51 protein-coding genes (2 of these 51 running past the window's edge) are annotated in these 57,671 nt (G+C 42.3%); 37 read left to right on the forward strand and 14 right to left on the reverse strand.

What is annotated here, in order from left to right:
• The 3 genes in view from thrA to thrC are tightly spaced (at most 8 nt apart) and all read left to right on the forward strand, a layout consistent with a single transcriptional unit that may run on beyond the window.
• A protein-coding gene (gene thrA, locus L3V25_RS13600; protein ID WP_237296052.1) for a bifunctional aspartate kinase/homoserine dehydrogenase I crosses the window boundary here: on the forward strand, positions 1-1,405 show its 3' portion. It extends 1,055 nt beyond the left edge of the window; only the last 1,405 of its 2,460 coding nucleotides appear in the window; its start codon lies beyond the left edge, outside the window; the stop codon is at positions 1,403-1,405.
• Between the two features lie 8 nt (positions 1,406-1,413).
• Positions 1,414-2,382, forward strand: a complete 969-nt coding sequence (gene thrB, locus L3V25_RS13605; protein WP_237296105.1) for a homoserine kinase — start codon at positions 1,414-1,416, stop codon at positions 2,380-2,382.
• Complete coding sequence (gene thrC, locus L3V25_RS13610; RefSeq protein WP_237296053.1) at positions 2,379-3,668, forward strand: threonine synthase; 1,290 nt, start codon at positions 2,379-2,381, stop codon at positions 3,666-3,668. The genes thrB and thrC overlap by 4 nt, the downstream gene beginning before the upstream one ends.
• A 124-nt stretch (positions 3,669-3,792) precedes the next feature.
• Here thrC and grcA read toward each other — a convergent pair whose 3' ends face one another.
• Positions 3,793-4,170, reverse strand: coding sequence for an autonomous glycyl radical cofactor GrcA (gene grcA, locus L3V25_RS13615; RefSeq protein ID WP_192999596.1), 378 nt, complete (start codon positions 4,168-4,170; stop codon positions 3,793-3,795).
• Positions 4,171-4,504: 334 nt separating this feature from the next.
• On the opposite strand from grcA, the gene ung reads away from it, so the two are divergent.
• Both ung and L3V25_RS13625 read left to right on the forward strand, forming a co-directional pair.
• On the forward strand, positions 4,505-5,200 hold the full coding sequence (gene ung / locus L3V25_RS13620; protein ID WP_237296106.1) for a uracil-DNA glycosylase: 696 nt from the start codon (positions 4,505-4,507) through the stop codon (positions 5,198-5,200).
• A 128-nt stretch (positions 5,201-5,328) separates the two neighbouring features.
• A complete protein-coding gene (locus tag L3V25_RS13625) occupies positions 5,329-5,868 on the forward strand; it encodes a hemerythrin domain-containing protein (protein WP_237296054.1) in 540 nt (179 codons plus the stop codon).
• Positions 5,869-6,063: 195 nt separating this feature from the next.
• Here L3V25_RS13625 and L3V25_RS13630 read toward each other — a convergent pair whose 3' ends face one another.
• Complete coding sequence (locus tag L3V25_RS13630; RefSeq protein ID WP_027696258.1) at positions 6,064-6,249, reverse strand: DUF3545 family protein; 186 nt, start codon at positions 6,247-6,249, stop codon at positions 6,064-6,066.
• 715 nt (positions 6,250-6,964) lie between these two features.
• On the opposite strand from L3V25_RS13630, the gene L3V25_RS13635 reads away from it, so the two are divergent.
• A complete protein-coding gene (locus L3V25_RS13635; RefSeq protein ID WP_192999594.1) occupies positions 6,965-8,392 on the forward strand; it encodes a sodium:alanine symporter family protein in 1,428 nt (475 codons plus the stop codon).
• A gap of 97 nt (positions 8,393-8,489) precedes the next feature.
• On the forward strand, positions 8,490-9,263 hold the full coding sequence (yaaA, locus tag L3V25_RS13640; RefSeq protein ID WP_237296055.1) for a peroxide stress protein YaaA: 774 nt from the start codon (positions 8,490-8,492) through the stop codon (positions 9,261-9,263).
• A gap of 141 nt (positions 9,264-9,404) precedes the next feature.
• On the opposite strand, the gene srmB is transcribed toward yaaA, so the two are convergent.
• On the reverse strand, positions 9,405-10,628 hold the full coding sequence (srmB, locus tag L3V25_RS13645) for an ATP-dependent RNA helicase SrmB (RefSeq protein WP_237296056.1): 1,224 nt from the start codon (positions 10,626-10,628) through the stop codon (positions 9,405-9,407).
• Positions 10,629-10,751: 123 nt separating this feature from the next.
• Complete coding sequence (locus L3V25_RS13650; protein WP_237296057.1) at positions 10,752-11,459, reverse strand: methyltransferase; 708 nt, start codon at positions 11,457-11,459, stop codon at positions 10,752-10,754.
• A gap of 558 nt (positions 11,460-12,017) precedes the next feature.
• Here L3V25_RS13650 and brnQ point away from each other — a divergent pair.
• Positions 12,018-13,346, forward strand: coding sequence for a branched-chain amino acid transport system II carrier protein (gene brnQ, locus L3V25_RS13655; protein WP_237296058.1), 1,329 nt, complete (start codon positions 12,018-12,020; stop codon positions 13,344-13,346).
• A gap of 85 nt (positions 13,347-13,431) precedes the next feature.
• Here brnQ and fldB read toward each other — a convergent pair whose 3' ends face one another.
• Positions 13,432-13,950: a flavodoxin FldB gene (gene fldB / locus L3V25_RS13660; RefSeq protein WP_237296059.1), complete on the reverse strand. Its 519-nt coding sequence runs from the start codon at positions 13,948-13,950 to the stop codon at positions 13,432-13,434.
• A gap of 146 nt (positions 13,951-14,096) precedes the next feature.
• Here fldB and xerD point away from each other — a divergent pair, with 146 nt between their 5' ends.
• The 9 genes from xerD to L3V25_RS13700 all read left to right on the forward strand — a co-directional run bounded on the left by xerD (position 14,097) and on the right by L3V25_RS13700 (position 23,046).
• Entirely contained in the window at positions 14,097-14,993 is an 897-nt protein-coding gene (xerD, locus tag L3V25_RS13665; protein ID WP_237296060.1) for a site-specific tyrosine recombinase XerD, read from the forward strand.
• A 48-nt stretch (positions 14,994-15,041) separates the two neighbouring features.
• Complete coding sequence (gene dsbC, locus L3V25_RS13670; protein WP_237296061.1) at positions 15,042-15,824, forward strand: bifunctional protein-disulfide isomerase/oxidoreductase DsbC; 783 nt, start codon at positions 15,042-15,044, stop codon at positions 15,822-15,824.
• Positions 15,824-16,198 (forward strand): N(4)-acetylcytidine aminohydrolase, encoded by a 375-nt coding sequence (gene yqfB, locus L3V25_RS13675; RefSeq protein WP_237296062.1) that lies wholly within the window; start codon positions 15,824-15,826, stop codon positions 16,196-16,198. Before dsbC ends, yqfB begins: the two co-directional genes overlap by 1 nt.
• A 26-nt stretch (positions 16,199-16,224) precedes the next feature.
• Positions 16,225-17,994: a single-stranded-DNA-specific exonuclease RecJ gene (gene recJ, locus L3V25_RS13680; protein ID WP_237296063.1), complete on the forward strand. Its 1,770-nt coding sequence runs from the start codon at positions 16,225-16,227 to the stop codon at positions 17,992-17,994.
• A gap of 102 nt (positions 17,995-18,096) precedes the next feature.
• Positions 18,097-19,195 (forward strand): peptide chain release factor 2 gene (gene prfB, locus L3V25_RS13685; RefSeq protein WP_107928100.1). Its coding sequence is split into 2 segments (ribosomal slippage): positions 18,097-18,171 and positions 18,173-19,195, totalling 1,098 coding nucleotides; the frame shifts between segments, so codons are not numbered across the junction.
• A gap of 72 nt (positions 19,196-19,267) precedes the next feature.
• A complete protein-coding gene (lysS, locus tag L3V25_RS13690) occupies positions 19,268-20,791 on the forward strand; it encodes a lysine--tRNA ligase (RefSeq protein WP_237296107.1) in 1,524 nt (507 codons plus the stop codon).
• Between the two features lie 199 nt (positions 20,792-20,990).
• Entirely contained in the window at positions 20,991-22,325 is a 1,335-nt protein-coding gene (locus L3V25_RS13695) for a VpsR-related response regulator (RefSeq protein ID WP_237296064.1), read from the forward strand.
• A 232-nt stretch (positions 22,326-22,557) separates the two neighbouring features.
• On the forward strand, positions 22,558-22,689 hold the full coding sequence (locus L3V25_RS16525) for a hypothetical protein (RefSeq protein ID WP_267135497.1): 132 nt from the start codon (positions 22,558-22,560) through the stop codon (positions 22,687-22,689).
• A gap of 105 nt (positions 22,690-22,794) precedes the next feature.
• Positions 22,795-23,046 (forward strand): DUF1127 domain-containing protein, encoded by a 252-nt coding sequence (locus tag L3V25_RS13700; protein ID WP_192999585.1) that lies wholly within the window; start codon positions 22,795-22,797, stop codon positions 23,044-23,046.
• Between the two features lie 90 nt (positions 23,047-23,136).
• Here L3V25_RS13700 and L3V25_RS13705 read toward each other — a convergent pair whose 3' ends face one another.
• Positions 23,137-24,171 (reverse strand): NADP(H)-dependent aldo-keto reductase, encoded by a 1,035-nt coding sequence (locus L3V25_RS13705; protein WP_237296065.1) that lies wholly within the window; start codon positions 24,169-24,171, stop codon positions 23,137-23,139.
• 169 nt (positions 24,172-24,340) lie between these two features.
• On the opposite strand from L3V25_RS13705, the gene L3V25_RS13710 reads away from it, so the two are divergent.
• Positions 24,341-24,649: a DUF6482 family protein gene (locus tag L3V25_RS13710; RefSeq protein ID WP_237296066.1), complete on the forward strand. Its 309-nt coding sequence runs from the start codon at positions 24,341-24,343 to the stop codon at positions 24,647-24,649.
• Positions 24,650-24,704: 55 nt separating this feature from the next.
• Here L3V25_RS13710 and mutH read toward each other — a convergent pair whose 3' ends face one another.
• Positions 24,705-25,379 carry a DNA mismatch repair endonuclease MutH gene (gene mutH / locus L3V25_RS13715; protein WP_237296067.1) on the reverse strand — a complete coding sequence of 225 codons (675 nt, stop codon included), beginning with the start codon at positions 25,377-25,379 and terminating at the stop codon, positions 24,705-24,707.
• Positions 25,380-25,987: 608 nt separating this feature from the next.
• Here mutH and rppH point away from each other — a divergent pair.
• The 6 genes from rppH to L3V25_RS13745 all read left to right on the forward strand — a co-directional run bounded on the left by rppH (position 25,988) and on the right by L3V25_RS13745 (position 32,038).
• Complete coding sequence (gene rppH, locus L3V25_RS13720) at positions 25,988-26,503, forward strand: RNA pyrophosphohydrolase (RefSeq protein ID WP_027696240.1); 516 nt, start codon at positions 25,988-25,990, stop codon at positions 26,501-26,503.
• 49 nt (positions 26,504-26,552) lie between these two features.
• A complete protein-coding gene (ptsP, locus tag L3V25_RS13725) occupies positions 26,553-28,802 on the forward strand; it encodes a phosphoenolpyruvate--protein phosphotransferase (protein WP_237296068.1) in 2,250 nt (749 codons plus the stop codon).
• A 185-nt stretch (positions 28,803-28,987) separates the two neighbouring features.
• A complete protein-coding gene (gene lgt / locus L3V25_RS13730) occupies positions 28,988-29,827 on the forward strand; it encodes a prolipoprotein diacylglyceryl transferase (protein ID WP_237296069.1) in 840 nt (279 codons plus the stop codon).
• A 3-nt stretch (positions 29,828-29,830) separates the two neighbouring features.
• Positions 29,831-30,682 carry a thymidylate synthase gene (locus L3V25_RS13735; RefSeq protein WP_237296070.1) on the forward strand — a complete coding sequence of 284 codons (852 nt, stop codon included), beginning with the start codon at positions 29,831-29,833 and terminating at the stop codon, positions 30,680-30,682.
• Between the two features lie 128 nt (positions 30,683-30,810).
• A complete protein-coding gene (gene nhaR / locus L3V25_RS13740; RefSeq protein ID WP_237296071.1) occupies positions 30,811-31,740 on the forward strand; it encodes a transcriptional activator NhaR in 930 nt (309 codons plus the stop codon).
• 1 nt (position 31,741) lies between these two features.
• Positions 31,742-32,038: a metalloregulator ArsR/SmtB family transcription factor gene (locus tag L3V25_RS13745; protein ID WP_237296072.1), complete on the forward strand. Its 297-nt coding sequence runs from the start codon at positions 31,742-31,744 to the stop codon at positions 32,036-32,038.
• An 86-nt stretch (positions 32,039-32,124) separates the two neighbouring features.
• Here the strand turns inward: L3V25_RS13745 and rpsT are convergent, their stop codons facing one another.
• Positions 32,125-32,385, reverse strand: a complete 261-nt coding sequence (gene rpsT, locus L3V25_RS13750) for a 30S ribosomal protein S20 (RefSeq protein WP_089124807.1) — start codon at positions 32,383-32,385, stop codon at positions 32,125-32,127.
• 559 nt (positions 32,386-32,944) lie between these two features.
• Between rpsT and murJ the strand changes: the two genes are divergently transcribed.
• The 7 genes from murJ to L3V25_RS13785 all read left to right on the forward strand — a co-directional run bounded on the left by murJ (position 32,945) and on the right by L3V25_RS13785 (position 42,036).
• Positions 32,945-34,501: a murein biosynthesis integral membrane protein MurJ gene (gene murJ, locus L3V25_RS13755; protein WP_346656337.1), complete on the forward strand. Its 1,557-nt coding sequence runs from the start codon at positions 32,945-32,947 to the stop codon at positions 34,499-34,501.
• A gap of 99 nt (positions 34,502-34,600) precedes the next feature.
• Positions 34,601-35,584 (forward strand): bifunctional riboflavin kinase/FAD synthetase, encoded by a 984-nt coding sequence (gene ribF, locus L3V25_RS13760; RefSeq protein WP_237296073.1) that lies wholly within the window; start codon positions 34,601-34,603, stop codon positions 35,582-35,584.
• 61 nt (positions 35,585-35,645) lie between these two features.
• The gene (gene ileS, locus L3V25_RS13765) at positions 35,646-38,504 is read left to right on the forward strand and encodes an isoleucine--tRNA ligase (RefSeq protein WP_237296074.1); all 2,859 of its coding nucleotides are present in this window, start codon (positions 35,646-35,648) and stop codon (positions 38,502-38,504) included.
• Positions 38,504-39,007: a signal peptidase II gene (gene lspA / locus L3V25_RS13770; RefSeq protein WP_237296075.1), complete on the forward strand. Its 504-nt coding sequence runs from the start codon at positions 38,504-38,506 to the stop codon at positions 39,005-39,007. Before ileS ends, lspA begins: the two co-directional genes overlap by 1 nt.
• A 133-nt stretch (positions 39,008-39,140) precedes the next feature.
• The gene (gene fkpB, locus L3V25_RS13775; protein WP_237296076.1) at positions 39,141-39,569 is read left to right on the forward strand and encodes an FKBP-type peptidyl-prolyl cis-trans isomerase; all 429 of its coding nucleotides are present in this window, start codon (positions 39,141-39,143) and stop codon (positions 39,567-39,569) included.
• An 82-nt stretch (positions 39,570-39,651) separates the two neighbouring features.
• A complete protein-coding gene (gene ispH / locus L3V25_RS13780; protein ID WP_237296077.1) occupies positions 39,652-40,608 on the forward strand; it encodes a 4-hydroxy-3-methylbut-2-enyl diphosphate reductase in 957 nt (318 codons plus the stop codon).
• Between the two features lie 384 nt (positions 40,609-40,992).
• Positions 40,993-42,036 carry a BMP family protein gene (locus L3V25_RS13785; protein ID WP_237296078.1) on the forward strand — a complete coding sequence of 348 codons (1,044 nt, stop codon included), beginning with the start codon at positions 40,993-40,995 and terminating at the stop codon, positions 42,034-42,036.
• A gap of 203 nt (positions 42,037-42,239) precedes the next feature.
• Here the strand turns inward: L3V25_RS13785 and L3V25_RS13790 are convergent, their stop codons facing one another.
• A complete protein-coding gene (locus tag L3V25_RS13790) occupies positions 42,240-43,730 on the reverse strand; it encodes a carbon starvation protein A (RefSeq protein WP_237296079.1) in 1,491 nt (496 codons plus the stop codon).
• A 230-nt stretch (positions 43,731-43,960) separates the two neighbouring features.
• On the opposite strand from L3V25_RS13790, the gene L3V25_RS13795 reads away from it, so the two are divergent.
• Both L3V25_RS13795 and L3V25_RS13800 read left to right on the forward strand, forming a co-directional pair.
• Complete coding sequence (locus tag L3V25_RS13795; protein ID WP_237296080.1) at positions 43,961-44,335, forward strand: DUF2799 domain-containing protein; 375 nt, start codon at positions 43,961-43,963, stop codon at positions 44,333-44,335.
• Between the two features lie 45 nt (positions 44,336-44,380).
• Positions 44,381-46,165: a sodium:proton antiporter gene (locus L3V25_RS13800; protein ID WP_237296081.1), complete on the forward strand. Its 1,785-nt coding sequence runs from the start codon at positions 44,381-44,383 to the stop codon at positions 46,163-46,165.
• A gap of 184 nt (positions 46,166-46,349) precedes the next feature.
• Here L3V25_RS13800 and L3V25_RS13805 read toward each other — a convergent pair whose 3' ends face one another.
• Positions 46,350-47,435: a GNAT family N-acetyltransferase/peptidase C39 family protein gene (locus L3V25_RS13805; RefSeq protein WP_237296109.1), complete on the reverse strand. Its 1,086-nt coding sequence runs from the start codon at positions 47,433-47,435 to the stop codon at positions 46,350-46,352.
• Between the two features lie 105 nt (positions 47,436-47,540).
• On the opposite strand from L3V25_RS13805, the gene L3V25_RS13810 reads away from it, so the two are divergent.
• On the forward strand, positions 47,541-49,007 hold the full coding sequence (locus tag L3V25_RS13810; RefSeq protein ID WP_237296082.1) for a RimK family protein: 1,467 nt from the start codon (positions 47,541-47,543) through the stop codon (positions 49,005-49,007).
• 192 nt (positions 49,008-49,199) lie between these two features.
• Here L3V25_RS13810 and btsR read toward each other — a convergent pair whose 3' ends face one another.
• Together btsR and L3V25_RS13820 are read right to left on the reverse strand one after the other, a co-directional pair.
• Positions 49,200-49,934 carry a two-component system response regulator BtsR gene (btsR, locus tag L3V25_RS13815; protein WP_237296083.1) on the reverse strand — a complete coding sequence of 245 codons (735 nt, stop codon included), beginning with the start codon at positions 49,932-49,934 and terminating at the stop codon, positions 49,200-49,202.
• 10 nt (positions 49,935-49,944) lie between these two features.
• Positions 49,945-51,624, reverse strand: a complete 1,680-nt coding sequence (locus tag L3V25_RS13820) for a sensor histidine kinase (RefSeq protein WP_237296084.1) — start codon at positions 51,622-51,624, stop codon at positions 49,945-49,947.
• Between the two features lie 217 nt (positions 51,625-51,841).
• On the opposite strand from L3V25_RS13820, the gene L3V25_RS13825 reads away from it, so the two are divergent.
• Both L3V25_RS13825 and tyrA read left to right on the forward strand, forming a co-directional pair.
• Positions 51,842-52,915 carry a 3-deoxy-7-phosphoheptulonate synthase gene (locus tag L3V25_RS13825; RefSeq protein WP_237296085.1) on the forward strand — a complete coding sequence of 358 codons (1,074 nt, stop codon included), beginning with the start codon at positions 51,842-51,844 and terminating at the stop codon, positions 52,913-52,915.
• Between the two features lie 49 nt (positions 52,916-52,964).
• The gene (tyrA, locus tag L3V25_RS13830; protein WP_237296086.1) at positions 52,965-54,095 is read left to right on the forward strand and encodes a bifunctional chorismate mutase/prephenate dehydrogenase; all 1,131 of its coding nucleotides are present in this window, start codon (positions 52,965-52,967) and stop codon (positions 54,093-54,095) included.
• Between the two features lie 61 nt (positions 54,096-54,156).
• On the opposite strand, the gene L3V25_RS13835 is transcribed toward tyrA, so the two are convergent.
• Positions 54,157-55,227: a M23 family metallopeptidase gene (locus L3V25_RS13835; RefSeq protein WP_237296087.1), complete on the reverse strand. Its 1,071-nt coding sequence runs from the start codon at positions 55,225-55,227 to the stop codon at positions 54,157-54,159.
• A gap of 255 nt (positions 55,228-55,482) precedes the next feature.
• Positions 55,483-57,150, reverse strand: a complete 1,668-nt coding sequence (ettA, locus tag L3V25_RS13840; RefSeq protein WP_192999563.1) for an energy-dependent translational throttle protein EttA — start codon at positions 57,148-57,150, stop codon at positions 55,483-55,485.
• 214 nt (positions 57,151-57,364) lie between these two features.
• Between ettA and L3V25_RS13845 the strand changes: the two genes are divergently transcribed.
• Positions 57,365-57,671 carry the 5' portion of a transglycosylase SLT domain-containing protein gene (locus tag L3V25_RS13845; protein WP_237296088.1) on the forward strand. The gene runs 1,688 nt beyond the window's last position, so the window shows 307 of its 1,995 coding nt (coding positions 1-307); the start codon lies at positions 57,365-57,367; its stop codon lies beyond the right edge, outside the window.

Here is a 57,671-nt window from a genome sequence, read left to right on the forward strand (position 1 = left end):
ATCATCGGAATACAGCATTAGTTTCTGTATTGAAGCGCAAGATAAAGAGAAAGCTGAGCAAGCCTTGCAAGAGGGCTTCGAACTTGAGTTAAAAGATGGGTTGCTTGACCCTATTGAGTTTACTGATGATGTTGCGATTGTAACTTTAGTCGGTGACAAGATGCGTACCGCACGTGGTGTAGCTTCACAATTCTTTGCTTCACTTGCTGAGGTGAACGTGAATGTCGTCGCCATTGCTCAAGGCTCTTCAGAGCGCGCGATTTCTGCGGTTATTCCAGAAGATAAAATCTCAGTTGCCATCAAAGCTTGTCACGAGAATCTATTTAATTCTAAGCACTTCCTCGATGTATTCGTGGTTGGTGTCGGTGGTGTTGGTGGCGAGCTGGTCGATCAGTTCCAACGTCAACAAGCCAAATTGGCAGAAAAAGGCATTGTGATTCGAGTATGCGGTTTAGCTAACTCAAAAGGTTTACTACTTGATAGTGATGGTTTACCGCTAGAAAATTGGCGTGACCGCATGGCGCATGCCAGGGAAGAGTTCAGCCTAGCGCGTATGATCGCTTTGGTGCAACGTAACCACATTATTAACCCAGTATTAGTCGATTGTACTTCGAGTGAATCTATCGCCAATCAATACACCGACTTCTTAGCGGCAGGTTTCCATGTAGTGACACCGAATAAGAAAGCCAATACTGCGAGCATGAGTTACTACCATCAACTACGAGAAACCGCGAGAAGTACTCGCCGTAAATTGATGTATGAAACAACGGTAGGCGCGGGCTTACCGGTTATTGAAAACTTGCAAAACTTAATCTCAGCGGGGGATGAATTAGAGAAATTTAATGGCATTTTATCCGGCTCGCTATCTTACATTTTTGGCAAGCTAGATGAAGGCATGACGTTAAGCCAAGCGACCAATATCGCTAATGAAAATGGCTTTACTGAACCGGATCCTCGTGACGATCTCTCTGGTATGGATGTGGCGCGTAAATTGCTGATCCTTGCTCGTGAAGCGGGTATGGAACTTGAGCTTGATGATGTGATTGTTGAACAAGCTCTACCACCGGGCTTTGATGATTCAGGTAGTGTTGCTGAGTTTATGGAGCGACTACCACAAGCGGATGCTTACTTTGCAGACCTTTCAGCAAAAGCTGCTCAAGAGGGCAAAGTATTGCGCTATGTTGGCACGATTGAAGACGGCCAATGTAAAGTGAAAATGATTGCGGTGGATGAAAATGATCCTATGTATAAAATTAAAGATGGCGAGAATGCGCTAGCCTTTTATAGTCGTTATTATCAACCAATTCCATTGGTGTTGCGTGGCTATGGCGCTGGTACTCAAGTGACCGCAGCGGGCGTATTCTCTGATGTGATGCGTACTTTAGGTTGGAAATTAGGAGTTTAATTATGTCTATGTCTCAACCTCAAAGTGTCGCAGTATATGCACCGGCCTCAATCGGTAATGTCAGTGTTGGCTTTGATGTTCTTGGCGCTGCAGTATCACCAATTGATGGTACTTTGCTTGGTGACCGAGTTTTAGTTAAATCATCGGATTCATCATTTGATTTGAAAACCGCAGGAAGCTTTGTTGCGAAGCTTCCAACTGACCCGAAAGAGAATATTGTCTACCATTGTTGGCAAGTATTTGCCCGTGAATTGGAAAAGAAAAATATTCCTTTATTGCCACTGGAAATGACACTAGAAAAAAACATGCCGATTGGCTCGGGTTTAGGCTCTAGTGCTTGTTCCATTGTAGCGGCACTAGATGCGTTAAACCGCTTTCACCAGCAACCATTAAATGAAATGGAACTGCTAGCGTTAATGGGTGAAATGGAAGGACAAATTTCTGGTGGCATTCACTACGATAACGTTGCGCCTTGTTTCCTCGGTGGCTTGCAGTTAATGCTGGAAGAACTTGGGATTATCAGCCAAGAAGTGCCTTGTTTTGATGACTGGTATTGGGTAATGGCTTATCCGGGCATTAAAGTGTCGACAGCAGAAGCACGCTCAATTTTACCTTCTCAATATCGTCGCCAAGATATTATTGCTCATGGTCGTCACCTCGGTGGCTTTATTCATGCGTGCCATTCTGGGCAACCAGAGCTAGCAGCTAAATTGATTAAAGATGTGATTGCAGAACCTTATCGAGCTAAGTTATTGCCTGGTTTTGCAGATGCACGTCAATATGCGATGTCGGCGGGCGCATTAGCCTGCGGTATTTCCGGTTCTGGGCCAACACTGTTTACTATTTGTAGTAAGAAAGATGTGGCAGAACGAGTCGCACATTGGTTAAATGAAAATTACATACAAAATGATGAAGGTTTCGTGCATATTTGTCGTTTAGACAAGGAAGGTTCGAGAGTAACAGGAAGTGAATTATGAAGCTGTACAATATAAAAGAAAATGATGAACAGGTCTCTTTTGGCCAAGCGGTACGTCAAGGTCTAGGCCGTAATCAAGGGTTATTTTTCCCATCAGAATTACCTAAGTTTGATGATATCGAATCACTGCTAGCGGAAGATTTTATCAGCCGTAGCAGTAAGATTTTATCAGCGTTAATTGGCGATGAGTTAACTGCTGAGCAGGTGAGTCAACTGGTGTCGGCAGCTTTTCAATTTCCAGCACCGATTAAATCAGTCAAAGATGGCGTTTACGCTCTAGAGCTTTTCCATGGTCCGACGTTGGCTTTTAAAGATTTCGGCGGCCGTTTTATGGCGCAATCTTTGGCGGCTGTCACTGCAGATAAAGGCCAGAAGATTACCATATTAACCGCGACTTCTGGTGATACTGGTGCTGCCGTTGCCCATGCTTTTTATGGTATGGAAAACATTAATGTGGTGATCTTGTATCCAAAAGGAAAGATCAGCCCATTACAAGAAAAACTATTTTGTACCCTAGGTGGCAATATTCACACTGTGGCGATTGATGGTGATTTTGATGCATGCCAATCATTAGTAAAACAAGCTTTTGATGATCAAGCATTGCGTGAAGAGATCGGCCTTAACTCAGCCAACTCAATCAACATCAGCCGCTTAATGGCGCAAATATGCTACTACTTTGAAGCTGCAGCTCAAATGACTAAAGCTGAGCGTGATAATTTAGTTATTTCAGTACCTAGTGGTAACTTTGGTAACTTAACTGCTGGCCTACTGGCTAAAGCGTTAGGGCTACCGATCAAGCGCTTTATTGCCGCAACCAATGCTAATGATACGGTGCCTCGTTACCTTGAAACTGGTAAATGGGATCCAAAACCAACCGTCGCGACAACGTCTAACGCGATGGATGTTAGCCAACCGAATAACTGGCCGCGCATTGAAGAACTATGCCGCATTAAAGGTTGGGGTCTAGATACACTAGGCAAAGGCATGGTAACGGACACAGAAAGTGCTGAATCTGTGGTTGAGCTGAATAACCTTGGTTACTTATGTGAGCCGCATGGTGCGATTGCATACCGAGTTCTAACTCAGCAGCTTCAAGAAGGTGAAACCGGTTTATTCTTATGTACCGCGCATCCAGCTAAATTCAAAGAAGTTGTGGATGAGATCCTGGATACAGATATCGATGTTCCTGGCCCATTAGCAAAACACGGTGCGATGGAATTGCTTTCTGAAGATCTTGCGGCAGATTTTGATTTGCTGAAAGAAGTGTTGAGAAGAGTGCAGGGTTAACCGTAGCTCGAAAGCTCGTTACTAGTCACTCGAAAAAGAAAAGCTCAAAAGAGATTGAATTCTTTTGAGCTTTTTTATTTATATGAATTCCGAGCTACGAGAAACGTAAACCCGAAAATCGTTATTACATAGACTCTGTAAACGTACGAGCGATAACGTCGCGTTGTTGCTCAGCCGTTAGAGAGTTAAAACGTACAGCGTAGCCAGAAACACGGATAGTTAGCTGTGGGTAGTTTTCTGGGTTAGCAACAGCGTCTTCTAGCGTTTCGCGAGAAAGAACGTTTACGTTTAGGTGTTGACCACCTTCGATGCGTGGTGCAGTTTCAATTTTTACTTCACGGTATTCGATGTCGCCTAGAGAATCTGCAGCAACAACTTGATCCGCTTCAAAGCCAGCTTCAGCGGCAACACAACGTGCTTCATTTTTGTCGCTATCTAGTAACCAGATAGAGTTTAGTAAATCGTCGTTTGCTGCTTTAGTAATTTGGATACCTTGGATCATGCCCATCTCCTTTGCCACCTAAGTGGAATTAAATATGATGTTGTTTTCGAACTAATTGATGACGCCATTATATACTTAATAACCACAGTATTAATATTGATTTAAATCAATAAACCACCAAAATTAGATTTCATTATTGGTGTGTTTTCTTGCTGTAAATCAAGAAAACCAAAAGAAATAAGGGGTTATAAGATTATTTGAAACTCTAAAAAATAATTGAAGCATAAATATGTGGTTAATTTACTACGAAAATAACCGCATCCTTGTGGTTCGTCTTGGGCTCTCCTCGCGATACAATGACAAAATAAATTGAAAAAATAATAGGGATTAAATGATGTCAACATGGGCTGGTGTGATCGAAAATGAAAAACAACAAAGCTACTTTAAACAGCTTGAAAGCTTTGTTGCGAGTGAGCGATCTCAAGGTAAAAACATATACCCGGAAGATAGTTTGGTTTTTTCAGCATTTGACCATACCCCATTTGATCAAGTGAAAGTGGTGATACTAGGGCAAGATCCTTATCACGGGCCTAATCAAGCGCATGGTTTGGCTTTCTCGGTACAACCTGGGATTAAAACGCCGCCTTCTTTAGTCAATATGTATAAAGAACTGGCGCAAGATATCGAAGGTTTTACCATTCCGAGTCACGGCAACTTAGTGTCTTGGGCTGAGCAAGGTGTGCTGTTGTTAAATACCGTATTGACGGTGGAACAAGGTAAGGCGCATTCGCATGCTAAGTCTGGTTGGGAAAAGTTTACCGACCAAGTGATTGCAGAATTAAATCAAACGCATAGCGGATTGGTTTTTCTATTGTGGGGAGCGCATGCGCAGAAAAAAGGCGCGTCCATCGACACATCTAAGCACTATATTTTGACCGCTCCTCATCCATCACCTCTTTCTGCTCATCGTGGTTTCTTTGGTTGTCAGCATTTTTCTCAAGCTAATACTCTTTTATTACAGCAAGGTAAGTCGCCAATAAACTGGGCCTCGGTGAGTTTGCAACAAAATGAACAATTTGAATTGATTTGAGCTTATTCTGGGTTTGGCTCACAGAAAACGAGCATGAGCTATACTGATTGAACAATATTTGACCATGGACAATAGCGAAGGAAAAGTATCGCCTATAGTGGTGGTAGTTGACTGAGTAGGAGGGAGCCATGCTAGGAAATATTATAAGTCGTGAGCACAGCTATATGGTGCGATTGCTGGTTATTCTGGACCAGAAACTTAATTTGTTAAAACAAGAGAAACCAATTAATTATCTGATTATTAATGATATTGTTTCTTATCTCCAGCGGCATTCGGAAATGACACATCATCCGAAGGAAGATCTTATCTATCATTACTTCTTAGATCATTATGGCGATAATCATAATATTGCCAATTTGCTAGAAGAGCATAAAAACTTATCGGAAACGACTAAAGAGTTTGCTGATTTGCTGGAAATGGTGTTGCACGATGCCGTGGTTCCTAATGATGTATTTCGCGAGCATTTAGAGCATTTTATCCATCAACAAAAAAAGCATTTGGATTTTGAAGAACGTGAAATTTTACCTACCTTAAAGAACCACTTTACCGAGCTGGATTGGGTGGCGGTTGAAAAATTGTGGGGTAGTGAAGATAGCGATCCACTATTTGGACAAAGTATTGATAAAGAATACCAACGCCTGTCTGAATACATGAAGTCGGATGGCTAGTGGATAAAAGAAAGCAGACACATTCAGCGTGTCTGCTTTTTATGTTTAGTGGTTCTAGCAACTAGTGATCCTAGTAACTATTTATTCTAGTAGCTACTTATTCTAGTGGCTATTTATTCTAATAGCATGGAGATTTAAGTTTTAAGGGTTAAATCTCCAAGGTTTAAATGCCTAAAGTTTAAATACGATGGGTTTTTAAATATCAAGGTCTTCTAAGTTGTACTCGCCAAAGTAATCCAGTTCTTTCAATTCCTTCTGTAGTTGGCGTCTATCTTGAATCGCTTCAATCTCGCGCCACTTTCTCTTGGTTGGCTTGGTCTTGTGAGCGCGATAAGGGTTTGGTTCCATTGCCATGATGTCTTCTAATTGGAAGCTTTCCATCTGTAATCCCTCTTTGTTGATACTGAATCCTATTCAGGACTTTATTGATACCACACTTTTTAAGAGGTTAACCTTGATGTATTTCTCATTTGTTTCTAAAAGATGAAACTTTTGTGTCATTCTGCTGCTTGATTCATGATTTCTTTTTGAGCAAAAAATCGCCTTTTAGTAAATAATTTCTGTAGGAAAATGCGGAGGATTGGCTGACGACATGTTGCGATTGGGTTAATAATGTTAATGATATGTTTACCTGACTTGCGAGTTAGATATCTAAATTGAATTATCAAATAATAATCGAGCGGGGGTTTGAGTCGAGACCTTGCTAACTCTTGGCTTCACACTATTTACCTACTTTTAACAAATGTGCAAAATTGGATTTTTATTTCTCAAATTATATAGTCAAAAGTTTGTCTTTAATGTGAAAAAACAGCTTAAATATACCAAAAACTTACTATCTACTAGTGTAATAATGCATAACTATGAATAAAATTTGATATTGATTTTTGGCGCGTAGCCCTGCATTATCCTGCCGGTCATTATCAGTTTGGTCCTTACTTTAGGTGCTAAAATTGCATTTTGATGTGCCTTTTTCTTTAAACATAATAAAAGTAATGAATATATAAAGAGATAAGGTAAACGCTCAAATGACTTGAGTGTTGAGGGAGCTCACTCTCATGGTGAGGGTAAATTAATCATTAATTTAGGTGAGGTTTGCGTGACGGATCTAATAGCTTTATTAAACGATCTCCTTTGGGGATCTATTCTGGTCTACTTATTGGTTGGCGTTGGTGTGTATTTCACAGTACGTCTTGGCCTTATTCAATTTCGCCACTTTACGCACATGTTTTCAGTGCTAAAAAACAGCCGTAAAGCAGACGCCTCTGGCATTTCATCTTTTCAAGCATTTTGTACAAGTCTAGCTGCGCGTGTTGGTACAGGTAACATGGCAGGTGTTGCGGTTGCTTTAACCGTGGGTGGCCCAGGCGCAATTTTCTGGATGTGGATCATTGCTATGGTTGGTATGGCAACGGCATTTGCAGAAAGTACTTTAGCCCAGTTATACAAAACCAAAGGTTCTGACGGCACTTATATTGGTGGTCCGGCTTACTACATGGAGAAAGGTCTAGGCATGCGCTGGATGGGCATCCTATTCTCAATCTTCCTTATCATTGCTTTTGGCTTGGTATTTAACGCGGTTCAATCAAACTCGATTGCGGATGCGATGCACACAGCTTTTGCTTGGAATAAAGCAATGGTAGGTGGTGTACTAGTTGTGCTTTCAGGTTTCGTTATCTTCGGTGGTATCCGTAAGATCGCTCGTACTGCTGAAATTCTTGTTCCAATCATGGCTATCTTCTACCTAGTGTTAGCTGTGATTGTTATCTTGATGAACCTAGATAAAGTACCTGGTGCTCTAGCGCTTATCTTCAAGAGTGCTTTCGGTTTACAAGAAGCGGCAGCTGGTGGTGTAGGTTACGCCATTATGAATGCGATTAAGACAGGTGTTGCTCGTGGTTTGTTCTCGAACGAAGCCGGTATGGGTTCAGCGCCAAATGCGGCTGCAGCAGCAACTCCGTATCCACCACACCCAGCATCACAAGGTTATGTTCAAATGCTAGGTGTGTTTGTTGATACGATTGTTATCTGTACTGCAACGGTGTCGATCATTTTACTCTCTGGTGAATATGTACCACACGGTGAAGTGACGGGTATCATCTTGACGCAAAACGCATTGAGCTCTCAAGTAGGTGAGTGGGGTAAAACCTTCGTTGCTATCGCGATCTTCTTCTTTGCATTTACCTCAATCATTGCTAACTACTCTTACGCAGAAAGCAATATTGTGTTTATCTTTAAGAAATCTCGTCACGCTAAAAACATCTTCCGTGTCATTGTACTCGGTATGGTGATGTTTGGTTCATTAGCGACACTACCAACGGTATGGTCTCTTGCTGATGCTTCAATGGGCTTGATGGCGATTGTTAACTTAGTGGCTATCTTATTGTTGTCTGGTATCGTTATTAAACTAGCGAAAGACTACAACAAGCAATTAGATGAAGGTAAGTTACCGACATTTGATGCGAAAGATTTCCCAGAGCTGCATTCTCAAATTGAAGAAGGCGTATGGGGTAAAGAGTCGAAGTAATAACTTTGACCTATACCACTAATAGTAAAAGCCATGCAGCGATGCGTGGCTTTTTTGTTATAATGGTCAACATTATTTCAGAACACATGGATTGAATATGCTGATATTGGTTTCTCCTGCAAAAACACTCGATTACGAATCTTCTCTGCCTACCCAAAAGCACACTCAACCTGATTTAACCGATCACTCTGCGGAGTTAATTGAAGTCTGCCGTCAGCTTACGCCTGCGGATGTAGCTAGCTTAATGAAAGTCAGTGATAAGATCGCTGGTCTGAATGTGGCTCGCTTTGCTCAGTGGAGCCCTGAATTTAGTTTTGAGAATGCGCGTCAGGCGTTGTTTGCTTTTAAAGGCGATGTGTATACCGGACTAGATGCAAATAGTCTGTCTGAAGCGGATATCGACTATGCTCAGTCTCATTTAAGAATGCTGTCTGGTCTGTACGGTTTATTGAAGCCGCTTGATTTAATGCAGCCATATCGCTTAGAAATGGGCACAAGGCTCGCGAATCCACGTGGCAGTAACCTGTATCAGTTCTGGGGCGATATCATTACTGATAAAGTTAATGATGCGTTACAAGCACAAGGTGATGAGTGGTTAATTAACCTAGCGTCGAATGAGTACTTTAAAGCCGTCAAGCCTAAAGGTGTGAAAGGCAAAATCATTACTCCAGTATTTAAAGACTGCAAAAATGGTACCTACAAGGTGATCAGCTTTTACGCAAAAAAAGCCCGCGGCATGATGGCGCGTTACATCATTGAAAATAAAGTAGAAGATTTGGATGCACTGAAAGCATTCGATACGGCCGGCTATTACTTTGTGGCGGCAGAGTCTACGGAAACTGAATTGGTGTTTAAGCGAGAAGAGCAGTAATCTGCATTTCTTGTTGCTTGAAAGCGTAAACTGAAAGCGTAAACTGAAAACGTAAAAAAGGAGCGAATAGTCGCTCCTTTTTAATTTTACGAAAATGGTTTTACTAGAATAGTTTAGCGAGAAAAGTTTAGTAAGAATGTCTTACTTTTTCTTCTTTTTCACGGCTGTTTTCTTCTTCGCAGCTGGCGCTTTCTTTTTCTTCTTCTTGAAGGTCGCTTTTTTGCTTTGTGGGCGAAGATCTTTAATGTAGCGTTCTTTGATTTCATCTTGAGTGTAGCGCATCACGCGATCAATCATCGGCTGGTCATGGGCTTCAATCAAAGAAATCGCATTGCCTTTTTTACCGGCACGAGCAGTACGACCAATACGGTGTAGGTACACATCCGCGGTTCTTGGCATATCGTAGTTAATAACATGGCTCACATCCGGTAAATCGATACCACGCGCCGCCACATCGGTAGCAATTAATACATTGACTTCACCATCACGGAAACGTTGAATCGCGTTGTTACGACGATCTTGAGGCATTTCGCCTTGGATCCATGAACAAACGATTTGCGCGCTTTCTAGCTGCCCACGAAGCTCTGCAAGACGCTCACGAGTCTTTACAAAGATAATACTGCGCTCAGCTTGTTCAGTAAGAATATTTTTTAGTAGTGCTAATTTATGCTCAGCGTGATCGGCGCGGTGATACCACTGGGTGATTTTTTTGCGTTCACGTCGTGAAGGATCCGCTTCCACTTTTACTGGGTTCTTTAGTAGATCTTCAGTAAAACCTTCAACGCCACGACCTTCTAAAGTCGCAGAGAAAAGTAGGGTTTGTTTACGCCAGCGACATTCTGCCGATAGACGGTCAACCACCGGACCAAAGCCCATATCTAGCATGCGATCCGCTTCATCCAAGATTAGCCATTCAATCGCACGACAATCAAAACGTTCAGCTTCGATGTATTCCATTAACCGGCCTGGCGTTGCAACTACGATATCTTGAGTGGTGCCTAAAATATCCGCGTGCTCTTGGTACATCACGCCACCGGTAATGGTGAAGATGTTTAAATTAGTATTTTTCGCCAGTGCGCGAGTTTGGTCAGCCACTTGCATCGCCAATTCACGAGTTGGCGTTAAGATTAATACGCGAGCCGGACCAGCTTTCTTGCGCGGGAAATCTTGTAAAAACTGTAGAGCAGGAAGTGCAAATGCAGCAGTTTTTCCTGTACCAGTAGGAGCTGACGCTAAGACATCCTTGCCATCAAGCGCTTGTGGAATGGCATCCGCCTGAATTTGAGTCGGGCGCTCAAAGCCCATTTCTTCAATGGCTTCAATAAGGTTTTGGTCTAAATCGAGTTCAGCAAAAGTTCTGATCACGTCATTTCTCCAACAAGCCGAGTGGCTTTAGGTTCAGGGTTTATTAAAACGGTCGCGCATTATATACCCAAGTGACTGCAAGATGCGAGTTTCAGCGAGAGATCTCTGCTTTTATTACCGTGACTACATCTTGAGATAAAAATCGCGAGTCAGTTGAATAAATGCTTGGCTATAACCGTCAGCTTGGTGAATCGTTAACTGGCTATTCTGACATTCGGTTTGAACGCGAGTTAAGGTGAATAATAGTCGATAGCCGGGTTTATGCTCAGTGGTATTGACTTGGCAGAGTCGCTCTACAAACCAGCCTTGTTCTAAGGCTAGTTGAATAAAGGCTTCGCCTTCTGCTTTCGGTAAAATAAAACTCGCACAGCCGGTCGGTTTTAATAATTTAGCACAAGCGATAAGTAGCTCATTGTGCGGCAAAGTGTGCGTATGGCGTGCGGTTGCTCTAGCTTGCCAATCGGAAGTGGCACCTGAGTTGAAGTAGGGCGGGTTACAAACAATATGATCAAATTTCTGGCTTGAATCTAATTGCTGAGCCGGAGCCTTGATAACCTGAATTCTTTTGCTCCAAGGGCTGTTATCGACATTATATTGCGCCGCTTTAATTGCATCATCATCAATATCAATCGCGGTAATCTGACTTTGTTGGCTTCGTTGGGCACACATTAACGCCAGTAATCCAGTACCGGTGCCTATGTCGAGTATTGAACTGTGGCTGGATATTTTAGCCCAAGCACCGAGTAATATCCCATCAGTACTGACCGCCATGCCAGAATGACCACCGTAAATTGAGAACTGCTTTAAATGAAAGTCTTTAGTTTTATTCATAATATCAATGGTTTTGGTGTAAGTGACTAATTAGTGGTCTAAATATGGTTTTTTATGCTTATTTGTAATGTTATTGTTTTAATTGTGTTAAGTGATAAGTTCTTTGATTTTCACCTACAAGCAGAGATAAATACTGCCTTTGTGTTTCAATCTTGTTATTTTGTGGTGTTTTATTGCTGTTTACTTGCGCGTTGGCTCTAATTTGTTCATTATCTTGATCATTATATTCAGGTAGAGTTTTATACCCAAGTAACTTCAAGGTGCGAGTTTCAGCAAGAATAAAACAAGCTTTAGGCAAGACAAATTGAATATGATCATAGTTATCCTATCTCTGTTCAATTTAACGCAGCATAAAGCTTGTTTTAACTTGCCCTTCGGGAGCTTCATTCAAACCTTTATGCAGCGTCAGATTGGTTTGAAAGGTGCTTACATTCCTTCACCAATCTTCCTTGCCTAAAGGTTTGGATGATAGCTCTGAATTCTGCACCTTGAAGTCACTTGGGTATATGTTTTGTTCTCCTGAAATGCAATTCATTACTATTATATTAAGGGTTTATTTTGAACCAAAAGTTAAAAATAACCGATATTTGGGCCCTAGGCTTCATGTTGTTTGCGTTCTTTTTAGGCGCTGGCAATATCATCTTCCCACCACTTGCTGGTCAATTAGCTGGCGAATCAGTGTTTTCTACTATGCTAGGGTTTCTTAGTACCGCTGTAGGTCTGCCTTTGCTTGGTATTATTGCCATTGCGCTAGTCGGTGGCGGTTGGGATAAACTGACCCAAGACTTACCTAAAAAAGCCGCGACAATTGTTGCTGTACTTTTCTTTATTATCATTGGCCCCGCTTTTGCTGCGCCTCGTACCGGTCTTGTCGCGTATGAAATGGGCTTGAAACCATTTATCGCCGAACCATCACAAATACATCTCACAATTTTTTCTATCGTCTTTTTTGCTATTGCGATGGGCTTTGCTTGGTCTCAAGGTAAGCTATTAGATGTGATTGGTAAGGTGCTGACTCCGGTTCTATTTTTAGGATTAATCATCCTTTCTGTAATGGTATTTATTAACCCTCAAGGCGATATTGTCGCGGCGCAAGGTCGCTATGTAACCCATGCATTTAGTACTGGTTTCCTAGATGGTTATAACACTATGGATACCTTTGCTTCGCTGATGTTTGGTACTTTGATCATTGAAGCGCTGCGTAGCAAGAAGATTACTGATAAACGTGCGGTTACTCGCTATGTAACCTATGCGGCATTTATTGCAGCTGGCGGTTTGGCTCTGGTTTACATCTCATTGTTCTACCTTGGCGCGACCAGTAATGGCATTGCGGCTGGCCTTGATAATGGTGGCGCAATTTTAAGTGTTTATGTTCAAGCTCTATTTGGTACTGAAGGTCAGTTCGTTTTAACTACCATCGTATTATTAGCGTGTTTAACCACTTCAATTGGTTTGATTTCAGCTTGTGCCGATTACTTTAGCTCATTAACCCCAGTTAGCTATAAAGCATGGGTTATTGTTGTCGGGTCAGTGTGTGCATTGGTAGCGAACGTTGGTTTAACGCAATTAATTGCCTTATCTGTACCAGTATTGTTTGCCTTGTACCCAGTGGCGATTGCGATTGTATTCCTAACGCTAGTTCGTTCTCGTTTACCGAACCGTGCTTTGGCGTACCGTTTTGTTGTTTGCTTATCTTTATTATTTGCTTTGATTGATGCAGGCAAAGCTGTCGGTATTGATATGTCAGCATTTAGTTTCCTACCGCTATTTGATTACGGTATGGCGTGGATGTTGCCAACATTGGCTGCGATTGCGGTGATGATGTTTGTCCCAAAGTGCGAACAGCAATCAAATGAAGTGGCTGAGTTAAGCGAAGATATGGCTTAATCGGCTAACAAGCTAACAAGAAAAAGGCTTAGTGGATTGAATTCACTAAGCCTTTTTTGTATTCGAATGTTTTTGATAGATAAAGTTATAAACTGTCGTGATACTCAACAAGGATTTGCTCGCACCACTGCTCGATACGCTGATCGCTGAGCTCATATTGAGAATCTTCATCAAGCGCTAAGCCAACAAAATGCGTTTTGTCTTCAGTAAGGGCTTTTGATTGTTCAAACTCATAGCCTTGGTTAGGCCAATAGCCGAGAAACTTAATTCCCGTTGCCATCAGTTCGTCGTGCAGCATCCCCATCGCATCGAGAAACCATTCGCCATAGCCTTCTTGATCGCCGAGACCGAATAACGCTACGTACTTGTCGTTTAGAGATAGCCCATCGAGTTGCTGCCATACCGCGCTCCAATCTTCTTGTATCTCACCGAAATCCCAAGTGGAAATGCCTAAAATAAGGAAATCATAATCTTGAAGTGTTGAGACTGGGGTATCTTTAATATTGTAGATATCGACCAGATCTTCGCCAATAATCGCGCGGATTTTTTCCGAAGCCATTTCGGTATAACAGGTGCTTGAACCGTAGAATAATCCAATCTTCATAAGTCTTTTTAAACGTTTGATGAATTTGTGGTTAATTCTAACGATAAAGCTGTCTGCTTTACATGCTTTCAGTAAAATTAGTGGCAATTATGAGTGAGCTACCGTAGTCTCAGCATGGATATTAGGTATAAAGTGAGTAATAGGTGATGCAGTCTGAATTAGCTCTGGTAGAACGTTTTCTTGATTCAATTTGGCTAGAGAAAGGCTTGTCAGAAAATACCTTGCAGTCTTATCGACATGATCTCGATAAGTTGGTGGGATGGTTAAATAAGCAATCAATGAGTTTGTTAACCGTGACAACTTATGACTTACAAGCCTACCAAGCTTGGTTATTGGAACAAAATTACAAGCAAACTTCTCGAGCTCGTATGTTGTCTGCGATACGTCGACTATTCCAATATTTTACTCGTGAGAAGTTGCGCAGCGATGATCCTAGTGCGTTATTAATTGCCCCTAAATTGCCAAAACGCTTGCCGAAAGATTTGTCAGAACAACAGATTGAAGCCTTACTTGATGCGCCAATTGTTGAAGACCCTCTAGAGTTACGTGATAAAGCCATGCTAGAGCTACTATATGCTACTGGCCTACGTGTGACCGAATTGGTGAGTTTGACTATGGAGAATATGAGTCTGCGTCAAGGGGTAGTACGCGTGATGGGTAAAGGCGGTAAAGAGCGTCTAGTGCCGATGGGAGAAAATGCTATTGAGTGGATTGAAACCTACATAGAGCAAGGTCGCCCGGCATTATTGGGCGAGAAAAGCTCAGATGTAGTTTTTCCTAGTAAGCGTGCTCGGCAAATGACGCGTCAAACCTTTTGGCATCGCATTAAATTTTATGCTCAACATGCTGGTATTGATTCTGAAGCTTTGTCTCCACACGTATTGCGTCATGCCTTTGCGACGCATTTACTCAATCATGGTGCTGACTTGAGAGTAGTGCAAATGCTGCTCGGACATAGTGACTTATCGACCACACAAATTTATACTCATGTGGCAACTGAAAGATTAAAACAAATCCACCAAGAGCATCACCCGAGAGCTTAGTACTAGGGTGTGTTGTTGGACAACTTTTCTCCATATTTTAGGTGTTTTATGCATTTTGCTTCTTTATTTGATTCAATTAACGTTAAGTCAGTTTGTGCTAAAGCTAAAGGAGCATTGGCTTTTTCCGCATTGATGTTTTCAGTATTGAGTTTGCCTAGTTATGCCAGCACAGAAGCTAATCAAGCTGAAATCAGTGCACGCTTTGTTAATCTTGGTATTAAAGTGACTGAGGTTGCGCCATCACCGATTGATGGTTTATATGAAGTAACCACTAATCAAGGCATTTTCTTTTCGAGTGCGATGGGTGACTTTTTTATTCAAGGCAAGATGTACAGCCTAGATAAACAAGGTAACTTCAGTGATTTAATGGCGAAAAAATACGCTAAGCAAGTTGAGAAGTTTGCTGATGATATGATCGTCTATAAAGCCAAAGATCAAAAATATGTGGTAACGGTATTTACCGATATTACTTGTGGTTACTGCGTAAAACTGCATAAAGAAATACAAAAATATAACGACCTAGGTATTACGGTTCGTTATATGGCTTACCCTCGTCAAGGACCGACTGGCGATGTTGCGCAAGCGATGGCTAAAGTATGGTGCGCAGATGATCGTAAAAAAGCGTTGGATGATGTGAAGATCAATCGCCGCTTTGATTTTGATAGCAAAAACTTACCTAAGTGCCAGCAAATGATCAGTGAACAATATGCTTTTGGTGCGCAATTAGGCATTAGTGGTACGCCTGCAATTTTATTGTCTAATGGTCGAGTAGTGGGTGGTTACTTACCGGCTAACGATTTACTGGAAGCGCTAGAAGCTGAAAATTTATAATGGACAATCTATCTAACGCAGCAGCTAAAGCATCAATTAACGCAGTAACTAACGCACCGACTGAAATGACATTTTTTGCTCGCTTTGAAGACGATATTCTGGCGGGCAAAAAGACTATTACTATTCGTGATGAAGCAGAGAGTCATTATGTGCCTGGCAGTGTAGTGATGGTATCGACCTTAGAGCAAGGGCGAGTTTTCTGCCAATTGCAAATATTATCCGTCACGCCAGTATTGTTATCACAACTTACCGAATTTCATGCCGAGCAAGAGAATATGACATTGCCTCAATTGAAATCCGTGATTCAAGAGATTTACCCCGGTTTAGAACAGTTATTTGTGATTGATTATCAGCTTTATTCTGCAAATGCTTAAACTCTCCTCAACCTATTAAGAGTATTATGACGACTATTTCCCGCCGACCTGATGTTGATCTTTCTATCCTACCTGAGTCGATCTCACCCTTATTACGTCGCATTTATATTAATCGTCAGATCCAGAATGTCAGCCAATTAGAAAAGGGCGCGAAAGGACTACACTCTTATCAGGCGTTACATGGCATTGAGCTTGCGGTGTCGTTATTGTTTCAAGCGATTAAGCAGAAACAACGTATTATCGTGGTTGGTGATTTTGATGCGGATGGCGCGACCAGTTCGGCTTTGTCAGTACTCGCGATTCGTATGCTAGGCAGTAGTAATGTTGATTACCTGGTACCTAACCGTTTTGAAGATGGTTATGGGCTAAGCCCTGAAGTGGTCGATCAAGCGATTGAACGTGGCGCGCAAGTGATCATGACGGTGGATAATGGCGTCTCTTCTATTGAAGGGGTGCGTTATGCCAAGGAGCAAGGGTTAATTGTGATCGTCACCGACCACCATTTACCTGGTCACGAATTGCCGAATGCCGATGCGATGGTTAACCCTAATCTGCAACAATGTTCTTTTCCTTCAAAAGCATTAGCGGGCGTTGGTGTGGCATTTTACCTCATGCTGGCTTTGCGCGCTGAAATGCGAACGCAACAATGGTTTGCTCAACAAAATATCCCCGAGCCTAACTTAGCGGAACTGTTAGATATAGTCGCACTGGGAACGGTGGCGGATGTGGTACCACTAGATGAAAATAACCGAATTTTAGTCCATCAAGGCTTGCAACGAATTCGTGCTGGTAAAGCGCGCCCGGGCATTCAAGCGTTAATCGAAGTGGCAAAACGCGATGCTAAACGTCTTGTTGCGGCAGACTTTGGCTTTGCTCTAGGGCCAAGAATTAATGCAGCTGGACGCCTTGAAGATATGTCATTTGGGGTCGAGTTATTACTGAGTAACAATATTCATGCCGCGCGTCGTATGGCCAGTGAACTGGATGGTTTAAACCACATGCGCCGTGAAATTGAGCAAGGCATGAAGCAAGAAGCGATGGCATTTTGTGAACGTTTGCTGAACGCGAAAGGCGGCCTAGAAGATAAATCGAATCTGCCGTATGGCTTAACCTTATTCCAAGCCGATTGGCACCAAGGGGTGATTGGAATTTTAGCCTCACGTATTAAAGATGAATTCCATCGTCCAGTGATTGCGTTTGCCGATGGCGGTGAATTGTCGAATGGCGAGCCTTCTTTAAAAGGATCATGTCGTTCGATTCCCGGGCTTCATATGCGTGATGTTTTGGATAAGATCGATACTCAAAACCCTGGGATCATTGTTAAATTTGGTGGCCATGCGATGGCAGCGGGTTTAACCATCTACCAAAATAGATTTGAACAATTCTCTCGCTTGTTTGATTTGGCGGTACGCGAAGAGCTCGATGAATCAGCGTTAGAAGGTGTGATTTTATCGGATGGTGAATTAAAGCCAGAAGAATTTTCGATGCATACCGCAGAAGAGTTACGTGCTGGTGGCCCTTGGGGACAAGCTTTCCCTGAGCCGATCTTTGATGGTGAATTCAAATTACTGCATCAAAAACTGGTAGGTGAAAAGCATCTCAAAATGATGTTAGAGCCGCTGTTTAAAGGTCATCCAACAGGCATTATGATCGATGCAATTGCTTTTAATGTTGATTTACGCCGTTGGCCGGATGCCTCGGTGAAAACCGTTCACTTAGCTTATAAACTCGATATTAATGAGTTTCGTGGTAATCAATCATTGCAATTGATGGTTGATCATCTAGAAGCTAAATGAAACGAGTAAAATCCCTGTATATTCATCATCAATTTAGGTAGAATTCTGCGCCTATATTCGTATAAGAATTGACCCAATATCTCAAATAAGTGATAAGCCAACATGTTTGAAATCAATCCGATTAAAAACCGCCTTCAGGACGTTGCCGAGCGCACGAATGTTCTGAGGGGGTATCTTTGACTACGATGCTAAGAAAGAGCGTCTAGAAGAAGTCAATGCCGAACTTGAACAACCTGATGTCTGGAATGAACCTGAGCGCGCTCAAGCGTTAGGTAAAGAACGTTCAGCATTAGAAGCGGTTGTTGAAACCATTGATCAACTGGATCAAGGTTGTGATGATGTTGAAGGACTATTAGAACTTGCGGTTGAAGAGCAAGATCAAGAAACCTTTGACGAGATCGAACCTGAACTTGCCGATCTTGAAGCGAAATTAGAAAAGCTTGAGTTCCGCCGCATGTTCGCCGGTGATCACGATGCTTCTGATTGCTATATCGATTTACAATCAGGCTCTGGTGGTACCGAAGCGCAAGATTGGACTTCGATGATGCTACGTATGTATTTACGTTGGGCAGAAGCCAAAGGGTTCAAGACGGAAGTGATTGAAGTATCAGAAGGGGATGTGGCTGGCCTTAAAGGCGCGACAGTTCGTATTTCTGGTGAATATGCTTATGGCTGGCTACGTACTGAAACTGGCGTGCATCGCTTAGTTCGTAAATCACCATTTGATTCAGGCGGTCGCCGTCATACGTCATTTGCATCGGCATTTATCTACCCTGAGATTGATGACAACATCGAAATTGATATTAACCCATCAGACTTACGTATCGATGTATACCGTGCATCTGGTGCCGGTGGTCAGCACGTAAACACCACTGAATCGGCGGTACGTATTACGCACGTACCAACGAATATTGTGGTGCAATGTCAAAACGATCGTTCTCAGCATAAAAACAAAGATCAAGCCATGAAGCAGCTTCGTGCAAAATTGTTTGAGTTTGAATTGCAAAAGCAAAATGCTGAAAAACAAGCCAATGAAGATTCGAAATCTGATATCGGTTGGGGCAGCCAAATTCGCTCTTACGTATTAGATGATTCTCGTATTAAAGATCTTCGTACTGGCGTTGAAAACCGCAATACTCAAGCAGTATTAGATGGCGATCTTGATAAGTTTATTGAAGCAAGTTTGAAGTCAGGACTATAAGTTCAGCAACAAGCTAAGCACAAAGAATTCCTCTTCTTTTAGAAGATAACTCATTTTTTATAAGGGCACATGATGACTGAATCAAACAGCCAAAACCAAATTGATGCAGCAGAAGAAAATAAACTGATCGCTGAGCGTCGTTCTAAACTGGATCACATCCGTCAAAGCTGTAAAGCAAACGGCCACCCAAATGATTTTCGTCGTGAGCATTTAGCGGCAGATCTTCAAGCGGAATTTGGTGAAAAATCAAAAGAAGAATTAGAAGCGCTGAATCATGTTGTGGCTATCGCAGGTCGTGTAATGGCGAAGCGTGGTCCATTTCTAGTGATTCAAGAAACGTCTGGCCGTATTCAAGCGTATGCGGCTAAAGATGTACAAAAAGAATTAAAAGAAAAATACCAAGGCCTAGATATCGGTGACATCATCGGTGTGAAAGGGGCATTGCATAAGTCAGGTAAAGGCGATCTTTACGTGAATATGGAATCATACGAGTTGCTGACTAAAGCACTTCGTCCATTGCCTGAAAAATTCCATGGCTTAACTGACCAAGAAATGCGTTACCGTCAGCGTTACGTTGACCTGATTGTGAACGAAGATTCACGTACTGCTTTCATTATTCGCTCTAAGCTTGTAATGGCGATCCGTAACTTCATGGCGAAGAAAGGCTTCCTAGAAGTTGAAACGCCAATGATGCACGTGATCCCTGGTGGTGCGACAGCGCGTCCATTTATTACTCACCACAATGCATTAGATATTGATATGTACCTACGTGTTGCTCCAGAGCTTTACTTGAAGCGTTTGGTTGTCGGTGGTTTTGATCGCGTATTTGAAGTAAACCGTAACTTCCGTAACGAAGGTCTATCGCCTCGTCATAACCCAGAATTCACTATGATGGAATTCTACATGGCGTATGCAGATTACAATGATCTTATGGATCTGACTGAAGAAATGCTAAGTACAGTTGCGGTTGAAGTATTAGGCGAAACGTCTATGCCTTACGGTGAAGAGCGTGTTGAGTTCGGTGGTAAATATGCACGTATGAGCATGATCGATGCGATCAAACACTACAATCCAGACCATGCTGATATCGCCAACTTAAATGAAGAAACGGTAAAAGATCGTGACTTTATGGTTAAGATTGCTAAATCAGTTCATGTAGAAGTAGAAAGCTTCTGGACTTGTGGTCAGCTACTTGAAGAGATCTTTGGTGAAACCGCTGAACCTCAGCTAATTCAACCTACCTTCATTACTGGCTACCCAGCAGATATTTCTCCACTGGCTCGTCGTAGTGACTCAAACCCGTTCTTTACCGATCGTTTTGAATTCTTTATCGGTGGCCGTGAAGTGGCGAATGGTTTCTCTGAGCTTAATGATGCAGAAGACCAAGATGCACGCTTTAAAGCACAGGTTGAAGCAAAAGATGCCGGTGATGATGAGGCGATGTTCTACGATGCTGATTACATTACAGCGCTTGAGCACGGCCTACCGCCAACTGCGGGTCAAGGTATCGGTATCGATCGTCTAGCCATGCTATTTACAAATACTCATACTATTCGTGACGTGATCTTGTTCCCAGCGATGCGTCCACAGCAATAATTAGAAAGTATTACTGTATTAGAGCCCACCATCTCATTGGTGGGTTTTTTTTACCTGAAATTCGCAAAATACATTCCAAGCATCTATTTTTATTAAATAAACTGTCTGTCTCAAAAATAAGAAACCCTTTCATAGCTTTAATAATGTTGTCCTGTGTATGATGCCTTAGCTGGTGAATAAATAGTCAAAAGGATGCGATATGGAAAAGTATTTCCGAATGGATTCGGTACCGGGTTCACTTTTAGTGATTGGAGGGCGACTCGATACTTGGTATGAAAAGGTAGCACTCTCTGGTTGGAAAGTGGAACGCTGTGGAGATCTAAGACTCGGTCAAAGTATGATCGATCGAATTGGCCCGTGTATTGGGCTGATCGATTTGACCAATGACGACTTCAGTTTAAGCGCGATTGCCTACTTAGTTACCAATAATAAACATGTCCGTTGGATGGCTTACATCAAAGAGCACCAACTCAATCAAGATCCTATTTGCCAGTTCATCGTTAACTTCTGTATTGATTTCTTCACTTCACCTATGCCAGAAAAACTACTGTTGAGCAGTATTGGTCATCAGTTAGGCATGTTGAAAATAGAGAAGAAGGTATGGCCAGAAAATATGCTGGATAACCAAGATCTCTTAGTCGGTGACTCTTTACCAACCAAGCGCTTGCGTGAGCAGGTTAAACGTATCGCCAATACTGATGCCAATATTATTATTGCGGGCGAAAGAGGGGTTGGGAAACGGCTCGTCGCAAAATCAATTCATGACGTCTCATCACGTAGCAAATGTCCTTTTGTGGTTGTGAATTGCAGTGCTTTATCGGAAAAACGTTTCGAAAGAGAAGTGTTTGGTTTTGAAAGAGACAGTCAACCACCAGGCTTTCAAACTAAGCTTGAAGAGGCAGACCAAGGAACCTTACTGCTAAAAGACATAACTGCATTGCCGAAAAGCCAACAAAATCACTTATTGCACTTCATTAATCATCCGGTCATTCATACTGACAATGGCGAAAAAACCTTAGATATTCGAATTATGGTTTCAACCTATAATGATCTTGAGCAAAAGGTACAAGAATCGGAGTTTTCTGCTGAGCTGTTTTATCTATTAAAAATCCTTAAAGTGCATGTCACACCCTTAAAAGAGCGCTGCGGTGATATTGCCAGTATAGCGAATTATTATATTCAGCAATTTAGCCGAGAATATAATACTCAAGCTCGTAGTCTTTCTTCTCAAGCTCTCAAGGCCTTAACCCAATATCATTGGCCCGGCAATGTCAGAGAGCTACTTAATCAAGTTAAACGAGCAGTATTAGTTTCTGATGGAATAGTGATTGAACTAGAGCATTTTGATTTACCGTCTCAAAGCCAAAAAACTCGCACCTTAAAAATGATCAGAGAAGACTCTGAAAAAGAAGCACTAGTGAAAGTATTAGAGGCTCATGATGGGCAAGTATCGCTCGCTGCGAAAGAGCTGAGGATATCGAGAGCAACTATGTATCGCTTGCTTGGTAAACATAAATTAGTCTCAGAGGCGTGAAACGATAGTGATGAAGGAAATACTGGAACAATCAATAATATGGCAACAGACGATGGTTGGTTGATTTTTGAGCGACAATTGACTGTTTTTTAAGTTACTCTTGGGTTAATAAATTGTTTTTGTTTTGTTGCGCAAATAAGGGTTGAACAAATTTCTTAGCTGGTTAAAATTTAATCGTGAATTGAATTTCACTTTATATATCAAATGGATTAATTAGTTATTTAGGAGGCACATGATGAAACATTTATATTCTGACATTTTTACATGTGCTCGACTAAACGCGACTCAGTTAACTTATGCTTTTAATGCCCATCGAGTAATGCCGATGGCTTCAAGCATGTTATCTGATAAACGAATGAACTAATTATTCCGTAACCTTTTGGCTGCGGAAACTAAGCAGCCATTAGGATTATTTTGTCTATTTCCCTTCTGCGCTGCTGTTTTCCCCATTCATTGTTTGGAGAAAATTATGCGTCACTCTATTTATATTCAACTTGCAACACTGCTAATTAAAGCCGATTTAAAACGTGAACAAAATGCTTGGTTGCGTAAAGTTCGTCGCTCTCAATATGAACTACCTTTTCATAGTGAGCACTTACTGCGAGATATTGGACTAGATAGCACAGGCCGACCTCTCGGCGAATCATTATCAGTCACAAATAAAGCTGAGCGTCGTGTTACTTTAATGCGGCGAATATTTAGGACTCGACTGAGTACATAACCGAATGCTGGTGGTTATTAATCACCAGAGCACAGAAAAGGGAAGTGAGTGGTCACTTCCCTTTGTGTTTTTAAAATTATTAAGTATGAATTATGGGCAAGGGTTAGGGTACTGAACACCTACTTGATAAAGATCTTGCAGTAGTTCGTCAGATAACTGGGTATCGATGCTATCAATGTTCGCTTTTAGCTGTTCCATTGTGGTGGCACCGATAATATTCGACGCAACAAATGGGCGTTGATTAACAAACGCTAATGCCATTTGTACCGGATCAATATCGTGTTTTTTAGCAATATCAATGTAGGCTTGTGTTGCGGCCTCACCTTGCGGCGTAAAGTAACGAACAAAGCGTTCAAACAAGCTACAACGAGCTCCATCTGGTCGAGCTCCATTGAGATACTTGCCACTTAATACCCCAAATGCTAGCGGCGAATAAGCCAGTAACTCGACACCTTCGTGGTGACTAATTTCTGATAGGCCAACTTCAAAGCTGCGGTTGAGTAGGTTGTATGGGTTTTGAATCGATACGATCCTTGGCAAATCATGCTTTTCCGCTAAACGTAGCAGCGTCATCACGCCCCATGGAGTTTCATTTGATACACCGATATAACGAGTTTTACCCGCTTTCACTAACTCCGCTAATGCTTCTAATGTTTCGATAAGAGTGACTTCTTGCTGCTCATCTAAATGAGGGTAGTTGAGTTGTCCAAAACGGTTGTTATTACGTTGGGGCCAATGTATCTGGTACAAATCAACATAATCGGTTTTGAGACGTTGTAAGCTGCTGTCCATTGCTAGATGAATATTACGACGATCTAGGCTCATATTTTCACGAATATGGGACATACGGCCTGGGCCTGCCACTTTGGTCGCTAAAATGACTTTTTCACGTTTTCCTGATTTTTCTAGCCAATTACCAATATATTCTTCGGTGGACCCTTGGGTGCTAGGCTTTGGCGGAACAGGGTACATCTCTGCGGTATCGATGAGGTTAACGCCTCTTTCGAGAGCATAATCTAATTGCTCGAAAGCTTCTTTTTGAGTGTTCTGCTCACCATAGGTCATTGTACCTAAAGCAATTTTACTGACTTCTAAATTAGAGTGCGGGATCTTGTGGTATTTCATTGCACATCCTTGGCTGATCGTTGAAAAATCAATATTTAAATATGTAAACCGTTTACTCAATATATAGCAAAAAAGCTTGAGTAGTAAGTCAGTTAGCTAAGGTTAGATTTTTGTCCTAGACTGGAATATAACACCATGAATTGTACTGAGTGTGCGGTGGGAGGTAAGGATGAGAAAACAGCAATTGGATCACTGGTTGCAAGCGAGTAAAAAAGAGGAGTGTGAGCCTCCTAAGGTATTTGTGGTGAGTTGCGCTGATCTTTCTCACTATTCACTTGCTGTTGAATATAAACATCGATTAGAGCCGATCATGGAAAAAGATCAGTTAGCTTATTTCAATTCTTTAGAATCGGTAAAAGATGAGTTAAAAAAATTAGGTTTATCCAGCGCTTATCTGAGATTGCATAATGCTTATGATGAATTTGGCGCTGAGGGACTCGATCTTTTTCAGGATATTGAATTACATCTCGCTTCCTAGACTAGGTGACCGGATTTTACTAGGTAATAGAGTTTGACTAGGTAACAGACAGTGGTTATGAAGATCGTTGCAAATGATTTAACAGAATATTCGCTGTGAATTGTTTCCGTAAATAAAATCCTCTTGGTAAGGTTTTGATTGGTTGCCCATTGGCACTATAGGCTTCAGTCACCACTTTACTATTGGCAGCTTTAGGTCGTAGCTGCATAACTTCCCCGTGCTTAGCCGTAATTTGTTCTACCTTCCCTAGCACGATAAATTCCATCAACTCTTCCCAATCTTGTTTAAGTTGTTGCTCTTCTTGATCACTTGGTGACCATAAGATCGGGCGGCCAACTCGGCGTTCCGCAAGAGGGATCTCTCGTTCACCTTCAACCGGGATCCACAATACTTTGGCGAGTTTATGCTTAACATGGCTATTTTGCCAAGTCAGTCCATTTACCCCGGTTAAGGGGGCGACAGACACAAATGTGGTTTCTAATGGTTGACCATTAAAGCCAATCGGTATGGTTTTTAATTCAATGCCTAAATGCTCAAAATCAGGTTGGGCTTTGCTGCCAGACTCTGCACCTAAATGCCACTCGAGTAATTGTCCTACCCAACCTTTTTCTCGCTTGAGGTTTTCGGGAACGGTAATACCAGCTTGATGTGCTAAAGAAGCAAAAGAGCGAGCGACGATCTTTTCGGCTCGTTGCATCAATTCCTGTTCTGTCTTAGGGGGTAACGGCATAGCAAATGATCTGATTAAAAAATTAGGCTTCTATAGTACATTATTTTTGACAAGGATCTTATCCGCTTCGATCTTATTATGTTGTTAAATTAACTTATCCACAGGTTTTGTTCTGAATGGTGAAAATAAAAGTGATGGCGATCACTTTATTCACATTTGCAGTAATAAAAGAACATGTCTGAGTCCTTTTTAAGCGCTTTTGCATGATCTGATGTGGATAATATAAATCATGGTGGATCTTTAACCGATCTGTGTTTATAAAAGATCCTAAAGATCCTCAACTTGTCCGTAATAGCCTTTTTTGTTCTTATTGTTTTGTTTTTTAAGGTCTTTGTTTGATTTTGGTATAAAAGATCGACAGTTGTGCCTGAGTGTTAAATAAGCCATTTAATTGTTTTGTCGTTTTCTTCACACATTTATTCACAGAAATAGTGAATAAATGCCACAGTCAGTCAAGATTTGTGTTGATAACTTATTATTTGGACTTAGCTTATGAGAAAAGTGGCTGTTAGCGAATAAAAAGTGCGATATTGTGCACTTGAAATTTGCCCCTTTTGTGGATATGTGAAAAAATCACTGGTAACAGAGATTTATATTAGAGGTTAGCCGTGATAGATGGCGATGGTTACCGCTTAAATGTGGGAATTGTAATATGTAACAACCATGGTCAGGTGTTCTGGGCAAAACGATACGGGCAGCATTCTTGGCAATTTCCACAAGGTGGGATTGATGACGGTGAAACGCCGGAACAAGCACTATTTCGTGAATTGTATGAAGAAGTTGGGCTAACAAAGAAAGATGTGAAGATCATTGGAGTCAGTCGTCATTGGTTAAAATATAAATTACCAAAACGTCTGGTGAGATGGGATTCCAAGCCTGTGTGTATTGGCCAAAAACAGAAATGGTTTTTACTGCGGTTAGAGTGTGATGAATCAAACATCAATATGAACCGTGGACGAACCCCTGAATTCGATGGTTGGCGTTGGGTGAGTTTTTGGTACCCAGTCAGACAAGTGGTTTCTTTTAAAAGGGATGTATATCGACGAGCAATGAAAGAGTTTGCTTCGATTGCGATGCCTTTTCGAGAGCCTAAAATGAAAGGTAAGAGAAAAGTGCGTCGATAAGTCTTTATCTGGTTAATAACTAGGTAAGACATCATAAAGGTGGATGTGAATGCTTATTCAACTAAGGGACATCGTTGAACAAGTATCTAAAGCAGACGATCTTCGTCAAGCATTAGATATTTTGGTAAAGGATACTTGTAAAGCGATGCACACAGAGTGTTGCACCGTTTATTTAGCCAATAACGAGCAAAATCGTTTGGAGCTAATGGCCACTCAAGGGCTAAAGTTTTCTGGCCAAACTATTCATATTCCTTTTGAAGAAGGTTTAGTCGGGTTGGTTCGTCGCAGTGCCGAACCTCTCAATCTCTCTTATGCACAAAAACATCCCAATTTTAAATATTTCCCTGAGCTTGGGGAAAATGTTTATCAATCTTTCCTCGGAACCCCGATCATTCACCGCCGCCAGATACTAGGCGTGTTGGTGATTCAGCAACGATCACCAAGATCATTCAGTGAAGTAGAAGAATCTTTCCTCGTGACACTTGCCGCTCAGCTGGCGGTCATTCTTGCTCATTCTCAAGCCCAGGGCCAATGGCAACTCAATGACAACCAAGTCCATTCCTATAAAGGCATCGCGGCTTCGTCTGGCATTGCCATTGGTCAAATTTGGTGGGATGACACTCATCCCGATCTTTCCCAAATCGCTCCCGCTTCTTGTTTAGATATTAATCAAGATCAAGAGTGGCTGGCGCTTGCGATTGAAAGTGCGATCGCAGATTTTCGCCGGATGCGTAAGCGTTTTGATAGTGAATTAAATAAAGATACTTTGGCGATCTTTGAGCTATTTGTTCACTTATTGCATGATCCTATGTTGCGTGCCGATCTTAATAAACAGATTGAGAAGGGCGATCGAGCGGATTGGGCATTAAGACAAGTGGTTGAGCTTTATGCTGAGCGCTTTGCCAGCATGAGTGACTCTTATTTACGAGAACGATCCAACGACATTAAAGAGCTTGGACAAAGATTATTGTATTTCTTACATAATAGTGAAGTTCGAACTCCTAGTTTTAAAAATCCGGTCATTTTAGTGGTTAGGGAGCTGACTGCTTCAATATTAGCGGCGATCCCTAAAGATAAGCTGCTTGCGGTCATTTCATTGGAAGGTGCCGCCAATTCACATGCGGCGATTTTATCTCGTGCGCTTGGTATTCCTGCCATTATGGGGGCGCAACTTAAACCAGAATCGGTATCGGGTAAGTTCGGTATCGTAGATGGTTATAGCGGTGACATTTTTGTTGAACCTGCTGCTCAACTGCTTGCCGAATATCAATCGTTAGCCAATGAAGAAGAAGAGCTTTCAGATTTAGTTGCTCAGGAATTATCGCAACCCGCGGCTACCCAAGATGGCAAGCGAGTTGAATTGATGCTCAACGCAGGTCTTAGTGCCGATACCAATATTGCGGTTAACCAAGGCGTTGATGGGGTTGGGCTGTATCGTACGGAAATTTCTTTTTTACTGCATAACCGTTTTCCTTCTGAAGAAGAACAAACTCAGCAATACCGCACTATTTTAGCCACTTATCCTGATAAACGCGTGGTAATGCGAACCTTAGATATCGGTGGTGATAAAGCGCTACCTTACTTCCCAATAGAAGAAGACAACCCTTTCCTTGGGTGGCGCGGCATCCGTTTTACTTTAGATCACCCCGATATCTTTTTAATTCAACTACGCTCAATGTTAAAAGCCAGTACCGGACTAGGTAATTTAAATATTATGTTGCCTATGGTGTCGGGATGCCAAGAGATAGATGAATCGCTGCTCTTGATAGAGCGTGCTTATCAAGAAGTATCGCAGTTGGATCCTAATATTCAGCGACCACAAATCGGCATTATGCTCGAAGTGCCTTCAATGCTGTATTTATTACCGCTCGTGGCGCATAAAGTAGATTTTGTATCGGTCGGTACTAACGATTTAACTCAATATCTGCTGGCGGTTGATCGAAATAACTCTCGAGTGTCGGATGTGTACGAACATGTCCATCCTTCAGTGGTGATGGCGCTCAAGCATATTTATGATATGTGCCAACAATATAAACTGCCGGTGTGTATTTGTGGTGAGTTAGCCGGGGATCCAATCGGTGCCTTGTTGCTTATTGGGATGGGCTATCGCTCATTGAGTATGAACACATCCAATGTTGCTCGAATCAAATATATTCTACGTAAATCTGACTCTACAGAATTGCAGCAACTCCTTAATACTGCGATGAAGCAAGCCTACGGTACTGATATCTATAACCTAGTATTTCAATACCTAGAACAGAAAGGTTTGGCTGGCTTTATTCGTGCAGGTAAGAAATAAGCGTTTTTTCTACGTAATTTATGACTAGCTAATTAATTTGATTGGTATTACTGCATCTGTTAAGCGATTACTTTATTATACCGCCTAATCGGTCGGCTTTAATCTTTGAGGGCACTAAATGCCTTTATCATAGTCTGACATTATCTATCTTCATTATTTTTTAACTTTAAAGCAGAGAGACTTTTATGAGTCAGGGATTTTTAGTCTTCCCACAGATTGATCCGATCATTTTCTCTATCGGGCCAATTGGTGTGCGTTGGTATGGATTGATGTATTTACTAGGGTTCGCTTTTGCAATGTACGTTGCTAACAAGCGAGCTGATAAACCAGGTAGTGGTTGGACTCGTGAGCAAGTTTCTGATCTACTCTTTGCAGGTTTCCTTGGGGTAGTACTTGGTGGCCGTATTGGCTATGTGCTGTTTTATGGCTTTGACTACTGGATGGAAGATCCATTGTATCTGTTTAAAGTCTGGACTGGCGGCATGTCATTCCACGGTGGCCTACTCGGTGTGATCACCGCCATGCTATGGTACGCACGTAAAAACCAACGTACTTTCTTTGGTGTGGCTGACTTTATTGCACCGTTAGTTCCGTTTGGTTTAGGTGCTGGTCGCATCGGTAACTTTATCAATGGTGAGCTATGGGGACGCGTGACTGACGTGCCATGGGCGATGATTTTCCCAACCGGTGGCCCGTACCCACGCCATCCATCTCAACTTTATGAATTCTTACTTGAAGGGGTAGTGCTCTTCTTTATCTTGAATTGGTTTATCCGTAAGCCTAGACCTGCTGGTGCGGTGTCGGGACTATTCTTGATTGGCTATGGAGTATTCCGCTTCTCGGTGGAATTTGTTCGTCAGCCGGATGCACAGCTTGGTTTATTTGATAACTTTATTTCGATGGGGCAAATTCTATCCACACCGATGATTATTATTGGTGCCTTGATTATGATTTGGTCTTATAAAACTCAGAAACCAACGGTATATTCAAACGAAAAAGCCAGTAAACCAGCCAAAGGGAAGTAAGTTGTGAAACAGTATTTAGATCTTTGCCAGCGTATTATTGATGAAGGCCAATGGGTTGAAAATGAGCGCACGGGAAAACGCTGCCTGACGATTATTAATGCCGATCTAACCTATGATGTTAGCAACAATCAATTTCCTTTAGTGACCACACGTAAGAGCTTTTGGAAATCGGCAGTTGCTGAGTTGCTAGGCTATATTCGTGGCTATGACAATGCGGAAGATTTCCGCAAGCTGGGCACCAAAACATGGGATGCTAATGCTAACTTAAATCAGGCTTGGCTCGATAATCCTTACCGTAAAGGTGAAGATGATATGGGCCGTGTTTATGGAGTTCAAGGCAGAAGTTGGGCAAAACCCGATGGCGGGCACATCGATCAACTGCGTAAAATTGTCGATGATTTAACCCGTGGTGTCGATGACCGCGGTGAGATCCTAAACTTCTATAACCCTGGTGAGTTTCATATGGGGTGCTTACGTCCTTGTATGTACAGCCACCACTTTTCTCTATTAGGTGACACGCTATATTTAAATAGCACTCAGCGTTCGTGTGATGTGCCACTAGGCCTTAATTTCAATATGGTCCAAGTGTATGTGTTCTTAGCGATTATGGCGCAAATTACCGGTAAAAAAGCTGGCGTTGCGTATCATAAGATCGTTAATGGCCATATTTATGAAGACCAACTCGCCCCAATGCGTGATATCCAATTGAAGCGCACACCATTTGAAGCGCCTAAATTTCATATCAACCCTAAGATTAAAACGTTAGAAGATTTGGAAACTTGGGTAACTTTAGATGATTTTGAGGTGACAGATTATCAATGTCACGATGCGATTAAGTATCCCTTTTCCGTTTAAATCGAATTAAAGACATTAATCATAAATTTAAGCCCTTATTTAGTATTGTATGACTAAATAAGGGCTTTTTAATAGCTCGGAAAAAACATATTATAAAAGTCTATTTTATGGTTTTTTCGAGGCAATAAATGTCACATTTGAATTATAACCATCTGTATTACTTTTGGATGGTATGCAAACAAGGGTCAGTGGCCAAAGCCGCAGAAGCTTTGTTTCTAACACCTCAAACGGTGACCGGACAAATTAAAGCGTTTGAAGAGCGCATGAATGGCAAGTTGATGAAGCGTAGTGGCCGCAGTGTTGAGCCTACCGAGCTTGGCCAATTGGTCTTTAAGTATGCCGATAAAATGTTTGGTCTCAGCTACGAAATGCTGGATATCGTTAATTACTCTCAGCAAGAAAACGTATTGTTTGATGTTGGGGTAGCGGACGCATTATCGAAAAGGCTTGTCAGTAAGATCCTGTTAAATACCGTGCCGGAAGATAACAGCATTCACTTACGCTGTTTTGAATCGACTCATGAATTGCTATTAGAGCAACTTTCTCAACATAAGTTAGATATGATTTTATCGGATTGTCCGGTCGATTCGAGTCAAAGCCCTGGGCTGTATAGTAAGAAGCTAGGGGAATGCAAAATGAGCTTTTATTCTTCTCAGCCGATTGAAGAGCATGATTTCCCCGCGGCATTGTCTCAAAGAAAATTGCTGATTCCAGGAAGAAGAACTTCAATGGGGCGTAATGTCATGCATTGGTTTGAAAGATTGGGGATTACGCCTAATATTTTAGGGGAATTTGATGACTCAGCATTAATGAAAGCCTTTGCTCGTTATCACACTGATGCCATTTTTCTCGCCCCTAACTTATACTTATCAGAAGTTGAAGATGAGTTTCCTCTGCATTTGATTGCAGAAGTCGAAGATTTGAAAGAAGAATATTATGTTATTTTTGCGGAAAGGATGATCCAACACCCTTCTGTAAAGAATGTATGTGATGCGGATTTTAGTCGGTTATTTCAACCACTCCGAGATCATTCCCCCTATTCAATAGTGAGGCAGTAAGATGGATTTGAAAGAGATGGAAAGCAATCTTTCTCAAGCTGTGGTTCTTCTGAAAGCCATGGCCAATGAAAATCGATTACAGATATTATGCATTTTGCATCAAAATGAATTATCAGTTGGGCAGTTGTGTGAAAAGTTACCTTTAAGCCAATCGGCATTGTCTCAGCACTTAGCGTGGCTACGCAGAGATGGGTTGGTTAGTACGCGTAAAGAGTCGCAAACCGTGTACTACTCATTGCAAAGCGATGAAGTAAAAGCTTTGATTAAGCAGTTGCATCATTTGTATTGCGATAAATAATCTTTTCGAGAAACGAGAAACGAGAAACACAGATATAAAAAAACCGACCCTAAGGTCGGTTTTTAGCAATTAAACAACTTTAAAAATTAAAGTGCTTTGATCGCTGCAGCAAAACGAGACTTGTGACGAGCAGCTTTATTCTTATGAATAAGGCCTTTAGTCGCCATGCGGTCTAGTAATGGTGTAACTTCAACTAGTGCAGCAGTTGCAGCTTCTTTATCGCCAGCTTCAATAGCAGCGATAGTTTTTTTCATGTAAGTGCGCATCATAGAACGACGGCTAGCATTGTGCTGGCGACGTTTCTCAGCTTGGATAGCGCGCTTCTTAGCAGATTTACTGTTTGCCAAGGGTCTAACTCCCAAAAAACTTTAGTTCGGTGACAATTTAAGGGCGAGGACTATGCCTTTTTCCTTAAAATATGTCAACAGATTTGTGCAAAAACCAATCTTTACCAAACAAAATTTTGGTGAAGTATGGCTATCGCGGTTAAGATGGCGTGGATTCTATCAGCATTTGAATACCAATGCTATACCCAAGTAACTTCAGGGTGCAAGTTTCAGCAAGAATAAAACAAGCTTTAGGCAAGACAAATTGAATATGATCATAGTGATTCTATCTCTGTTCAATTTAACGCAGCATAAAGCTTGTTTTAACTTGCCCTTCGGGAGCTTCATCCAAACCTTTATGCTGCGTCAGATTGATTTGAAAGGTGCCTACATTCCTTCGCCAATCTTCCTTGCCTAAAGGTCTGGATGATAGCTCTGAATTCTGCATCTTGAAGTCACTTGGGTATATAATTATCTCATTACAAAGTCACTCATTGATGGCAAATTTATGCTCAAATAGCGATAAATTGCCTGCTGAGGGCTTATTGTCGTTTATGACTACTTTTTTATCGAGGCACGCGTGAGTCGAAAACTATTACGATCTGGGCTAATTGTTAGCGCCATGACATTTGTTTCTAGGGTATTAGGCCTAGTACGTGATGTTGTTGTTGCTAATTTAATGGGGGCCGGTGCGGCTGCCGATGTATTCTTTTTTGCCAATCGAATTCCTAACTTTTTGCGTCGTTTATTTGCCGAAGGCGCATTTTCTCAAGCTTTCGTTCCAGTATTAACGGAATATCACGCCTCGGGTGACATGGATAAAACCCGCCAGCTTATCGCCAAAGTTTCAGGGACACTTGGGGTTCTGGTGACTATTGTGACACTGCTCGGGGTACTTGGCTCTGGTGTAGTGACTGCCGTTTTTGGTGCCGGTTGGTTTATGGATTGGCTACATGATGGTCCGAAAGCTGACAAGTTTGTTCTGGCGAGCTTCTTATTGAAAATAACTTTTCCCTATCTGTGGTTTGTCACTTTTGTTGCTTTATCTGGCGCAATTTTAAATACCCTAGGTAAGTTTGCGGTTTCATCATTTACTCCGGTGTTTTTAAACATCATGATGATTTTAGCCGCTTTATATATCTCGCCTAATCTCGATCAGCCAGAAGTGGGTCTTGCTATCGGGGTATTCTTAGGCGGCTTGGCTCAGTTCTTGTTCCAAATTCCATTTTTATTAAAGCAAAAAGTAATCGTTCGTCCGCAGTGGGGTTGGAATGATCCCGGTGTAAAAAAAATCCGCACTTTAATGATCCCAGCATTGTTTGGGGTATCGGTTAGCCAAATTAACTTATTGTTTGATTCTGCGGTAGCCAGTTTCCTTGCGACCGGTTCAATCAGTTATCTTTATTATTCGGATCGCTTACTAGAATTTCCACTAGGTTTGTTTGGTATCGCGATTGCCACGGTTATTTTACCTGCTCTATCACGCAAGCATGTCGATGCGGAAAGTGATGGATTCTCCAAGACAATGGACTGGGGCGTGCGCATGGTGCTACTGCTCGGTTTGCCTGCGATGTGTGGATTGATTGTGCTTGCTAAGCCAATGCTAATGGTGCTTTTTATGCGCGGTGAGTTTTCTGCTGCGGATGTGCAAAATGCTTCTTTGTCGTTGTTTGCTTATGCCACTGGCTTACTGAACTTTATGTTAATTAAAGTATTAGCGCCGGGGTATTACTCAAGACAAGACACTAAAACCCCAGTTCGTTACGGCATCATTGCGATGCTGACCAATATTGTGTTCAATGCGATTTTTGCTTACTTCTTTGGTTATGTAGGCTTGGCGATAGCAACATCGCTTTCAGCCTTAGTCAATATGGGACTACTATATCGCGGTCTACATATTGCCAATGTGTATCGACTATCAAAAGAAACCATTGTTTTTGCTGTGAAAATTACTCTGGCTGGTGGCTTGATGGTGGCGGTAATTGATTGGCAGATGGCTGACTTTGCCACTTGGTTAACCTGGTCTATTTCTGTGCGTGCAATGTGGTTAGCGGGTTTGATTGGTTTAGGTGCGGCGGTTTATCTGGTTTCTGCGACGATATTTGGTATTCGCCTGAAACACTTGAAAGCCGATTAATTGGCAACAACAAAGGTGCGTGATGCTCGCATATTAAGGGCATTACGTATATAATTCGCCGGTTTAACGCGAAGCAAAAATTTGGTAAATAAAAACCGTATGGAATTGATTCGAGGCATTCACAATATTCAGGCGCATCATTCAGGATGTGTGCTCAGCATTGGTAATTTTGATGGTGTCCATTTAGGGCATCAGAAAGTATTAAAGCAACTTTGTGAACACGCTGAGACTCTAGGATTACCTTCGGTTGTGATGACGTTTGAGCCTCAGCCAATGGAGTTTTTTGCGAAGCAAGCTGCACCAGCAAGGCTCACTCGGCTACGTGATAAGTTTGCCCAATTATCCAAATGTAAAATTGACCGCTTATTGTGTGTTAATTTTAATCAAAAGTTTGCCAATTTAAGCCCTGAGGATTTTATTAGTGAATTGCTAGTTAAGAAACTTGGGGTTAAGTTTTTAGTGGTGGGTGATGACTTTTGTTTTGGAAAAAATCGCCAAGGTAGTTTTTCTGACTTGCAAAAAGCAGCAGATAAATATGGCTTCCAAGTAGTCAATACACAAAGCTTTTGTATGCCAGCCCGTATTGCCCAACAAGCTGACTCTGCCGTGCGAGTGAGTAGTACCGCGATTCGCCAAGCATTAGCGAGTGATGATCTGGCGTCGGCTGCGACTATGCTAGGCCGTGACTACAGTATTAATGGCCGCGTATCGCATGGTCGTAAGTTAGGTCGAACCATTGGTTTTCCAACGGCGAACATCCCATTAAAACGTAATGTGTCACCAGTGTCTGGTGTCTATGTGGTGAAAGTAGTCGGAGCCGATGACAATGCGGTGATCGGCGGTGTTGCAAATGTCGGTAACAGGCCAACCGTTAATGGCGTACGTCAGCAGCTTGAAGTGCATTTGTTTGATTTCAAAAACAACCTGTACGGCAAGCAGCTAGAAGTAGTACTGCTACATAAAATTCGTGATGAACAAAAATTTGATTCATTTGAATTATTGAAACAACAAATAGAATTAGATGCTCAAGTGGCAAGGGTGTGGTTACTTGAACACAACATATTTTCAGAGATGGCTGAATAAGCACTACATCTCCAAGAAAATCCTTATTTAATATCGCCCAATGTAACGGAATTAAGAATCGATGACTGACTATAAAGATACTCTGAATCTACCTGAAACAGGGTTTCCAATGCGCGGAAATCTGGCCAATCGTGAGCCAGAAATGCTTAAGCGTTGGTACAAAGAAGATCTTTACGGCGCAATCCGTGCTGCAAAGAAAGGTAAAAAATCCTTCGTATTACACGATGGCCCTCCATACGCCAACGGTGATATTCATATTGGTCACGCGTTAAACAAGATTCTTAAAGATATTATTATTAAATCAAAGACACTTTCTGGCTTTGATGCGCCATACGTTCCAGGTTGGGACTGCCACGGTCTTCCCATCGAACTTATGGTTGAGAAGAAAAAAGGCAAGCCGGGTCAAAAGATCTCGGCGGCTGAATTCCGTGAAGAATGTCGTAAATACGCGGCTGGCCAAGTAGAAGGTCAAAAAGAAAGCTTCAAGCGTTTGGGTATCATGGGCGAGTGGGACAAACCATACCGCACTATGGACTTTGGCACTGAAGCGAACATCATCCGTGCTCTAGGTAAAATTGCCGACCAAGGTCACTTGTTGAAAGGTTTCAAACCTGTTCACTGGTGTACTGACTGTGGTTCAGCACTCGCAGAAGCGGAAGTAGAATATAAAGATAAAGTATCACCTTCTATCGACGTACGTTTTAAAGCTGCAGACCAAGCCGCGACCGTGGCTAAGTTTGATTGCAAAGAAGGTCATCAAGGTGAAGGTGATGTGTCGATTGTTATCTGGACAACCACCCCTTGGACATTACCTGCAAACCGCGCGGTATGTTTACGTGACGATCTTGAATACGTATTGATTCAAGTTGAAGCCAATGGCGAACAACCTGCTGAGCGTATTATCGTGGCTTCAGAACTAGCGAAATCTGTGATGGATCGCGCTGGTATCGAGCATTTCCACAACCTAGGTTTCGCCACTGGTAAAGATCTTGAGTTAACGCAATTTGCTCACCCGTTCTACGATTTCAGCGTTCCTGCTGTATTGGGCGATCACGTTACAACCGATTCTGGTACTGGTGTCGTTCACACTGCTCCTGGCCACGGTCAAGAAGACTTCGTAGTCGGTAAACAATACGATTTAGAAGTGGCTAACCCAGTGGGTTCTAACGGCGTTTACTTGCCAGATACTGAGCTATTTGCAGGTCAACACGTCTTTAAAGCGAACGATTCAGTACTTGAAGTATTGAAAGAAAAAGGCGCACTTTTACATCACCACGCTTACGAGCACAGCTACCCGCATTGCTGGCGTCATAAGACTCCAATCATCTTCCGTGCGACGCCACAATGGTTCGTATCGATGGATCAAGCGGGTCTACGTGCTAAAGCATTAGGTGCTATCAAAAATGTTGAGTGGATGCCGGAGTGGGGTCAAAGCCGCATCGAAGGTATGATCGAAGGTCGCCCAGAATGGTGTATCTCTCGTCAACGTACTTGGGGCGTGCCAATCGCTTTATTCGTACACAAAGAAACCGCTGAACTGCACCCTAACTCTCCTGAGCTTATCGAGAAAGTCGCTAAGCTAGTGGAAGAAAAAGGCATTCAAGCTTGGTGGGATGTCGATGCCGCTGAACTAATGAGCTCAGAAGATGCCGCTAACTACGAGAAAGTTCTTGATACGTTAGATGTATGGTTTGACTCAGGTGTGACTCACTACGCGGTTGTAGACAACCGTGATGAGTTCAATGGCAACAGCGCGGATCTATACCTTGAAGGTTCAGATCAACACCGTGGCTGGTTCCAATCATCATTGATCACGTCAATCGCAATGAAAGATGAAGCGCCTTACAAACAAGTACTAACACACGGTTTCGTGGTAGATGGTAACGGCCGCAAGATGTCAAAATCTATCGGTAACGTGGTTGCGCCAAAAGATGTGACTAACAAGCTGGGTGCTGACATTTTACGTCTATGGGTAGCTTCAACTGACTACACCGGTGAAGTAGCGGTTTCTGATGAAATCCTAAAACGTAGTGCGGATGCGTATCGTCGTATTCGTAACACTGCACGTTTCTTCCTTGCGAACTTGAATGGTTTCAACCCAGCAACGGATATGGTCGCGCCAGAAGATATGGTGGCACTGGATCGTTGGGCGGTAGCTCGTGCACAAGCGGCGCAAACTGAAATCGTTAAAGCGTATGAAGAATACAATACTCACGGCGTAACACAGCGTTTAATGCAGTTCTGTTCAATTGAAATGGGCTCATTCTACCTAGACGTGATTAAAGACCGTCAGTACACCGCGAAACAAGGTGGCCACGCACAACGTAGCTGTCAAACAGCGCTTTACTACATCGTAGAAGCCCTAGTTCGTTGGATGGCGCCTATCATGTCATTCACTGCTGATGAAATCTGGAACGAAATGCCAGCTAAACTACCAAACGGTGAAGCTCGCGATCAGTTCGTGTTTACGGGTGAATGGTTCGACGGTTTATTCGGTCTAATTGAAGGTGAAGAGCTAAACAACGAATTCTGGACGCAAATCCAAACGGTTCGTGCTTCAGTGAACAAGTTGCTTGAAGCGGCTCGTAACGACAAAACCATTGGTGGTTCATTACAAGCGGAAGTGACTCTGTACGCAGACGACGCATTAGCTGCAACCATCAATAAGCTTGAAGATGAATTACGTTTCGTACTATTAACTTCTAAAGCACAAGTGAAACCACTAAGCGAGAAAACTGACGCAGCCAAAGAAACCGAAGTCGAAGGTTTATTTGTCGAGGTTGCCGCTTCAGAAGCTGAGAAGTGTGACCGTTGTTGGCACCATGTGGCCGATGTTGGCACCATTGCTGGTCATGAAACCGTATGTGGTCGTTGTGTGACTAACGTTGATGGCGACGGCGAAGTCCGCAAGTTCGCATAATGAGTAATCTTATTAAACAAACAGGGCTTCGCTGGCTATGGCTGGCAGCTCTGGTGTTTTGCTTAGACATTGGCATTAAGTTAATTGTCATGGATAACATGGGATATGGTTGGGCAAACCGTATTGAAGTGTTGCCATTTTTTAATCTACTTTATGTTCATAATCTAGGTGCAGCATTTAGCTTCTTAAGCGATCAAGAAGGCTGGCAACGTTGGTTGTTCTCAGGCATCGCATTTGTGGTGAGTGGCGTGTTGATGTGGTGGATGCGTAAGTTACCTGCTACTGAGCGTTGGAACAATGTTGCTTATGCTTTAGTGATTGGCGGCGCACTCGGCAATGTATTTGACCGAATTGTGCATGGCTTTGTTGTCGATTATCTCGATTTTTTCTGGGGTAATTATCACTGGCCAGCCTTTAACTTGGCGGATTCAGCCATTTGTATCGGTGCTGTTATGATTGTGCTTGACGGTTTTCGCTCTAAAAAAGAGCAACCAGACGCCTAATTCGTTACTCAAGCCTCAGTTTAAAAGCGCCATTGGTTTTCCAGTGGCGCTTTTTTATATAATCCGTTAACGTTTCTCGTGGCTCGAATCTCGTTTCTCGGGTAAAGCTGATTTTAAAGAATAAGGATTTTTCGTGTCGATAATTACAGAAAAGAGTACGGTCACTTTGCATTTTACCATTAAGCTAAAAGATGGCTCGGTGGCGGATAGTACCCACAACATGGGAAAAGCGGCTAAATTTACTATGGGCGATGGTAGTTTAAGTCCCAACTTCGAAACTTGCCTTGTCGGTTTAACGACCGGTGAAAGCAAAGCGATAGAGCTTGAAGCCAAAGATGCTTTTGGTGAGCCTAATCCAGACTTTATTCAATATATGGATAAAAATCGCTTTAATGGTCAAGAGCTAGAGGTCGGCACCATCATGGCGTTTAATGGCCGAGATGGCATGGAAATTCCGGGCATTATTTCTGAAGTCACTGGTGAATCGGTAAAGGTTGATTTTAATCATCCACTTGTCGGTCAAGACGTGGTTTTTGACGTAGAAATCTTAGCCGTAGAATAGCTGACATTTAGGGATAATGGTTGCCTGTAAAAACGTTATCGGTAGAATAGCGCCATTCATTGCCGCTTAAGTGATCAGAGATATGACCCAAGACATGAAAATTTTGTTAGCCAACCCACGTGGCTTCTGCGCTGGTGTAGACCGTGCGATCAGTATTGTTGAACGTGCGTTAGAAATGTATCAGCCGCCAATTTATGTTCGTCATGAAGTGGTACACAATCGTTTTGTGGTTGAAGGTTTAAAGCAGCGTGGCGCAGTGTTTGTTGAAGAATTGTCTGAAGTGCCAGATGACAATATTGTTATCTTCTCAGCGCATGGTGTTTCTCAAGTGGTTCGCCAAGAAGCCAAAGATCGTCAGTTAACGGTTTTTGATGCAACTTGTCCTCTGGTAACCAAAGTACATATGGAAGTGGCTCGCGCGAGTCGCCGTAATATGGAAGTCGTGTTGATCGGTCACGCTGGACATCCAGAAGTGGAAGGCACTATGGGCCAATACGCCAGCGAAACGGGTGGCATGTACCTAGTTGAGCGTCCAGAAGATGTCGCTAACCTAGTAGTAAAAGATCCGACTCACTTACATTACGTTAGCCAAACCACGCTTTCGGTTGATGAAACCTCTGATGTTATTGATGAGTTGCGTAAAACCTTCCCAGAAATTCAAGGGCCGCGTAAAGATGACATTTGTTACGCCACCCAAAACCGTCAAGACGCAGTCCGTATTTTAGCCGGTAGTGTTGATGTGATGGTCGTCGTAGGCTCAAAAAACTCGTCAAACTCAACTCGCCTAAAAGAGCTATCGGAAAAACTGGGTACTCCTGGTTATTTGACTGATTGCCCTGAAGACATTAATCCAGCTTGGTTTGGTGGCAAAACTAAAGTCGGCGTTACCGCAGGCGCATCAGCTCCTGAAGAACTAGTCGATCAAATCATCGATCGCATTAAAGAGCTAGGCGGACGCGATGTAGAAGAAGTACTAGGCCGCGAAGAAAATATGTTCTTTGAAGTGCCAAAAGAGCTGCAAATTAAGAATGTAGAGTAGCGGGACTCGGAAAAGACGTTTCTCGTCGCTCGGAAGAGATAGTTCGAGACAAAATCAAATAAGGTCGCTAGATGAAAGTCTAGCGACCTTTTTTCTCTTTTAGATAAGGTGATGAGACATATTGTTGCTATGTTCATTTTGGTGCATTTAAAATCGATCCACTGAAATCACATACTTGAAAAATCGGCAGTGTGATTTATTTTTATCTTAAAATTGTATTTTTTGTGATTTTTTATATGGGTTTATATTTTAACCTTGGTTTTTTATTTTTGTTATTAAAGGTTTGTCTAATTTTATCGCCAATTGTTGTAAGTTTTTATTTTGGTCTGTTAATTGCATGTTGATTTACTCAATCTAATTAATATTATGAAAGAGGCTTCAAGGATGAAAAAAACTTTATGTAATATAGGCATTACATTATCAGTGTTATTTTCAAGCATTAGTTTAGCTGATGATAAAACTAACATATTGGTGTTTATTCCTGGTAATCACCAAGATAATGGATTTATGGAAGCTGCATATCATGGTTATGAAAAAATATCAAATGAACTTGATGTCAATGTTACCTACATTTCTAATATTTCATCAAGCTCTGATAGACAAGTCCTTACTGATGCTTTAAGAAAAAAGGCTGAAGATAACCCAGATCTTATTATTGCTCATGGTGGGCAAAGTAATTTACCAGTACAAGAAATAAGTAAAGAGTTTTCAGGTGTTGATTTTGTGGTTATTCAAGGTAATACAGCTAGTAGTAACGTGTCTAGTTATGTAGTTAAGCAAGAATATTCTACATGGTTAGCTGGTGCATTGGCCGGAATGGTAACAAAAACAAATAAGGTCGGACACATATCAGGTGCTTGGCCAATGCCCGGCATAATAGGCCGTGGCGCTTTTTATAATGGGATGATGTACGTAAACCCTGATGTTGAATTTATCAGCACTTTTACTGGAGATTTGGATAATAAAGAAATAAATCAATTCGCTGCTAAGAGACAAATTGATAGGGGTGCTGATATTATTTTTACAATGTTAAATGGCGGCAGAGTTGGTGTTATCGATGAGGTGAAAGCATCTAATGGTGTAACTCAGATTGGTAATGTTTCAGATTGGACTACTTATGATCAAAGCTTTATTGGCTCGGCAGTTGCTGATACATCTGTCGCCGTATTTAATGCTGCCAACGATTATGTTACTGGGCAATGGACTCCAAACAAAATTAATGAAATCGCACTTGATAGTACTGAAGTAGTAAAACTGACGGTTTCTGATTCAATTTCACTAGAAGTTAAGGATAAGTTGAAAAAACTTCAACAAGATCTAAGCTCTGGAGAAATAGCTTTTAATACAGAATATACAGGTCCAGAATTTGACCCTAAAACTGATTCCTTTGTGAATCAAAATTATAAAAAAAGACTGATATCGAAATAGGAAATGATAATATTAATATTAATACTTTTAATCAATTAGCGGTTTATGGCATATCCTCTTACTTGCTTTTTAGTGGTTAAAAACATGGCTGTTTTATTGTTAACTTTGTTTTAATAACTAAAAAAGACCGACTGTCTCTCAACCATCGGTCTTTATCTTTTCCGAGAAGCAACGCGCCCTAGCAACGAGCTTCCGAGTAACGCTTACACCGTCTCAGGCTTCGCATTTAACTTATCTTCTTCAGCTTGGTCGAACTCTGGGTCGCCTTTGCCTTTCGATACTTTAATTACATAGCCTGTGATGAATAGCATAGCCACTACACCAATGATGGTTGAGATTTGCATGTCCAAACCAAAGCCTAGTGTGCTGCTGTTTAAGATGAAGGTAATACATACCGTTGTCATAAACATAGCTGGAACTGTTGTGATCCAGTGGAATTTATTCATACGCAGTAGGTAAGCAGAAGCAGTCCAAAGCATCATCACAGCCGTGGTTTGGTTAGCAAAGCCGAAGTAGCGCCAGATGATGCCGAAGTCTACTTGAGTCAAAATGCCGCCGATAACAAATAATGGAAGTGCCATTAGTAAGCGGCTTTTTAGTGTTTTTTGTTCCATGTTGAAGTATTCAGCAAGGATCAAACGGCTAGAACGGAATGCGGTATCGCCAGACGTGATAGGTAGAATCACCACACCTAGGAAAGCAATGACGCCGCCGAATACGCCAAGTAGACCAAATGATGATGAGTAAACTACATTACCTGGGCCACCGTGTTTCACTGCTTCGCCTAGTGCATCCATAGAACCAAAGAATGACAACGCGATTGCACACCAGATTAGCGCGATAATACCTTCACCAATCATGGCACCAAAGAAGACGAAACGGCCGTTCTTTTCATTTTCTAAGCAGCGAGCCATTAGAGGAGACTGAGTTGCGTGGAAGCCTGAAATCGCACCACAAGCAATGGTGATGAATAGCGCAGGCCATAGTGGTAGATCGTGTGGGTTCATGTTGGTGAACATGTCGCTAAATTTATAGCCAGCAAGAACCGCTTGGTCGCTTGAGAAGGCGATTGCGCTGATTAGGCCAACTGACATGAAAATTAACAAGAAGCCGAATAGTGGGTAGAAACGACCAATGATTTTATCGATTGGAACAATAGTGGCTAAAATGTAGTAGCCAAAGATAATCGCAACCATAGTGCCCATTGAAACGGTCGCACTGGTTTGCTCGTTCACTAGGTTAGTGATCATGCCTGCTGGAGCGGAAACAAATACCACACCTACTAACATTAATAACACAATCGCAAACACGTTCATGAAGTGTTTCGCGCCTTTACCTAGGTAGCGGCCAGTAATCGATGGAACCGAAGCGCCGCCGTTACGAATAGAAAGCATGCCAGAGAAGTAATCGTGAACCGCACCTGCAAAGATACAGCCTAAAACAATCCAAAGCATCGCAGCTGGGCCGTAAAGGGCACCCATGATTGGGCCGAAAATTGGGCCGACACCAGCAATGTTTAATAGTTGAACCAGGTAAACTTTCTTGTTCGACATTGGTACATAATCGACACCATCTTGCTTAGAGTAAGCCGGAGTAGTGCGGTTTTCATTAATGCCGAAAACTTTTTCAACGAAAGCTCCGTAAATAAAGTAACCAGCAATCAATGCGGCTACACAAAAAAGGAACATCATCATAATTATTGTCCTGTTCAATAAAAGGGTTGAGGAGTACGGCATACATAATAATCCCAGCCTTAGTAACAAGCATTTAACCTTTTGATGAGTGGTCGCATATAAAATTGAGCGGTCATTACTCCTAGTAAGTGGTTTTATTGTTAACTTAGCGGTGCTTTTCGATTTGTTTTAAATGTGACCTGTGTAATAGTTGTGATAAATATCAATGTGATGAACAGAAGGGAATATCAATGAATCAAGCTCAAGTGAAAAAGTGGATTAAAAATATTGGTGTAGTAGCAGGTCTACTTTTAGTGGTTGCTTGTACTAGCACAGCAGAAGACTATGCCAAAGCGGGTGATTGGAATGCGGTTGGTTATTCTGATGGCATTAAAGGTAAGCAGCATCGTACCGCGGGAGACTTTAAAGATTTTAGCAAAGTAAATATTAATGATTATGCTGATGGTTACTTAAAAGGCATCAATGAATACTGTAACCCTAACCATGCTTATCAAATTGGGTTGAGCGGCAACTACTATGAAGGTGTGTGTGAAGGTACGCCTGATTCGCAAAAGTTCCGTATGGAATGGCAACGCGGTTGGAATGATAGTCAGCTGAATAACTAATTTTATCGAATATTTGTGAATAGTTAATAATAGGTAGTATGTTTGATGCTCACTGAAGATCTAGGTTTGATGCTGGCCGCTGTCGGGTTGGTAGGGTTAGGCTGTCAATGGCTGGCATGGCGAATGAAGTTGCCAGCGATTTTATTTCTATTGATTGCCGGCTTTATTATTGGCCCGATTACGCATATCTTTCAACCGAATGAAATGTTCGGCGATCTGCTTTTTCCCCTTATCTCCTTGGCCGTTGCGGTGATCTTATTTGAAGGTAGCTTGACGCTCAATTTAAAAGAGATCCGCGAAGTAAACCGAACCGTGATCAACATTGTTACTATCGGGGCGTTAATTACTTGGGCGATTACTAGTGTCTTTACCTTTTATTTACTCGACTTTAGTTGGCCGCTGGCGTTGTTATTCGGCAGTTTGACTGTGGTGACGGGCCCTACGGTAGTGGTGCCACTACTTCGCACGGTCAGACCAAAATCCAAGTTGGCCAACATATTGCGTTGGGAAGGGATTTTAATCGATCCAATCGGCGCGCTATTTATCGTGATTGTCTACGAATTCATTGTTTCTAGTAGCAAGATGCACAGTTTGCATGTGTTTGGTTTGATCTTATTGATCGGCATCGTACTTGGCGGCTTAGCGGGAATGCTACTGGCGCAGATATTAAGACGCCGTTTATTACCTGAGTATTTGCAACCATTTGCGGTGTTAACCTTAGTACTCGGCGTATTTGCGGTTTCTAATGCTTTGGAGTCTGAGTCTGGCTTATTAGCGGTAACCGTAATGGGTATGTGGCTGGCGAATGCCAAAGGCGTCAATATTCAAAATATTCTGCACTTTAAAGAAAACCTGACCATTCTATTGATCTCAGGATTGTTTTTAATGCTTTCTGCGCGAATGGAATTGGCAGATTTTGCCACTCTAGGTGTTGCCTCGGCAGTATTGTTTGCCGCGATACAGTTAGTGTCTCGTCCTATTGCGATTTTTATTGCCACTATCGGCAGCAGCCTTAACTTTAAAGAGAAATTCTTTATTGCTTGGGTGGCGCCACGAGGCATTGTTGCTGCATCTATTTCGTCATTATTTGCGATTAAGTTAGTTGATTCAGGCGTAGAAGGTGCGAGTTTGCTGGTTCCGTTAACCTTTATGGTGATTGTGGGAACTGTGGTACTGCAAAGTATTACTGCGAGGCCGTTAGCCAATGCGTTGAGTTTATCTGAACCTTCACCAAGAGGCTTCTTGATTGTCGGGGCAAATGATGTTGGCCGAACCTTCGCTACTGCTTTACAAAAATATGGTTATAGAATCGTCATTACAGATTCGAACTGGGAGTACATTCGTAAAGCGCGCATGCAAGGTTTCGAAACCTATTACGGCAACCCTATCTCTAGCCATGCAGAAGAGTATTTGGATTTAATCGGCATTGGTAATTTGATCGCGGTAACGCCAGATAAGCACTTTAATGTAGTGGTCGCAAAATATTTCATGACTGAATTTAGCGAACGCCGAGTGTTTTTCTTAAATGGCAAAAGCAAAGAAAACCAACACGAAAAGCATCGCTTAGCAGAAGAAAAACATGGTCGAACGTTACTCGGTGATGATGTTAGCTATAAAAAACTGGCGAGCCTGATTAACCAAGGTGCTGAGATCAAACACACCAAATTAACCGCTGAATTTAAGTGGCAAGATTATGTGATGAAATACGTCGATGGCCATCGTCTATCGCTGTTTACCGTCGATCCTAAAGGCAATATTCATATTCTTTCTAACGATAGTACTCATACTACGGAAGAAGGGTGGACAGTGGTGAGTTTGATTAAGGAATAGATCCGAATCTCGTAGCTAGAGCGCTTTGCTTCTCGTGGCTCGGAAACACTGTCGAGCCACGAATACCGAGAAACGTTTGTTTGGATAGCATGGAAAGCTTTTCTCGCAACACTAAGCGAAGCGTTCACGCGACTCGTCACTACTATGCTCTTTCTAGCAGCGAAGCGAATCTAGGAACTCGTGACTAGGTACTGACTACTACACAAGCGGTGTGTTTTTGTTTTCCAAAGCCGATGATTTGCGCCAAGCTTGCTTTACTGACAGGAATCGAAGCAGAAGACGAGACATCTTTTTTGGCATCGCTGTGTGGATCATGAATAAAGAAAAACTGTTCATTCATGCCGGATAAAATAATCCAATGCGGCTCTTTATAGCCATTAAATCGATACGTGCTGATTAATAATAGTACGCACTTGCCTTGCTCAATCCATTGTTCAATTTGCTGATTATTCGGTGGGGCGCTGATGGATGTAATACCGAGCGCTTCCGCTTGTTGGCAGAAATCTTGGTGAACAATTTCAATCACTTCTTTTTTATTGGCATCGCGCACGCTATCAATAAAAGGCGTCGATTGTGATTGAGTCCAGAGCTCAACTTCAAAGCCACGTTTTTTAGCGGCAAGTGCTAAACCATGTCCGCTGCAACCTCCGTGACCTCCCGCCATAAAAATGGTGGTGGCCTCACGCCACAGCTGTAATTCTTCTTTTCGTCCGAGCTCAAATTGTTTATCTAAGGTTGAAAATGCCATCAATAAACAAGCCGCGCCACAAGTGAAAGGCGTGGTTTGAATATACAGCGGCATCGCCAATAAAGTTTTAGGTTGGCTGGCGGTCAAACGCTTTTGCATTCGAATCCCATCGGCTAAATCATCGTAATAATGGATCAGCACTTTTAGTGGTTTGTAGCCGAGCTTTTGATATAAATTCTTCGCGGCAATATTGTCATTTCTGACTTCTAGGCGTAATGTGGTTGAACCTTGTCCTAAAGCAGATTGTTCGCAAATTTCAACCAGTTGCTGAGCGATTTGTTGGCCACGAAACTTCGGGTTAACCGCAATAGAATAGAGGCGAGACAGTTGTGTTCCTTGATGGAAAAGGAGAAGAGCATAACCGGCTATTTGTTGCTGCTGTTGAGCCACAAACACCATGCTATGTTGAGATTGAATAAAACGTTTCATTTGTCTTGGCGCAATGGTATCACTGCTGAAGACTAGGCTTTCTAGTTCAATTAAAGCGGGTAAATCTTGTAGCGTTGCTCGGCGAAATTCCATCTTACTGCCCCACCTGATAATGATCATGGCGCGTGTCTTACTTCAAGATCACGGCTTAATGATTAGATACGACAAATTGTTTTTTTGCTAGAGGAAAATGGATTCATGGCAAATTTTGTTATTGTGACAGATAAAGACAGCGACTGGCGTCAGTACTTTCCTTCTGACCAAGTTGTCACCGTCGATCAGTATCTTCAACCTAGTTTCTTATCGGATAAATCAGAAAAGCATAAAAGCGTGCAAGTGCTTAATTTATGTCGTGATTATGGCTACATGAGTAATGGCTATTATTGCTCATTATTGGCTGAAGCGCGTGGGCATCGGGTGATTCCTAGAGTCATGGCGATCAATGATGTTAATCAGCCATTTGTGATTTCTCTTCCTGAGCAAGATCTGAATAAATACTTTGCTGATGCGGAACAAGTAGCCGGTAAAGTGTATTTTGGTCGAACTAATATTAAAGGGTTAGAAAAAGTCGCTCGTCGTTTGTTTGAGCACTTTATGATCCCAGTTTTAGATATTGAATTGAAAAAACATGGTAAGCAGTGGCAACTGTCCAAGGTAGCGCCTTTTCCGTTTCAAGATTTAAATGATCAAGAGCAAGATGTGTTTGCTCAATCATTGGAGCTATTTTCTAACAAAGTTTGGAGAACCACGTCTAAACCGAGTAAACAATATCGTTATGACATTGCGATGCTGGTGGATCCGGAAGAAAAAATGCCACCGTCGGATTCAGTGGCGCTTAATCGTTTTAAGAAAGCTGCCAACCGCTTGGGTATGAGTTTACAAACCATTACCGCCGATGACTTTTCTCGTTTGAGTGAGTTTGATGGCTTATTTATTCGTGCCACCACTAACATTAGTAACTTTACCTACCGTTTTGCTAAGCGAGCAGAAAAGCTAGGTTTAGTGGTGATGGATGATCCTGAGTCGATCATGAAGTGTACCAATAAAGTGTTTTTAACTGAGTTACTAGATAGACACAATGTACCGGCGCCAAAATCGATGATTTTGCGTAGCTTTGATGCGAACTGGAAGCAAAGTTTGCTAGAACACATGTCTTTACCTTTAGTGCTGAAAATTCCGGATGGGGCATTCTCGGTGGGTGTGGTCAAAGTGACCGATGAATCAACCTTAGAAGCTAAAGCATCGGAATTGTTTGATAAAAGTGCGTTGATTTTAGCGCAAGCCTTTATGCCAACCGATTTTGACTGGCGAATTGGAGTGATGAATCGACAAGCGATCTACGCCTGCCGCTATCACATGAGTCGCGGTCATTGGCAGATTTACCAGCATCATAATAGCGGACGCACAACTTCTGGCAGCTTTGATACGTTAGACTTGAAACAAGTACCTAAGAACGTAGTCGATACCGCTGTGAAAGCGGCGAACTTAATTGGTTCCGGTTTATATGGCGTCGATCTAAAAGAAATTGATGGTCAAGTGTATGTGATTGAAGTGAACGACAACCCTAGTATCGACAATAAAGTCGAAGATCTGTGGTTAGGTGATTTGCTTTATGATCGTATTATGACTGAATTTTTGCGCCGTATTCAGTTGAGAGGGTTTTAGCGGGGCTCGTTGCTAGAGCGCTTTGCTTCTCGTGGCTCGAAATAGAATCGAGCCACGAATACCGAGAAACGTTTTTCGATAGAATGGAAAGCTTTTCTCGCAACACTAAGCGAAGCGTTCACGCTACTCGTCACTATCATGCTCTTTCTAGCAGCGAAGCGAGTCTAGGAACTCGTTACCAGGAACCTGTATTTACACTATTCCCAACTCTTCTTTCAGTGGTTTCAAATAGCGACGGCTAATGGGAACCACTTGCCCACTTTGAGTGATCACCTCGCCTAAACCGTTATCGAGTAGTTTGATCTCTTTGATCTTTTGCGTGTTGATCAAATACTGGCGATGACAGCGTAGTAGTTCCGTTTTCTCTTCCAATGTTTTGAGTGTTAATTGGCTTGTCGCGGTTTGTTGGGCGGTTTGAATATGAACGCCTGAAAGATCGCTAAATGCTGACTCAATCTCTTGCAATGGAATGATCATGATCCGGTTGTGGCCCATGCAAGGCACTTGCTGCAAGCGCTTTGGTGTTAGGGCTTCGATTTGCGCTTGAGTGTGCAGCGCTTCTTTATTTTGTCCGGCTTTGAGCAAGCGCTGAATGCTTTTATCCAGTCGCTTTGGGTCGACCGGTTTTAGCAGGTAGTCAAAGGCATTGTCTTCAAATGCTTGAATGGCGTATTGGTCAAATGCGGTGACAAAAATAACGTGCGGCATGGTATCGGGATCAAGCATGCCGAGTAATTCAATGCCACTGACTTGCGGCATTTGAATATCAACGAAAACGGCTTCAGGTTTTAAGCTATTGATTTGCTTTAAGCCCTCAACCGCATTACTGGCTTGGGCAATCACTTCTACCTGACCGGTTTCTTGTAATAATTCGGTGAGTTCTTCACGAGCGAATAGTTCATCATCAATGACGATTGCAGTTAGCATTGATTATCCTTTATTGACCAATTTTTTCGTAAGGGATCAGAAAACTCATGCGAGTAAATTGATCTTTATGACAATGGGTTTGCAGTGCGGCGGTTGGGCCAAAATGATTGGTCAAACGCTTATCAACAATTTCCATTCCCAAGCCTTCATGATCGGGTTGTGGCGGAATGAAGCTACCCGCATTATCCTCCACTACGATCCGATAACCGAGTGAATTTCGTTGGCTGACAATGCGGATCTTACCACCTTCCAGCTTATTCGAAATACCGTGTTTAATCGCATTTTCAACTAAAGGTTGTAGGGTAAAACTCGGTAATGACTTTTCAAGTAGTGCCTCATCAATATTGATTTCCACTTCTAAGCGGTCAGTAAAACGGGCTTTTTCAATAGTGAGGTAGGCATTCACATGCGCCAGTTCTTCTTTAAAGGTAACGGTTTCGATGTTCTGTTTTAAGTTGCTTCTAAAGAAATGAGAAAGGTGTTGAATCAGTTCGCGCGCTTTATTGGGATCGCGACGAATAATCGCACTGATGGTATTGAGCGCATTAAATAAAAAGTGCGGGTTTACTTGAGCTTGTAATAATTTAATTTCCGCTTGGCTCAATAACGCTTGTTGACGTTGGAAATCGTTATACAGAATTTGGCTCGACAGTAGTTGCGCAATCCCTTCGCCCATTGAACGGTTGATATTGGATAGTAGTTTACGTTTCGGCTCATAAAGCTTAATCGTTCCAATCACTTCTTTACCGGCTCTTAATGGGATCACTAAAACCGAGCCGAGTTTGCAGCTTGGCGACAGAGAACATTGATAAGGGATTTCTCGGCCATCAAGATACATTACTCGGTTTTGTTCCATCGCTTGAATGGTGCAATCAGAAGAGATCGGCGTATTGGGTTTGTGGTGATCATCGCCAAGGCCGATAAAGGCTAAGATTTTATCTTTATCAGTAATTGCCACCGCACCTACATTGGTTTCCTCATAAATAATCCGAACAATTTTTTCAGCATTGACTGAATTAAAGCCGGAATTCCAAATACCAACACTGCGCTCAGCAATGGTTAATGCGCGGCGAGAAAAGGTAGCCGAGTACTTTTCATAGATGGTTTTTCGATCCTGTAAGATGCTGACAAACAGTGCTGCGCCAACACAGTTAGCAATGATCATTGGCGCAGCAATATTGGAGACAAGGGCATAAGCTTGATCAAACGGTTTGGCAACGGAAATGATGATCAGCATTTGGGCGGCTTCGGCAACAAAAGTAATCGCCAATACGATGATAGGATTAAATAGTTGATCGGCTTTGTCTTTTTTTACTAGGTAGAGGTGTAGTAGTCCGCCAATTAATCCTTCTGCGGTGGTTGAAATCGCGCAAGCGACATCGGTGAACCCTCCCAAACTATAGCGATGCATTCCGCCAGTAAAGCCTACTGCAAAGCCAACAATCGGGCCGCCAAATAAACCGCCCATCACTGCGCCAATGGCTCTAGTATTTGCGATTGCATCATTGATGTGTAAACCAAAGTAGGTTCCCATAATGCAAAACAATGAGAATAAAACATAGCAACTGAACTTATGAGATAAGCGAGAGGAAATGTTCAACAAAGGTAAAAAGATCGGCGTTTTGCTGAGCATATAAGCCAGCACTAGGTAGACGCACATTTGTTGAAGTAGAGAAAGTATTAAGTCCATAGTACCGAGTTTATTTTATAGCTCATTGGCTAAAGTGGATTATATTGCTTTTTGTAAATTTAAAGATACAGGTGTTTATTTTTATTTACATCGTTCGGTGTTGTGGTTTTCAGGCTAGTGGCGCTTGCAAACTTTGTTAATGCTGTTAATTTGGATTCATCAAACGCTGAGAGTTGGCTCAGATATCCAGTGTATTAAAAAATTTACAGGTGACATTATGTACAAAAGCGAATTAAGCAATATCAACATAAGCGATGAACAAGTCATTATCACGCCGAATGAATTGAAAAAGAAAATTCCATTAAGCGATCACGCTCGTCAGTTTATCCAATCATCACGCCAAACTATCTCTGACATTATACATAAGAAAGATCACCGTTTGCTGGTTGTTTGTGGTCCGTGTTCAATTCATGACATCGATGCTGCCAAAGAATACGCAAAACGTCTTAAAGCATTATCAGCGCAACTGGATGATCAGATCTACCTAGTGATGCGTGTTTACTTTGAAAAACCACGTACTACTGTTGGCTGGAAAGGTCTGATTAACGATCCGCATTTGGATAACTCATTCGATATTGAACAAGGTCTGCATATTGCTCGTCAGCTATTAGTCGATTTAGCCGAAATGGAAATTCCACTAGCGACTGAAGCGCTGGATCCAATCAGCCCTCAATACCTTGGTGATACATTCAGCTGGGCGGCAATTGGCGCGCGTACTACTGAATCTCAAACTCACCGTGAAATGGCTAGTGGTTTATCTGTTCCAGTTGGTTTTAAAAATGGCACCGATGGCAGTTTAGGTACCGCCATTAATGCGATGCAAGCCGCTTCTTCTAGCCACCGTTTTATGGGGATTGATAGTGATGGTCAAGTGGCACTACTGACAACCCAAGGTAACGGCAATGGTCATGTTATTCTACGTGGTGGCAAGCAAACCAACTACGATTCAGTGTCGGTTAATGAGTGTGAACAAGAGATGGCGAAACATGGCTTAGATGCCGCATTGATGGTCGATTGTAGTCATGCCAACTCACGTAAAGATTACCGTCGTCAGCCATTAGTAGCAGAAGATGTGATTCACCAAATTCGCGAAGGCAACAAGTCGATTATTGGCCTAATGATTGAAAGTCATATTAATGAAGGCAACCAAGGTTCTGATATTCCACTGTCTGAAATGCAATACGGGGTATCGATTACTGATGCTTGTATTAACTGGGATACTACCGAAACCTTGTTACGTCATGCACATAAAGAATTAGTTCCGTTTTTACAAAACCGCTTAAAAGGGTAGAGTAGGGGTATCAAAAGGAATTAAGTGCAAGTGAAGTTAGGAAAAATAAATGGCCGTTGAATTAAATGAATTAAGAGATCAAATCGACGCCGTGGACAAACAAATCGTTGAGCTTCTGGCTCAACGTTTGTCTTTGGTCGAAAAGGTCGGCGAAGTAAAAAGCAAACATGGTTTACCGATTTACGCACCGGATCGTGAAGCGGCGATGTTGGCTTCTCGTCGTGAAGAAGCGGAAAAGCGTGGCGTTCCACCACAACTAATTGAAGATATTCTACGCCGTACTATGCGTGAGTCTTACGCCAGTGAAAAAGATTCCGGTTTTAAGTGTCTAAACCCAGAATTGCGCTCTATTGTGATTGTGGGTGGTAATGGTCAGCTCGGCGGTTTATTTAAGCGTATGTTTGAGCTCTCTGGCTATCAGGTGAAAATCTTAGGTAGTCAAGATTGGGCGAACGCAGAAGAAATTGTTAAAGATGCAGGTATGGTTGTAGTCAGCGTGCCAATCCACCTCACCGATTCGGTGATTAAAAAACTACCGGCATTACCGAGTGACTGCATCCTATGTGATTTAACCTCGATTAAAGCAGAGCCACTTGCGGCAATGCTTGAAGCGCATGCTGGCCCAGTGGTTGGTTTACATCCGATGTTTGGCCCAGATATTCCAAGCATGGCAAAACAGGTAATTATTTGTAGTGAAGGTCGCCAACCTGAAGCTTATCAATGGTTGCTCAAGCAATTTGAAATTTGGGGCGCGAGCATTTGTGCGATTGATGCTGAGGAGCATGATGACGGCATGACTTTAATTCAAGCGCTGCGTCACTTTACGTCATTTGCCTATGGCTCGCATTTATCGAAAGAGAACCCAAATCTCGATACCTTAGTGCAGCTAAGCTCTCCGATTTATCGTTTAGAGTTGGCGATGGTAGGTCGTCTATTTGCGCAAGATCCTGATTTGTATGGCGATATTATTATGTCGTCGCAACGCAATATCGATATGATCAAACGCTTCCATCAACGCTTTGGCGAAGCCATTGAGATTTTAGATCATCGTAATAAAGCAGAATTTGTGAAGCAGTTTAATTCGGTATCGGAATGGTATGGAGACTACTCTCAGCAATTTATGCGTGAAAGCCAAAACTTGTTAAAGCAAGCTAACGATGCAATGCATCGCGGCAAGTGATTAGCTAATGATATTTGAGCCTTTTCTTATCGATATTTTCTTATTGATAAAACAAGGCTCTTTATTCTTCTACAGTTACCCATCCACCTTCTTCTATCCCAAAATCTTGTAATCCTTCTTTTCTCTTTATTTTATCTTGTCTGGTGAGTTTGCTTGATTGGTTGGCAATATCATTGATAGGTTGCTTACTACTCATCGCCAAGAGTAGTTGCAAGTTAACTGTGCGATTAAGCTGCTTAACTAGGTTTGCCCAAGGCACGTATGATTGCTTGTTAAATAGCTGCTCGATGTTTTCGGGTTGCCATTGCATAAAATCTTGTGGATCTAAGGTTTTGCCAATAAAGCGAACTTCGTAGTGCAAATGTGAACCTGTTGAGTTGCCACTGCTGCCACAAAATCCGACTCGGTCACCTTTCTCGACAAATTGCCCCGGTTTGACTGCAAATTGGTTTAGATGAGCATAGAGAGTGGCAAAGCCCAGGCCATGACGAATCTTTAATAAGTTGCCGTAACCTTGGTTGCTAGCGCGGGTCATTTCAACCACGCCATCGGCAGTTGCAAAAATAGGTGTGCCAAGTGGGCAGGTTAAATCCGTACCTAGGTGTCGTTTCCATTTGCCGCTAATGGGGTGTAGTCGGTCTCCGTAAGGTGAGGATATTCGGCGGTAGTCGACTGGAATATCATTGGGGATCATGCGAAACAAGCTAGCTTCAATCGCTGGTGGCAGAGGAAAGGTGATTTGTTGTGAATTGTCTATTGTTGCGAGAGCTTGTTCGAAGTTGATTGCTGGGGGCGCGATTGAATCATCGCCGAGGTTATCGATTTGATCATGATCTTGTTCCTGCAAAGCGTCTTGCAGATTTTGATTGGTGACAAGTTGCTGCTGGTACTGCTCTTTATAGAGTTGTAATTCTTGGTTGAGAATATAGAGTTCATTGCGGCTGTTTTGCCACTGAGTGATTGCTATCCATGTAGTTGAAAATAAAAAGAGAATCGAAGCAATCGATAATGTTTTGAATGGCTTTTGGCCTACCATGTGCTTAAAGATCATCATAGGCCAAATACTCTGTTCACGCTTGGCAGTAATGCGAGAGTGTAGGCTGTTCGGCAATGTGGAATCTAAGTCAGACATAAAGCACACAAGGTTAAAAATCTGGATAGCTTATGGTCTACAGCAATTTGTGGGGGGGGAAAAGGTTGGGCTAAATTAGGCGATAAAATTTACAGCGCTGTTCTCATTTTGAGGTTAGGAAATCAATTTGGAAATCTAAACAGAAAAATCAGCAGAAAAAATAAAGCCATCACATAGAGCAATGGCTTTAGTGGTAGGTAGCCGTTTAGGTAGGTCAATAGATGACTACCTAGTTCATAACTACCCAGCTCATAACTACTTAGTTACACGCTTATACTTGATGCGGTGAGGTTCAGCAGCCGCTGCACCTAAAGTTTGTTTCAACCACTCACTGTATTCTGTGTAGTTACCTTCGTAGAAGTTCACTTGGCCTTCATCACGGTAATCAAGAATGTGCGTGGCGATACGGTCGAGGAACCAACGGTCATGTGAGATAACCATGGCACAACCTGGGAATTCAAGTAACGCTTCTTCAAGAGCACGTAGCGTTTCAACGTCCAAGTCATTGGTCGGTTCATCGAGTAGTAATACGTTACCGCCTGCTTTAAGTAATTTCGCTAAGTGAACACGGTTACGTTCACCACCAGAAAGCTCACCAATGCGTTTTTGCTGATCAACACCACGGAAGTTAAAGCGAGAGCAGTAAGCGCGCGCTGGAATTTCGAAGTTGTTGATCTTGATGATATCGGCACCTTCCGAGATTTCTTGGAAAACCGTGTTGCTATCATTCATGCTGTCACGGAACTGATCAACCGAAGCTAGTTTCACGGTTTCGCCTAGTTCAACGGTGCCTGAATCTGGTTGCTCAGTACCACTTAGCATTTTGAATAGCGTTGATTTACCCGCGCCGTTGGCACCAACGATACCAACGATGGCACCTTTCGGCATGCTGAAAGATAGGTTATCAATCAGAACGCGATCGCCAAATGATTTAGTTAGGTTGTTAACTTCAAGAACCTTGTCACCTAAACGCTCACCTGGCGGAATAAACAGCTCATTGGTTTCGTTACGTTTTTGGTGATCAGATTTGTTCAGTTCTTCAAAGCGTGCCATACGAGCTTTTGATTTCGCCTGACGACCTTTCGGGTTTTGACGAACCCACTCCAATTCTTTCTCAATGGTTTTCTTACGAGCATTTTCCGACGACGCTTCTTGCGCTAAACGCTCATCTTTTTGCTCTAGCCATGAGGTGTAGTTACCTTCCCATGGAATACCTTCACCACGGTCAAGCTCTAAAATCCAGCCAGCAGCGTTATCTAGGAAGTAACGGTCGTGGGTAATCGCTACCACAGTACCGCTGTAATCAACTAGGAAGTGCTCAAGCCAAGCCACAGATTCTGCATCCAAGTGGTTGGTTGGCTCATCAAGTAGCAACATGTCTGGTTTTTCAAGTAGTAGGCGACAAATTGCCACACGGCGACGCTCACCACCAGAAAGGTGTTCAATTTTGGCATCCCACTCAGGAAGACGAAGTGCATCAGCGGCACGCTCTAGAGCATTTTCTAGATTGTGACCATCTTTAGCTTGGATTAATGCTTCCAGTTCGCCTTGTTCTTTCGCCAGTGCATCAAAATCAGCATCAGGTTCTGCGTAGGCTGCGTAAACTGCATCAATTCGTTTTAATGCATCCGCGACATCGGCTACCGCTTCTTCTACAATTTCACGTACGGTTTTTGATTCATCCAATACGGGTTCTTGAGGAAGGTAGCCAATATTAAGGCCAGGTTGAGGACGTGCTTCACCATCAATATCGGTATCAATACCAGCCATGATGCGAAGTAGGGTTGATTTACCTGCGCCGTTTAGGCCGAGAACACCAATTTTGGCACCAGGAAAAAAGCTTAGTGAGATATCTTTCAATATTTGACGTTTCGGTGGCACAATTTTGCTCACACGAGACATGGTATAGACGTATTCAGCCATAGCCGCTCGGATCCTATTCTTGAGAATAAATTGAAAACCTTAGTTTACTCTTTCTCACATAAGATTCACACTAGATGAGTGTAAACAAGGGTATTATGCTTATCGAGTGAGTGGGTTTTTCTCGAAAGTGACAATTAATCCAACTCATTAAAATTTATCAATATTTATCATTTCACGTTATTTGTGAATTCATCATCAGGGAAGTTTCAAATTCATGCTGAATTGTAAAAAGACTTTATTTCTCTGTGTGGTATCGGTGAGTGCTGCATTATCGGCCGCTTACGTTACTGCTCAGTCTATTAGTGCTACTCACGTGAAAGAGTCTAAAATTACTGATTCAACAGAGAAAAAATTATCACCGCTTGAGCTTCAAAGACAGACTTATGAGCAAGCTCAAGACTTACTCGATAAAGACGATGTGCAGGCGTATCAAGAGATTCGTCCACAAATTTCTAATTATCCGTTAACGCCCTATGTTGATTACCGAGTTTTTCTGACCGATATCGAACATCGAACTCCTG

This window comes from Vibrio sp. CK2-1, assembly GCF_021726515.1.
Taxonomy (GTDB): Bacteria; Pseudomonadota; Gammaproteobacteria; order Enterobacterales; family Vibrionaceae; genus Vibrio.

Coding starts and splice junctions, on each gene's coding strand:
- thrB (WP_237296105.1), top strand. CDS start 1,414: ATGTCTCAACCTCAAAGTGTCGCAGTATATGCACCGGCCTCAATCGGT.
- lgt (WP_237296069.1), top strand. CDS start 28,988: ATGAGTCAGGGATTTTTAGTCTTCCCACAGATTGATCCGATCATTTTC.
- L3V25_RS13835 (WP_237296087.1), bottom strand. CDS start 55,227: ATGTCTGACTTAGATTCCACATTGCCGAACAGCCTACACTCTCGCATT.
- L3V25_RS13745 (WP_237296072.1), top strand. CDS start 31,742: ATGGATTTGAAAGAGATGGAAAGCAATCTTTCTCAAGCTGTGGTTCTT.
- L3V25_RS13700 (WP_192999585.1), top strand. CDS start 22,795: ATGCGTCACTCTATTTATATTCAACTTGCAACACTGCTAATTAAAGCC.
- L3V25_RS13785 (WP_237296078.1), top strand. CDS start 40,993: ATGAAAAAAACTTTATGTAATATAGGCATTACATTATCAGTGTTATTT.
- L3V25_RS13695 (WP_237296064.1), top strand. CDS start 20,991: ATGGAAAAGTATTTCCGAATGGATTCGGTACCGGGTTCACTTTTAGTG.
- L3V25_RS13710 (WP_237296066.1), top strand. CDS start 24,341: ATGAGAAAACAGCAATTGGATCACTGGTTGCAAGCGAGTAAAAAAGAG.
- L3V25_RS13800 (WP_237296081.1), top strand. CDS start 44,381: ATGCTCACTGAAGATCTAGGTTTGATGCTGGCCGCTGTCGGGTTGGTA.
- L3V25_RS13795 (WP_237296080.1), top strand. CDS start 43,961: ATGAATCAAGCTCAAGTGAAAAAGTGGATTAAAAATATTGGTGTAGTA.
- ispH (WP_237296077.1), top strand. CDS start 39,652: ATGACCCAAGACATGAAAATTTTGTTAGCCAACCCACGTGGCTTCTGC.
- ileS (WP_237296074.1), top strand. CDS start 35,646: ATGACTGACTATAAAGATACTCTGAATCTACCTGAAACAGGGTTTCCA.
- xerD (WP_237296060.1), top strand. CDS start 14,097: ATGCAGTCTGAATTAGCTCTGGTAGAACGTTTTCTTGATTCAATTTGG.
- lysS (WP_237296107.1), top strand. CDS start 19,268: ATGACTGAATCAAACAGCCAAAACCAAATTGATGCAGCAGAAGAAAAT.
- L3V25_RS13805 (WP_237296109.1), bottom strand. CDS start 47,435: ATGGAATTTCGCCGAGCAACGCTACAAGATTTACCCGCTTTAATTGAA.
- grcA (WP_192999596.1), bottom strand. CDS start 4,170: ATGATCCAAGGTATCCAAATTACTAAAGCAGCAAACGACGATTTACTA.
- thrC (WP_237296053.1), top strand. CDS start 2,379: ATGAAGCTGTACAATATAAAAGAAAATGATGAACAGGTCTCTTTTGGC.
- ettA (WP_192999563.1), bottom strand. CDS start 57,150: ATGGCTGAATACGTCTATACCATGTCTCGTGTGAGCAAAATTGTGCCA.
- L3V25_RS13810 (WP_237296082.1), top strand. CDS start 47,541: ATGGCAAATTTTGTTATTGTGACAGATAAAGACAGCGACTGGCGTCAG.
- L3V25_RS13825 (WP_237296085.1), top strand. CDS start 51,842: ATGTACAAAAGCGAATTAAGCAATATCAACATAAGCGATGAACAAGTC.
- L3V25_RS13650 (WP_237296057.1), bottom strand. CDS start 11,459: ATGAATAAAACTAAAGACTTTCATTTAAAGCAGTTCTCAATTTACGGT.
- L3V25_RS13820 (WP_237296084.1), bottom strand. CDS start 51,624: ATGGACTTAATACTTTCTCTACTTCAACAAATGTGCGTCTACCTAGTG.
- mutH (WP_237296067.1), bottom strand. CDS start 25,379: ATGCCGTTACCCCCTAAGACAGAACAGGAATTGATGCAACGAGCCGAA.
- btsR (WP_237296083.1), bottom strand. CDS start 49,934: ATGCTAACTGCAATCGTCATTGATGATGAACTATTCGCTCGTGAAGAA.
- tyrA (WP_237296086.1), top strand. CDS start 52,965: ATGGCCGTTGAATTAAATGAATTAAGAGATCAAATCGACGCCGTGGAC.
- ribF (WP_237296073.1), top strand. CDS start 34,601: ATGGAATTGATTCGAGGCATTCACAATATTCAGGCGCATCATTCAGGA.
- dsbC (WP_237296061.1), top strand. CDS start 15,042: ATGCATTTTGCTTCTTTATTTGATTCAATTAACGTTAAGTCAGTTTGT.
- yqfB (WP_237296062.1), top strand. CDS start 15,824: ATGGACAATCTATCTAACGCAGCAGCTAAAGCATCAATTAACGCAGTA.
- L3V25_RS13790 (WP_237296079.1), bottom strand. CDS start 43,730: ATGATGATGTTCCTTTTTTGTGTAGCCGCATTGATTGCTGGTTACTTT.
- ptsP (WP_237296068.1), top strand. CDS start 26,553: ATGCTTATTCAACTAAGGGACATCGTTGAACAAGTATCTAAAGCAGAC.
- L3V25_RS13625 (WP_237296054.1), top strand. CDS start 5,329: ATGCTAGGAAATATTATAAGTCGTGAGCACAGCTATATGGTGCGATTG.
- ung (WP_237296106.1), top strand. CDS start 4,505: ATGTCAACATGGGCTGGTGTGATCGAAAATGAAAAACAACAAAGCTAC.
- lspA (WP_237296075.1), top strand. CDS start 38,504: ATGAGTAATCTTATTAAACAAACAGGGCTTCGCTGGCTATGGCTGGCA.
- recJ (WP_237296063.1), top strand. CDS start 16,225: ATGACGACTATTTCCCGCCGACCTGATGTTGATCTTTCTATCCTACCT.
- nhaR (WP_237296071.1), top strand. CDS start 30,811: ATGTCACATTTGAATTATAACCATCTGTATTACTTTTGGATGGTATGC.
- L3V25_RS13630 (WP_027696258.1), bottom strand. CDS start 6,249: ATGGAAAGCTTCCAATTAGAAGACATCATGGCAATGGAACCAAACCCT.
- L3V25_RS13705 (WP_237296065.1), bottom strand. CDS start 24,171: ATGAAATACCACAAGATCCCGCACTCTAATTTAGAAGTCAGTAAAATT.
- fldB (WP_237296059.1), bottom strand. CDS start 13,950: ATGAAGATTGGATTATTCTACGGTTCAAGCACCTGTTATACCGAAATG.
- yaaA (WP_237296055.1), top strand. CDS start 8,490: ATGCTGATATTGGTTTCTCCTGCAAAAACACTCGATTACGAATCTTCT.
- L3V25_RS16525 (WP_267135497.1), top strand. CDS start 22,558: ATGATGAAACATTTATATTCTGACATTTTTACATGTGCTCGACTAAAC.